Source organism: Geodermatophilus sp. SYSU D01105, assembly GCF_054050095.1.
The window spans coordinates 113590-168949 of record NZ_JBJGYR010000011.1 but is presented as its reverse complement, the minus strand read 5'-3'; the positions used below and the strand labels follow the sequence as shown (position 1 = coordinate 168949).

58 protein-coding genes and 1 pseudogene (2 of these 59 running past the window's edge) are annotated in these 55360 nt (G+C 75.3%); 21 read left to right on the top strand and 38 right to left on the bottom strand.

What is annotated here, in order from left to right:
* The 5 genes from wecB to ACI79I_RS12800 form a co-directional block, all read right to left on the bottom strand.
* Positions 1-103, bottom strand: the 5' portion of a protein-coding gene (gene wecB / locus ACI79I_RS12820; RefSeq protein ID WP_456992722.1) for a non-hydrolyzing UDP-N-acetylglucosamine 2-epimerase. 1064 nt of this gene lie to the left of the window's left edge; 103 of the gene's 1167 nt are visible here — the first part of the coding sequence; its start codon is at positions 101-103; the stop codon falls past the left edge of the window.
* On the bottom strand, positions 100-801 hold the full coding sequence (locus ACI79I_RS12815; protein ID WP_456992721.1) for a family 16 glycoside hydrolase: 702 nt from the start codon (positions 799-801) through the stop codon (positions 100-102). The genes wecB and ACI79I_RS12815 overlap by 4 nt, the downstream gene beginning before the upstream one ends.
* A 7-nt stretch (positions 802-808) precedes the next feature.
* Positions 809-2191 carry a glycosyltransferase family 2 protein gene (locus ACI79I_RS12810; protein ID WP_456992720.1) on the bottom strand — a complete coding sequence of 461 codons (1383 nt, stop codon included), beginning with the start codon at positions 2189-2191 and terminating at the stop codon, positions 809-811.
* Positions 2188-2355 carry a hypothetical protein gene (locus tag ACI79I_RS12805; RefSeq protein ID WP_456992719.1) on the bottom strand — a complete coding sequence of 56 codons (168 nt, stop codon included), beginning with the start codon at positions 2353-2355 and terminating at the stop codon, positions 2188-2190. The genes ACI79I_RS12810 and ACI79I_RS12805 overlap by 4 nt, the downstream gene beginning before the upstream one ends.
* A 63-nt stretch (positions 2356-2418) precedes the next feature.
* The gene (locus ACI79I_RS12800; protein WP_456992718.1) at positions 2419-3915 is read right to left on the bottom strand and encodes a DUF2334 domain-containing protein; all 1497 of its coding nucleotides are present in this window, start codon (positions 3913-3915) and stop codon (positions 2419-2421) included.
* A gap of 1299 nt (positions 3916-5214) precedes the next feature.
* Between ACI79I_RS12800 and ACI79I_RS12795 the strand changes: the two genes are divergently transcribed.
* Positions 5215-5877 carry a family 16 glycoside hydrolase gene (locus ACI79I_RS12795; RefSeq protein WP_456992717.1) on the top strand — a complete coding sequence of 221 codons (663 nt, stop codon included), beginning with the start codon at positions 5215-5217 and terminating at the stop codon, positions 5875-5877.
* Between the two features lie 69 nt (positions 5878-5946).
* On the opposite strand, the gene ACI79I_RS12790 is transcribed toward ACI79I_RS12795, so the two are convergent.
* Entirely contained in the window at positions 5947-6174 is a 228-nt protein-coding gene (locus ACI79I_RS12790) for a hypothetical protein (protein ID WP_456992716.1), read from the bottom strand.
* Between the two features lie 18 nt (positions 6175-6192).
* Here ACI79I_RS12790 and ACI79I_RS12785 point away from each other — a divergent pair, with 18 nt between their 5' ends.
* Entirely contained in the window at positions 6193-6846 is a 654-nt protein-coding gene (locus tag ACI79I_RS12785) for a hypothetical protein (RefSeq protein WP_456992715.1), read from the top strand.
* Positions 6847-6909: 63 nt separating this feature from the next.
* Entirely contained in the window at positions 6910-7182 is a 273-nt protein-coding gene (locus tag ACI79I_RS12780) for a hypothetical protein (RefSeq protein WP_456992714.1), read from the top strand.
* Here ACI79I_RS12780 and ACI79I_RS12775 read toward each other — a convergent pair whose 3' ends face one another.
* From ACI79I_RS12775 to ACI79I_RS12760, 4 genes are read right to left on the bottom strand one after another with little or no spacing between them, the layout of a single operon-like run.
* Positions 7183-7743 (bottom strand): dihydrofolate reductase family protein, encoded by a 561-nt coding sequence (locus ACI79I_RS12775; protein ID WP_456992713.1) that lies wholly within the window; start codon positions 7741-7743, stop codon positions 7183-7185.
* Between the two features lie 37 nt (positions 7744-7780).
* The gene (gene cydC, locus ACI79I_RS12770) at positions 7781-11158 is read right to left on the bottom strand and encodes a thiol reductant ABC exporter subunit CydC (RefSeq protein ID WP_456992711.1); all 3378 of its coding nucleotides are present in this window, start codon (positions 11156-11158) and stop codon (positions 7781-7783) included.
* Positions 11155-12150, bottom strand: a complete 996-nt coding sequence (gene cydB, locus ACI79I_RS12765) for a cytochrome d ubiquinol oxidase subunit II (protein ID WP_456992710.1) — start codon at positions 12148-12150, stop codon at positions 11155-11157. Before cydB ends, cydC begins: the two co-directional genes overlap by 4 nt.
* 14 nt (positions 12151-12164) lie before the next feature.
* Complete coding sequence (locus ACI79I_RS12760) at positions 12165-13727, bottom strand: cytochrome ubiquinol oxidase subunit I (protein WP_456992708.1); 1563 nt, start codon at positions 13725-13727, stop codon at positions 12165-12167.
* Between the two features lie 116 nt (positions 13728-13843).
* Here ACI79I_RS12760 and ACI79I_RS12755 point away from each other — a divergent pair, with 116 nt between their 5' ends.
* A complete protein-coding gene (locus tag ACI79I_RS12755) occupies positions 13844-14206 on the top strand; it encodes a BlaI/MecI/CopY family transcriptional regulator (RefSeq protein ID WP_456992707.1) in 363 nt (120 codons plus the stop codon).
* Between the two features lie 39 nt (positions 14207-14245).
* Entirely contained in the window at positions 14246-15178 is a 933-nt protein-coding gene (locus ACI79I_RS12750; protein WP_456992705.1) for a M56 family metallopeptidase, read from the top strand.
* Here the strand turns inward: ACI79I_RS12750 and ACI79I_RS12745 are convergent.
* From ACI79I_RS12745 to ACI79I_RS12715, 7 genes are all read right to left on the bottom strand, one after another.
* On the bottom strand, positions 15175-15537 hold the full coding sequence (locus tag ACI79I_RS12745) for a hypothetical protein (RefSeq protein WP_456992704.1): 363 nt from the start codon (positions 15535-15537) through the stop codon (positions 15175-15177). The two genes, ACI79I_RS12750 and ACI79I_RS12745, sit on opposite strands and share 4 nt — an antisense overlap.
* Positions 15538-15656: 119 nt before the next feature.
* A complete protein-coding gene (locus ACI79I_RS12740) occupies positions 15657-17951 on the bottom strand; it encodes a heavy metal translocating P-type ATPase (RefSeq protein ID WP_456992703.1) in 2295 nt (764 codons plus the stop codon).
* A 9-nt stretch (positions 17952-17960) separates the two neighbouring features.
* Entirely contained in the window at positions 17961-18881 is a 921-nt protein-coding gene (locus ACI79I_RS12735) for a hypothetical protein (RefSeq protein ID WP_456992702.1), read from the bottom strand.
* A 43-nt stretch (positions 18882-18924) separates the two neighbouring features.
* A complete protein-coding gene (locus ACI79I_RS12730) occupies positions 18925-19134 on the bottom strand; it encodes a heavy-metal-associated domain-containing protein (protein ID WP_456992701.1) in 210 nt (69 codons plus the stop codon).
* 23 nt (positions 19135-19157) lie between these two features.
* Positions 19158-19451: a metal-sensitive transcriptional regulator gene (locus ACI79I_RS12725; RefSeq protein ID WP_456992700.1), complete on the bottom strand. Its 294-nt coding sequence runs from the start codon at positions 19449-19451 to the stop codon at positions 19158-19160.
* A gap of 78 nt (positions 19452-19529) precedes the next feature.
* The gene (locus ACI79I_RS12720; RefSeq protein WP_456992699.1) at positions 19530-19904 is read right to left on the bottom strand and encodes a helix-turn-helix domain-containing protein; all 375 of its coding nucleotides are present in this window, start codon (positions 19902-19904) and stop codon (positions 19530-19532) included.
* A 74-nt stretch (positions 19905-19978) separates the two neighbouring features.
* Entirely contained in the window at positions 19979-20476 is a 498-nt protein-coding gene (locus ACI79I_RS12715; RefSeq protein WP_456992698.1) for an Hsp20/alpha crystallin family protein, read from the bottom strand.
* 266 nt (positions 20477-20742) lie between these two features.
* On the opposite strand from ACI79I_RS12715, the gene ACI79I_RS12710 reads away from it, so the two are divergent.
* The 5 genes from ACI79I_RS12710 (at position 20743) to ACI79I_RS12690 (ending at position 23837) form a co-directional block, all read left to right on the top strand.
* The gene (locus ACI79I_RS12710; RefSeq protein ID WP_456992697.1) at positions 20743-21093 is read left to right on the top strand and encodes an STAS domain-containing protein; all 351 of its coding nucleotides are present in this window, start codon (positions 20743-20745) and stop codon (positions 21091-21093) included.
* A gap of 50 nt (positions 21094-21143) precedes the next feature.
* Positions 21144-22430, top strand: coding sequence for a YibE/F family protein (locus ACI79I_RS12705; RefSeq protein ID WP_456992696.1), 1287 nt, complete (start codon positions 21144-21146; stop codon positions 22428-22430).
* Between the two features lie 14 nt (positions 22431-22444).
* The gene (locus tag ACI79I_RS12700) at positions 22445-23065 is read left to right on the top strand and encodes a class I SAM-dependent methyltransferase (RefSeq protein WP_456943990.1); all 621 of its coding nucleotides are present in this window, start codon (positions 22445-22447) and stop codon (positions 23063-23065) included.
* Positions 23055-23387, top strand: a complete 333-nt coding sequence (locus ACI79I_RS12695; protein ID WP_456992695.1) for a TraR/DksA family transcriptional regulator — start codon at positions 23055-23057, stop codon at positions 23385-23387. Before ACI79I_RS12700 ends, ACI79I_RS12695 begins: the two co-directional genes overlap by 11 nt.
* A gap of 69 nt (positions 23388-23456) precedes the next feature.
* Entirely contained in the window at positions 23457-23837 is a 381-nt protein-coding gene (locus ACI79I_RS12690; protein WP_456992694.1) for a nuclear transport factor 2 family protein, read from the top strand.
* A 68-nt stretch (positions 23838-23905) separates the two neighbouring features.
* On the opposite strand, the gene ACI79I_RS12685 is transcribed toward ACI79I_RS12690, so the two are convergent.
* Genes ACI79I_RS12685 through ACI79I_RS12665 form a run of 5 tightly spaced genes read right to left on the bottom strand, consistent with a single transcriptional unit; the run spans position 23906 to position 28850 of the window.
* On the bottom strand, positions 23906-24865 hold the full coding sequence (locus ACI79I_RS12685) for a glycosyltransferase family 2 protein (protein WP_456992693.1): 960 nt from the start codon (positions 24863-24865) through the stop codon (positions 23906-23908).
* Complete coding sequence (locus ACI79I_RS12680; RefSeq protein WP_456992692.1) at positions 24862-25734, bottom strand: glycosyltransferase family 2 protein; 873 nt, start codon at positions 25732-25734, stop codon at positions 24862-24864. Before ACI79I_RS12680 ends, ACI79I_RS12685 begins: the two co-directional genes overlap by 4 nt.
* Positions 25731-26777, bottom strand: coding sequence for a prenyltransferase (locus ACI79I_RS12675; RefSeq protein ID WP_456992691.1), 1047 nt, complete (start codon positions 26775-26777; stop codon positions 25731-25733). The genes ACI79I_RS12680 and ACI79I_RS12675 overlap by 4 nt, the downstream gene beginning before the upstream one ends.
* Positions 26778-26817: 40 nt before the next feature.
* Entirely contained in the window at positions 26818-27576 is a 759-nt protein-coding gene (locus tag ACI79I_RS12670) for a class I SAM-dependent methyltransferase (RefSeq protein ID WP_456992690.1), read from the bottom strand.
* Positions 27570-28850 carry a glycosyltransferase family 4 protein gene (locus ACI79I_RS12665; protein WP_456992689.1) on the bottom strand — a complete coding sequence of 427 codons (1281 nt, stop codon included), beginning with the start codon at positions 28848-28850 and terminating at the stop codon, positions 27570-27572. Before ACI79I_RS12665 ends, ACI79I_RS12670 begins: the two co-directional genes overlap by 7 nt.
* A gap of 87 nt (positions 28851-28937) precedes the next feature.
* On the opposite strand from ACI79I_RS12665, the gene ACI79I_RS12660 reads away from it, so the two are divergent.
* From ACI79I_RS12660 to ACI79I_RS12650, 3 genes are all read left to right on the top strand, one after another.
* Entirely contained in the window at positions 28938-29231 is a 294-nt protein-coding gene (locus ACI79I_RS12660) for a Dabb family protein (RefSeq protein ID WP_456943982.1), read from the top strand.
* Positions 29232-29274: 43 nt separating this feature from the next.
* Positions 29275-30033: a hypothetical protein gene (locus ACI79I_RS12655; protein ID WP_456992688.1), complete on the top strand. Its 759-nt coding sequence runs from the start codon at positions 29275-29277 to the stop codon at positions 30031-30033.
* Between the two features lie 118 nt (positions 30034-30151).
* On the top strand, positions 30152-31234 hold the full coding sequence (locus ACI79I_RS12650) for a DUF4192 domain-containing protein (RefSeq protein ID WP_456992687.1): 1083 nt from the start codon (positions 30152-30154) through the stop codon (positions 31232-31234).
* A gap of 6 nt (positions 31235-31240) precedes the next feature.
* On the opposite strand, the gene ACI79I_RS12645 is transcribed toward ACI79I_RS12650, so the two are convergent.
* Together ACI79I_RS12645 and ACI79I_RS12640 are read right to left on the bottom strand one after the other, a co-directional pair.
* Positions 31241-33343 (bottom strand): S9 family peptidase, encoded by a 2103-nt coding sequence (locus tag ACI79I_RS12645; RefSeq protein ID WP_456992686.1) that lies wholly within the window; start codon positions 33341-33343, stop codon positions 31241-31243.
* Positions 33344-33460: 117 nt separating this feature from the next.
* A complete protein-coding gene (locus ACI79I_RS12640) occupies positions 33461-34168 on the bottom strand; it encodes a metal-dependent transcriptional regulator (RefSeq protein ID WP_456992685.1) in 708 nt (235 codons plus the stop codon).
* 168 nt (positions 34169-34336) lie between these two features.
* On the opposite strand from ACI79I_RS12640, the gene ACI79I_RS12635 reads away from it, so the two are divergent.
* Together ACI79I_RS12635 and ACI79I_RS12630 are read left to right on the top strand one after the other, a co-directional pair.
* A complete protein-coding gene (locus ACI79I_RS12635) occupies positions 34337-35518 on the top strand; it encodes an acetoin utilization protein AcuC (RefSeq protein ID WP_456992684.1) in 1182 nt (393 codons plus the stop codon).
* Positions 35511-38261: a bifunctional acetate--CoA ligase family protein/GNAT family N-acetyltransferase gene (locus ACI79I_RS12630; protein ID WP_456992683.1), complete on the top strand. Its 2751-nt coding sequence runs from the start codon at positions 35511-35513 to the stop codon at positions 38259-38261. Before ACI79I_RS12635 ends, ACI79I_RS12630 begins: the two co-directional genes overlap by 8 nt.
* Before the next feature lie 32 nt (positions 38262-38293).
* Here the strand turns inward: ACI79I_RS12630 and ACI79I_RS12625 are convergent, their stop codons facing one another.
* From ACI79I_RS12625 to dtd, 3 genes are all read right to left on the bottom strand, one after another.
* Positions 38294-39106 carry a class I SAM-dependent methyltransferase gene (locus tag ACI79I_RS12625; RefSeq protein ID WP_456992682.1) on the bottom strand — a complete coding sequence of 271 codons (813 nt, stop codon included), beginning with the start codon at positions 39104-39106 and terminating at the stop codon, positions 38294-38296.
* 186 nt (positions 39107-39292) lie between these two features.
* Positions 39293-40282 carry an RNA polymerase sigma factor SigB gene (gene sigB / locus ACI79I_RS12620; RefSeq protein ID WP_456943974.1) on the bottom strand — a complete coding sequence of 330 codons (990 nt, stop codon included), beginning with the start codon at positions 40280-40282 and terminating at the stop codon, positions 39293-39295.
* Positions 40283-40531: 249 nt separating this feature from the next.
* Positions 40532-40981, bottom strand: coding sequence for a D-aminoacyl-tRNA deacylase (dtd, locus tag ACI79I_RS12615; protein WP_456992681.1), 450 nt, complete (start codon positions 40979-40981; stop codon positions 40532-40534).
* A gap of 112 nt (positions 40982-41093) precedes the next feature.
* On the opposite strand from dtd, the gene ACI79I_RS12610 reads away from it, so the two are divergent.
* Together ACI79I_RS12610 and ACI79I_RS12605 are read left to right on the top strand one after the other, a co-directional pair.
* A complete protein-coding gene (locus tag ACI79I_RS12610; protein ID WP_456992680.1) occupies positions 41094-41543 on the top strand; it encodes a helix-turn-helix transcriptional regulator in 450 nt (149 codons plus the stop codon).
* Positions 41544-41548: 5 nt separating this feature from the next.
* Positions 41549-41959 (top strand): VOC family protein, encoded by a 411-nt coding sequence (locus ACI79I_RS12605; RefSeq protein ID WP_456992679.1) that lies wholly within the window; start codon positions 41549-41551, stop codon positions 41957-41959.
* Between the two features lie 133 nt (positions 41960-42092).
* On the opposite strand, the gene ACI79I_RS12600 is transcribed toward ACI79I_RS12605, so the two are convergent.
* Positions 42093-42677 (bottom strand): DUF1349 domain-containing protein, encoded by a 585-nt coding sequence (locus tag ACI79I_RS12600; RefSeq protein ID WP_456992678.1) that lies wholly within the window; start codon positions 42675-42677, stop codon positions 42093-42095.
* An 81-nt stretch (positions 42678-42758) separates the two neighbouring features.
* Complete coding sequence (locus ACI79I_RS12595) at positions 42759-43403, bottom strand: dihydrofolate reductase family protein (RefSeq protein ID WP_456992677.1); 645 nt, start codon at positions 43401-43403, stop codon at positions 42759-42761.
* 196 nt (positions 43404-43599) lie between these two features.
* Here ACI79I_RS12595 and ACI79I_RS12590 point away from each other — a divergent pair, with 196 nt between their 5' ends.
* Positions 43600-44184, top strand: a complete 585-nt coding sequence (locus ACI79I_RS12590) for an HhH-GPD-type base excision DNA repair protein (RefSeq protein ID WP_456992676.1) — start codon at positions 43600-43602, stop codon at positions 44182-44184.
* A 164-nt stretch (positions 44185-44348) separates the two neighbouring features.
* Positions 44349-44690 (top strand): DUF3099 domain-containing protein, encoded by a 342-nt coding sequence (locus ACI79I_RS12585; protein WP_456992675.1) that lies wholly within the window; start codon positions 44349-44351, stop codon positions 44688-44690.
* A 4-nt stretch (positions 44691-44694) separates the two neighbouring features.
* Here the strand turns inward: ACI79I_RS12585 and ACI79I_RS12580 are convergent, their stop codons facing one another.
* The 3 genes and pseudogenes from ACI79I_RS12580 to ACI79I_RS12570 form a co-directional block, all read right to left on the bottom strand.
* Positions 44695-45012: a carbohydrate kinase family protein gene (locus ACI79I_RS12580; protein ID WP_456992674.1), complete on the bottom strand. Its 318-nt coding sequence runs from the start codon at positions 45010-45012 to the stop codon at positions 44695-44697.
* A gap of 193 nt (positions 45013-45205) precedes the next feature.
* Positions 45206-45550: pseudogene (locus ACI79I_RS12575) on the bottom strand (carbohydrate kinase family protein); the annotation flags it as partial.
* Positions 45551-45603: 53 nt separating this feature from the next.
* Positions 45604-46533: a pseudouridine-5'-phosphate glycosidase gene (locus tag ACI79I_RS12570; RefSeq protein WP_456992673.1), complete on the bottom strand. Its 930-nt coding sequence runs from the start codon at positions 46531-46533 to the stop codon at positions 45604-45606.
* Between the two features lie 97 nt (positions 46534-46630).
* On the opposite strand from ACI79I_RS12570, the gene ACI79I_RS12565 reads away from it, so the two are divergent.
* On the top strand, positions 46631-46861 hold the full coding sequence (locus tag ACI79I_RS12565) for a DUF3039 domain-containing protein (protein WP_456943962.1): 231 nt from the start codon (positions 46631-46633) through the stop codon (positions 46859-46861).
* Between the two features lie 151 nt (positions 46862-47012).
* Here the strand turns inward: ACI79I_RS12565 and ACI79I_RS12560 are convergent, their stop codons facing one another.
* The 5 genes from ACI79I_RS12560 to ppgK all read right to left on the bottom strand — a co-directional run bounded on the left by ACI79I_RS12560 (position 47013) and on the right by ppgK (position 53923).
* Positions 47013-48080 (bottom strand): YihY/virulence factor BrkB family protein, encoded by a 1068-nt coding sequence (locus ACI79I_RS12560; protein ID WP_456992672.1) that lies wholly within the window; start codon positions 48078-48080, stop codon positions 47013-47015.
* Between the two features lie 83 nt (positions 48081-48163).
* Positions 48164-50590 (bottom strand): VanW family protein, encoded by a 2427-nt coding sequence (locus ACI79I_RS12555; protein WP_456992671.1) that lies wholly within the window; start codon positions 50588-50590, stop codon positions 48164-48166.
* Positions 50591-50733: 143 nt separating this feature from the next.
* The gene (locus ACI79I_RS12550) at positions 50734-50958 is read right to left on the bottom strand and encodes a DUF7455 domain-containing protein (protein WP_456992670.1); all 225 of its coding nucleotides are present in this window, start codon (positions 50956-50958) and stop codon (positions 50734-50736) included.
* Between the two features lie 546 nt (positions 50959-51504).
* Positions 51505-52875 carry an RNA polymerase sigma factor gene (locus tag ACI79I_RS12545; protein ID WP_456992669.1) on the bottom strand — a complete coding sequence of 457 codons (1371 nt, stop codon included), beginning with the start codon at positions 52873-52875 and terminating at the stop codon, positions 51505-51507.
* Positions 52876-53179: 304 nt separating this feature from the next.
* Positions 53180-53923 carry a polyphosphate--glucose phosphotransferase gene (gene ppgK, locus ACI79I_RS12540; protein WP_456992668.1) on the bottom strand — a complete coding sequence of 248 codons (744 nt, stop codon included), beginning with the start codon at positions 53921-53923 and terminating at the stop codon, positions 53180-53182.
* 58 nt (positions 53924-53981) lie between these two features.
* Here ppgK and ACI79I_RS12535 point away from each other — a divergent pair, with 58 nt between their 5' ends.
* Positions 53982-54800, top strand: coding sequence for an inositol monophosphatase family protein (locus tag ACI79I_RS12535; RefSeq protein ID WP_456992667.1), 819 nt, complete (start codon positions 53982-53984; stop codon positions 54798-54800).
* Positions 54801-54881: 81 nt separating this feature from the next.
* Here ACI79I_RS12535 and ACI79I_RS12530 read toward each other — a convergent pair whose 3' ends face one another.
* Positions 54882-55360 carry the 3' portion of a LytR C-terminal domain-containing protein gene (locus tag ACI79I_RS12530; protein ID WP_456992666.1) on the bottom strand. It continues 70 nt past the right edge of the window, so only the last 479 of its 549 coding nucleotides appear in the window; its start codon lies off the right edge, out of view; the stop codon is at positions 54882-54884.

Below are 55360 nucleotides of genomic sequence, written 5' to 3'. Positions count from 1 at the left end.
CGACCGACGGGGTCAGGTCCGGCGCGTCGTCCAGCGCGCGGATCACCGGTGCCATCTTCACGGCCTCCGGTCGCGTGCCGTAGACCACCATGACTCTCCTCATGACCCACCTCTCGACGGAGTCGGGGCGTCGATCGCCTCGAGCCTGACGTGACTGAACTCGACGGCGGCGTCCTCGGTGTAGAGCCCCACCGCGCCGCGCAGGTACGGACCGTCGTCGTCCCGGAAGTCCACGAGGGGCTCACCGTCGACGGACACCTGGGTGAGGTCGCCGACCTGACGGACGTGCACCTCGTACCAGGGACCGACGGGGAACGTCGGGCTGGAGCCGGTCGCCAGGAACCGCTGGGCACCGGGGTGGTCGGGGTGTGCCTTCCCGAGCTCCCAGCCGTTGGGCTTCAGGACGATGTAGTAGAAGTGCTGGTCGTCGGTGTAGTGCCACAGCAGCCAGGCGACTTCCCAGGGGTTCGCCTCCGGCCGGCGCAGTTGCTCGATCGTCCGCATCCGCGCCGACACCTCGAGGTCCCCGAGTTCCCGGGTGCTGACGGCCAGTGCTGCGGAGGTCTGGTCCACCCGCTCGACCGCCTGCGGCTGGAGTCGGTACCGCCACCCGTCCGCGTCCTCGGTTCCCCGTGCCGCGCCGAAGCCGTCGTAGACGAGGTCCCAGGCCCCGCAGCGGGTGCCCTCCTCCCAGGGAGTGCAGGTCTTGCCGGAGACGCTGCTCCGGGTCAGCACGAGCAGGCCGAGGACCACGCCGCCGACCACGAGCAGCCAGATCAGGACCCTCCTCCCGGCCGGCATCGGGCGCTCAGACTCCCTGCTCGCTCGACTGCGGCTGCTCGCTCGGCTGCGGCTGCTGGCTCGGCCGCGGCTGCGGCTGCGACCCCGAGCGGGCGTCGGCGACGTCGGTCGGGCGCCGGACGACGGGCGCGGACTCGCCGGTCGGGACCCGGTCGGGCAGCCGCTCCGTCTTGAACCACGAGGAGCGGCCCCGGACGACGCGCAGCACCGCCCACCAACCGGCGGCCATCCACAGCAACCCGTAGAGGATGAAGGCGTGGCCGAAGAAGCCGGCGCGGAGCCAGCCGACGGAGTCCCCCCTGCGGAGGTAGACGCGGGCGAACAGGAGGCCCGGGAGGAAGGTGAGCAGGTACCAGGACACGAAGACCGGCCAGTGGAGGAGCTGGGCTCGGGCGAGAGGGGAGACCGCCACCCCCACCACTGACGCTGCGAAGGACAGCACCATGAGCGAGCTGACGAGGATCAGTACGGGCATCAGGATCGTGTGGAGCGTCTCGGCGGCCGCGCGTCCCGAGGAGCGCCGCACCACCTGTGGCACCAGTTTCCAGGCCTGCAGGCTGCCCTGGAACCAGCGGGACCGCTGACGGATCAGCCGGCGGACGCTGGTGAGGCCCTGCTGGTGGACCGCGACGGCCGGGCAGTGCATCGTCCACCAGCCGTTCAGCTGCAGTCGGACGCCCAGATCGAGGTCCTCGGTCAGCACGTCCGACCACGGCTCCGGCCCCAGGCTCAGCAGCGCCTGGAGACGGGTGAACTGGCCGTTGCCGCCGAGCCCGGCGATCCCCAGCCGGTTGTGGGGCAGCTGGAAGACCGTCGTGTAGGTGACGAACTCGATGTCCTGCAGCCGGGTGAGCAGCCCCGCACCGCGGTTGTTGATCCGGACGCCCACCTGGACGCCACCGACCCTCGGGTCCGCGAAGTAGGGGGCGACGACCTCGGCGGCCTCCGGGTCGAGGCGGCCGTCGGCGTCCACGAGCCCGACGATCACCCGGTCGGCGGGGCGGTCCAGCACCCCCGGCGTGAGCAGGTGGGCCACCGCGGCGTTGAGCGCCGCGCCCTTGCCCTTGCGGGCGTCGGGGGCCGTCCGGCGCAGCACCCGGACGCGCGGGTCGGGATGCGCCTCGGCGATGGCGGGGGTGGCGTCGTCGGAGCCGTCGTCGACCACGAGGACGAGGAAGTGCTGCAGTGACTGGGTCGTGAGCCTGTCCAGGGTGGCGGCGAGGACCCGTTCCTCGTTGAGGCAGGGGACCAGGAAGACGAAGAAGAGGTCGCCGGTACCGACGGGGGCCGGCCGCCGGGGGACGACGCCACCCTCCAGGTACATCCCCAGCGCGTAGGTGAGGGAGCAGACGACCGCCGCGGAGGCGGCGAGGAGCAGGAACGCGGTCATGACCGCGACCCGCTGCGGGTGTCCGGCGGACGGTCCGGCTGCCGCCGCACACCCGTGAACTGACTGGCCAGGACCAGGCCCAGGATCACCACGGCGTAGCAGAGGAACGCCGCACCGGCGAGGACGAGCGCTGCCCGGGCGAACCAGAACGCCGCTTCAGCCATCGCTGCCGACCCCCTCCGACCGGCGACCGGCGTCCCCGGACGGCCGGAGCACCCCAGCGGCGCTCACAGCTGCCCCGGCGAGACGAACTCGTAGCCCAGGTCGCGGATCCCGTCGACCGCGCGGGTCAGTGCGTCGAGTTCGAGGTACGGGTGGAAGTGGAAGCTGGCGACGCCGTCCCGGACGACCAGGTGCTGCCGCGCACCGTCGAGGATCGCCTGCACGGACCCCGGCCCCTCGGCCGGTACGACAGGTCCGTCGACGTTGCCGAGGTTCTCGGGGACCAGGGTGCTGCCGTAGCCGTCCCGCACGACGTAGGGGACGTACTGGGGGAACAGGTAGGGGCTCATGGGACCGGACCTCCAGGCCGTCGAGAGGTACAGCGGCCGGTCGTAGCGGGCGTCGAAGAGCTGCCGGGCCGCCTCGTAGTCGGCTGCGGAGGCTCCGTCGTGCGGGAACTGGAAGATCCGCGGCTCCGGCAGTCCGGCCCTGGTGACCTCGTCGACGGCCGCGCGGAGGCGCTCGGTGGCCCAGGCCGTGGAGTCGCCGGGGACCGGTCCGCCGTAGACCAGCGTGCCGTCGGGCTCGCGGTGGACGCGGAAGAACTCGAAGTCGGCGCCGCTGGCCCCGGTGTCGGGGTTGGCCAGGCCCTCGAACTGGTGGCTGTACCCGTGCAGGACGATCGTGCCGCCGCGCCGGAGCATGTGGGCGACGGCGTCCACCACGGCGGGGCGGTCGGACAGGGTGACCCTGCGACGCGGTTCCGACTCCCGGGGGTCCACCGCGACCGGGTAGAGGGCGAAGCTGAAGGGGATGCCGGCCGCGTGCAGCGTGTCGGCGAGGCGGCGGAGCGTGCCGGGGTCGGACGTCGGGTTGACGTCCTGGATGCGCACGAGCGCGCGGTGCCGGGTCTCGGCGTCGGGCTCGAGCAGGTCGAAGAGCAGGTCGCAGACGGCCAGGTAGCGGTCGCCGGAGTTCCCCACGGCGTCGAGCGCGACCTCGGTGACGTAGGTGAGGTTCCCGGAGCGCACCGCCCACGGGGCGGTGCTGCCGTCGTCGAACCGCGTGGTCGCGAGCACCTGTGCGCGGTCGGGGTCGGTGACACTGATGCCCGAGAGAGGGACGCCCTCGCCGCGCGACCGGGTGAGTTCGGTGCCCTTGTACTCGATCCGGTGTGCCGGCCGCAGCTCGGAGGGGACCCAGGTCCAGCCGTAGGCCCGGTCGAGGCCACCGGACCGCGGGGCCAGCTGGTCGAGGTTGGCCCCCAACCAGAGGACCGGCGTGTCCCCGGCCCGGACATCGACGACGAAGGCCGGAGGCAGGGTCTGCTCGGCGTTCGTGCCGAGGTACACGGCGCCCTGGTGTTCGGCCAACTGACCGGCGCTGTAGGCGGAGACACCCTGCATCGTCGGCGTGCCGAAGTGGGAGGCCAGGGACGTGGCCATCGTCGCGTACACCTCGGACAGGGCCGAGAACTCGCCCGAGTCGTCGTAGAGGACGAGGCTCCTGGCGTCGCCGGAGGGAGGGGCCGGCGGCGCCACCGCCGCTGCAGGCCATTGCACACCGGTGAGGTCAGGCCATTCCTGGCCCGACAGGGAGAATGGCGACGAGGCCCCCGAGTTCACTCCCACCGCTGCGCCGGAGAAGAATGCAGCGCTGACGAGGAATGCGGCCAGCCAGCGCCCGAAAAGCACCGTCCGGGGGGTCAACCTGCCCCGGTTCCTCCTGTGTGTACCCACCTGACCAGCCCCGTGTGATCCTCTGCCGTCCGGCCGCCCGAGGGCTCGGCGGTCGAGCCCCCGGGTGGCGGCACCCACGCGCGTGCGGAACGCGCTCGTTCCATGTGACCCGGACGTTGCGGTGTCGAAACGGGTTCCGAGGAATTTCCGAGAACTATCACGGCACGTTCCGAGGTCGTGACGCTGCGCCAGTGGAGTGGGGAATGTGAGTCGACCTGTGATCGGCGGAATGGAGCGATGCGAGCACGAATGGTGGTCGAGTAGCGATTCGGTCGCTCTGCGTGCGGCGACGTCGGGGAGGTGCGAGGGGGGTGTCGACCCCGTCAGAGGGTGTCGTGGCCGTTCCCGACCCGGGCTCGGAGACCGGTGCCGAGGCCGCGTCGAGCACGGGCTTCCTCGCAGTTCAGCCTCTGCCTCGGGCGGCGACGGAGTGCGCTTCGGCCTCCATCCGGTCTCCGGGGCGGCGCCTGCCGGAACCGTTCGCCGACCCCCCCCCGACCGTGTGCGGACCACGTCGGGAATGGCGCCGGTCGCGCACTCCGGGGACGTGCACGGAACCGCGCAGGCGCTGGATCGGGTGTCCGCCGGCCGGCGGCGTCGTCACCCACGGCCGCCTGCGTCGGACGACCTCCGGCGTTGGAGAGCCCGCTCGACGGGGTGACGCCGGCCCACACCCGGAGCCGGGCCGCCGCGACCTGTCCCCCGGGATGACCGCTGCGCCCGACTCCCGCTGTCCGGCTCAACTCCAGGGACCTCCTGACCGATGGTGGAACGAGCAGGTGGGCTGCGGCAGGTGTGGCTGTCCGGGACGGCCTGCCCCCGTCGGATTGGACTTCCCGGATGCGTGTGTCCCGAGCGGCCGGGGTGGCGTGTGCCGCCTCTGCGGTCGTGGTGGCCGTCCTCCTCGGCAGCGCGGGACCCGCGGAGTCGGAGCCCGGGGCGGGCGCCCTGCGGGCGGCCGGGCCCGGCCCCGGGGCACCCGCCTCCGCCACCCCTCCCGCGGAGGTCGCTCCAGCACCGACGGACGCCTCCAGGGCCGAGCCGACGCCTGCGGCTCCCGGCGCGGCGGCACCCGAGTGCACGACGTGCGCGGACGCCCCGGCCGGCCCGATCCTGGGCGGCGTGGGAGGGGTGACGAGGAGTGAGCCATCGACCCCGGGGGCAGCCACGGCCGACAGCGCGCTCGCGGGCGTCTCGTTCCCCCTGCTGCCCACGGGGACGCGCTGGGTCGACGGCACCCAGGTGGGTGCCTGGCGGTCGGTCTACGACGGCTACGGCACGACCAGGGTGGAGCCCGGGGAGTCGCCCGTGCTCTCACAGCACCCGGCGCCCGCGACGTCCGCCGAGGCCACGCACGGAGCGCTGGCCGTCACCGTGGCGGAGTACGGCGACGTCGACTTCACCGTCCGGCAGCGGACCGTCAGTCAGCTGCGGAGCCCGGAGCCCAATCCCTGGGAGGTGCCGTGGGCGCTGTGGGCGTACACCGACGACCAGCACTTCTACTACCTCGTGCTCAAGCCGAACGGCTGGGAGCTGGGCAAGGAGGATCCGGCCTACCCCGGCGCCCAGCGTTTCCTGGCGACCGGTGACAGCCCCACCTTCCCCGTGGGGACGTGGCACACGGTCCGGATCCGGCAGACCGGCGCCACGATCGAGGCGTGGGGCGACGGCCGGTTGCTCACCCGCTTCACCGACCGGGAGCGGCCCTACCGCGGCGGCCACCTCGGTCTCTACACCGAGGACGCGCACGTGGAGCACGCCGGCCTGGTCCTCCACCGGGGCTGACCGGACCCGGCTGGGCGGTGGACCGGTCCGCGGCGCGCTCGTCCCACGGGCCTGACGGCCGCCGGTGGGTCAGCGCCGGCGGAACAGCCGGGCGAGCGCGTGCCGCCGTCCGCCACTGAGCTCCTCGGCCGGCACCGGCTCGGGGACGTCGGCCAGGACCGCGTGCCGTTCGCGGAGCCGGGCCCGGATCTGGTCGGGGGTGTGCGCGCGGCGCTGGCGCTCGTTGCGGGCGAGCACCGCCCCGGTGGCCGCGACGCCGGCGAGGCCGGCCAGTCCGAGCAGCTTCCAGGGGCGCATGATCCGTAACGTAGCGCCGTGCCCGAGCTGACCCTGGACGAGGCGGTCGACCTCACCCGCACCGGCGACGTCTGGGTCTTCCGCGGTGCCTCCGTGGCCGACCGGGCGATCCGGGCGCTGACCAACGCGCCGGTCAACCACGTCGGGATGGCGGTGGTCCTCGAGGACCTCCCGCCGCTGCTCTGGCACGCCGAGCTGGGCCGCTCGCTCCCCGACGTCTGGACCGGGCAGCACCAGCGCGGCGTGCAGCTGCACGACCTGGCCGACGCCGTCAGCACGTGGCGGCACCGCTACGGGCAGCGGGCGTGGCTGCGGCAGCTGGTCGGCCCGGCCGACGACGGCGGGGTGACCTCCGAGATGGAGGACGCCGTCCTGCGGACCATCGCCCGGCTCGACGGCCGGCCGTTCCCCACCACCCGCGGCCTGGTCGCCGGCTGGCTGGGCGGGCGCGTGCGGCGGACGACGTCGGCCGAGACCGTGTACTGCGCCGAGCTGGTGGCCGCGACCTACACCGCGATGGGGCTGCTGGACGGCCGCCGTCCGCGCAACGCCTACGACCCGGGCAGCTTCTGGTCCGGCGACGGCCTCCAGCTGCGGCAGGGAGCGCGACTAGGGCCGGAGATCCCTGTCCGCGTGCCGGTTCCGGGTGGGACCGTTCTGTGTGACGGGTAAGGCACAGACCAGGGCCTCCCGATGTCGGACCAAGGCGCGGGCGGGCCACGCAGGAGGGCCGCCATGAGCAGCGTCCACTGGGTCCGGCCGGACATCGCCGGAGACATCGTCGCCTTCGCCGTCAGCACCGGAGCCGCGCCGCCGCGGGAGATCCGCATCCGCCCGGAGTTGTACCAGCGCATGCTCGCGCAGATGACCGGGGACGACCGCGCCGCCGTGGTCGGTACCGGCCGTCTGGGCCCTCCGCCGGGGGTCCCGGTCCTCATCGACGGGGACCTGCCCCTGTCCCCGGGCTTCGAGGTCGTGCGCGCCCGGCCGGACAACGCGGCCGCCTGATCACCCCTCCCGGCGCACCCGGTAGGTCGTCTGCACCATGCCGCCGGGGAAGACCTCGGTGCGCTCGTGTTCGAGCGGGACGTCGGCCGGCAGCGCGCCGAACGGGGTGAGCCCCTCGCCGATGAGCACCGGCACCCGCGACAGCGTGAGGTCGCCGATCAGCCCGGCGGTGAGGAAGGAGTGCACCATCCGGCCGCCGTCGACGTAGACCCGGCGGTACCCGGCCGCGGTGAGTGCGGTCACCGCGTCGTCGAAGGAGCGGTGCACGGTGATGCGCTCGTCCGCGTCCGGTTCGAGCGTCGTGCTGACCACGTGCACCGGCTTGCCCTGGTACGGCCACTCGTCCATCGGGGCGATCACCTCGTAGGTGCTGCGGCCCATGACCAGCGCGTCGATGCCGGTCACGAACGCGGAGAAGCCGAAGTCGCCGCCGGCGCCGTCGTCGGGCGGGCCGCCGGCCTCGTCGCCGCCGGTGAGCCAGGCGAGGTCGCCGTCGCGGCGGGCGATGAACCCGTCGACGCTCATGCCGAGGAAGACCGAACCGGTGAAGGGCGCGTCCATGCGCCGCAGCCTGCCGAGGGGGTCTGACAGTCCTCGTTCAGGCTGCCGGCGCGGCCACCGGCGCCCCGAGCCGGACGACGGTGTCACCCGGCCGCTCCACGTCGTCGTCGTGCGTCACGCAGACGACCACCCGGCCGGCGAGCGCGCCGCGGAGGTCGCGCACGAGGGCGGCGGCGGTCGGGGGGTCCAGGTGCGCGGTCGGCTCGTCGAGCAGGACGACGTCGCGGTCGGCGAGCAGCGCCCGCGCCGCGGCCAGCCGGCGTCGCTCGCCCCCCGAGAGCGCCGTCCCGCCGGCGCCGACAGGCGTGTCCAGGCCGTCGGGGAGACCGGCCAGCAGCCCGCCGAGCCCGGTCGCGGTGAGGGCAGCGCGCATGCGGGCCTCACCGTCCGGACCGGCCAGCTCGCCCCGCGGTGCGGCGACCGCCAGGTTGGCGCGGATGGTGGAGGCGAAGACGTGCGCCTCCTGGGGCAGCCACGCCATCCGCGACCGCACGCCGTCCCCGGGGAGCCGGTCGGCCGGCACGCCCGCCACCGTGTACACCCCGGCCCGCGGCCGCAGCGCGGCCAGGAGGACGGCGAGGAAGGTCGACTTGCCCGCCCCCGACGGCCCGCGGACCACCAGCCAGCCGCCGTCGGCGCTCGCCCGCGTGGTGAGGTCGCGCAGCACGTCCGGTCCCCCCGGCCAGCCCGCGGTCAGCTCCGTCGTCGCCAGCCGCTCGGCGGGGACGGGCACCGGCAGGGGGTCGGCGGGGTCGACCGGCGCCGGCGCGGTCAGCACGGCGTCGAGCCGGCCGCGGGCGTCGGCGAGGGCGCCGCGCCGCTGCAGCGCGGCGACCAGGCCGGTCAGGGGCTCGGCCAGCGCGAGCGGGGCCAGGGCGAGCACCGCGACGGCCGGGCCGGCGACGCCCGCGGCGGCGCCCGCCGACGCGGCGGCGACCGCCGCCAGGCCGGTGCCGAGGACCACCAGGCCCTCGCTGAGCACGCCCGCGCGGGCGCCGGTGCCGGCAGCCTCGGACCTGCGGGCGGCCGCTCCGGCGAGGTCGGCCGCGGTGCGGGCGGCCAGCCCGTGCGCGCGCAGGTCCGGGGCGCCCTCGAGCACGGTGGTGGTGTCCCGCAGCGCGGCGACGCGCAGCGCCCCCTCGGCCCGGGCCGTGCCGGCGTCGACCCGCCGGTGCGCGACGGCGACCAGCGCGACGGTGGCCAGCAGCACCAGTCCGGCCGCGACCGCCGCGGCGGGGGACACCAGGGCCAGCGCACCCACGGTTCCCGCGGTGACCGCGCCGGCGACCAGCGCCGGCGGGACGACGCGCACCGACAGGTCCTGCACCAGCGCGACGTCGCCGACCACCCGGGCCAGCGCGGAGCCCGGCGTCCGGTCCGCGGCGACGCCCTGGTCGGCCAGCGCCTGCCAGACCCGCACCCGCAGGTCGGCGGCCATCCGCAGCGCCGCGTCGTGCGCGGTCATCCGCTCCACCCAGCGCAGTCCTGCCCGGCCGAGGCCGAACGCGCGCACCCCGACGATCGCCACCATCAGCGTGAGCACCGGCGGCATCTCGGCGGCCCGCACGATCAGCCAGCCGGAGACCGCGGTCAGCGCGACGCCGGCGCCCGCCGACGCGGCGCCCGCGGCCACGGCCCGGGCCAGCGCCCGCCGCGGCCAGCGCAGGCCGCCCGTCCCCGACGCCGCCGCGGCCGGTGCGGCGGTGAGTGCAGGTGCTGTCGTCCCGGCCGGGATCGGTGCGGGGGTGTGTGCACGTGCTGTCGTCCCGGCGGGGATGGGCACGGCGCTGTGTGCACGTGTCGCAGCCAGGGTCACGCTGCGGTCGGCCAGGGCGGCCAGCGCGGGGTCGTGGGTGACCAGCACGACGGTGACCGTGCCGCGCAGGCCGGCGAGCACCGCGGCCACCCGCGCCGCCGCTGCGTCGTCCAGGTGCGCGGTCGGCTCGTCGAGCAGCAGCAGCCGCGCGCCACGCCGGACCCGCACCAGCGCGCGGGCGAACGCCACCCGCTGCAGCTCGCCGGGGGAGAGGGTGGTGCACCGCCGTCCGGCCAGCGCGGTCGCGCCCACGCGTTCGAGGGCCTCGACGACGAACGCCTCGCCGGCGATCTCGTCCACACCGGAGTCCGAGCCCGCGTGCCGGCGAAGCTCGTCGGCGACGGTCTCCCCGGTGGTCCGCGGGTGCTGGGGCACGTACGCGACGCCGCCGCCCGGCACGCCGGTGACCGTTCCCTCGACCGTGGCCGACGGGTCCCTCAGCCCGGCCAGGACGGCGAGCAGCGTGGACTTGCCCGACCCGCTGGCCCCGCGGACGGCGACCAGCTCGCCCGGGCGCGCGGCGAGGTCGACCGGCGGGAGGGCGGGCCCGGCGCGGCCGGGGAAGCGGACGGTCAGCCCGGTGACGGCGAGGTCGGCCCCGCGCGGGTCGCCGTCCTCCCGCGGTGCGGCCGGGGGAGCGACCGGAGGGGCCAGCACCGCCCGGGCCTCGGCGGCGGCCAGGGCGGCGTCCTCGGAGGCGTGGTGGGCGGCGCCCAGCGCGCGCAGCGGCGCGAACGCCTCGGGGGCCAGCAGCAGAGCGGTCAGGCCGACGGCCAGCGCCATGTCGCCGTGCACCAGGCGCAGGCCGACGGTCACCGCGACGAGGGCGACCGACAGCGTGGCCAGCAGCTCCAGCACGAGGGAGGAGAGGAAGGCCAGCCGCAGCGTGGCCAGCGTCCGGCGGCGGGAGGCGTCCCCGAGCTCGGCCAGCGCGGCGGCCTGCTCGGCCGCCCGGCCGAGGCCCACCAGCACCGGCAGGCCGCGGACCAGCTCGGCGACGTGCGCGGCGATGCGGTCGAGCGCGCGGGCGGCGGCAGTGGTGCCGTCCCGGGTGGTCAGGCCGACCAGCACCATGAACACCGGCACCAGCGGCAGGGTGACCGCGACCAGCGCGGCCGAGAGCAGGTCGGTCCCGGCGAGGACCGCCAGCAGCACCGGCGGGACGACCAGGGTCCGGGCCAGCGCGGGCAGGTACGTGGTCAGCCCGGGGCCCAGGTCGGCCAGCCGGGTGGTGGCCAGCACCGCCGCGGGGCCGGGTCCACCCGCCGCGGCGACTGCGGCCGGGGAGCCGGCCAGCCGCGCCACGAGATCGGCGCGCAGCCGGTCCTCCGCGCGGCGGGCGTCCCGGTCGGCCAGCAGCGCACCCACCGACCCGGCGGCTCCCCGCAGCGCAGCACCCGCCGCGGCCGCCACCAGGGGCCCGGCCAGCGGGCCCTCGGCCAGGCCGGCGGCGCGGGCGACGGCGTGCGCCAGCCCGGCGGCGAGCAGCACGAGCCCGGCGACCTGGCCCAACGCGGCGGCGGCCTGCCGCACCAGCGCCCCGGTCAGCCCCGGGACGCCGGCCAGCGGCGCCAGCGGCCCGCGCTCCCGGGCGCTCATGCGTGCACCGGCTCGGCGGTCAGCCGCCTGCGGAACACCCAGTAGGTCCACGCCTGGTAGGCGAGCACCACCGGGAGGCCGATCCCGGCCGCCCAGGTCATCACGGTGAGCGTGTAGTCGCTGACCGAGGCGTCGGCGACGGTGACGTCGAACGCCGGGTCGATCGTCGAGGGGACGACGACCGGGTAGGCCGCCCCGAACACCGTCGCGGCCGCGGTGACCAGCATCGCGCCCCACGCGGCGAACGCCTGGCCCTCGCGCCCGACCCGGATCCGCGCCCACGCCAGGACCGCCGTCAGCGCGGCGACCAGCCACAGCACCCCGGTCGCGGCCGTGCCGTACCGCAGGTGCACCACGGCGGCCCAGGCCAGCAGGGGCACCGCGGCCACCGGCGCCCACCGGGCGGCGAACCGGCGGGCGGCCAGCCGCACCGGCCCGTCGGTCTTGAGTGTCAGGAACATCGCGCCGTGCACCACCGAGAAGGCCAGCACGGCGACCGCGCCGAGCAGCGCCGACCAGCCCAGCCCGGAGAACGCGCCGCCCACCCGGTTGCCGTCGGCGTCGATCGGCAGGCCGAGCGTGGTGGCGCCCAGCGCGGCGCCGATGCCGAGGGCGGCGATCAGCGAGCCCGCGGTGATGACCCGGGTCCAGGTCGCGTCCCACGTCTCGGTGGAGTGGGAGTGCCGCCACTCGAAGGCGACGGCCCGGATGATCAGGCCGAACAGCACCAGCACGAACGGCAGGTAGAGCGCCGGCAGCCAGGTGGCGTACCAGCCGGGGAAGGCGGCGAAGACCGCGCCGGCGGCGGTGATCAGCCAGACCTCGTTGCCGTCCCAGAGCGGGCCGATGGTGCGCAGCATGAGGTGCCGATCGGCGGGGCGGCGGCCGAGCACCGGCAGCAGCGCGGCGACGCCGAAGTCGAAGCCCTCGAGCAGCAGGAAGCCGGTCCAGAGCACCGCGACGGCGACGAACCAGAGGGTCTGCAGGTCCATGGTGAGCTCCGAGGTCAGTAGGCGAAGGAGAGGACGTCGTCGTCGGTGCGGGTGCCGTCGCGGCCGGCCGGCAGGTCGTCGTCCGGCGTCCCCTCGGGGGTGGAGCCGGGGGTGGGGGCGGCGTCGCCGGTGGTGACCCCGCGGCGCACGAAGCGGCCGATCAGCCACAGCTCGACGACGGCCAGCGCGCCGTAGACGAGGGTCAGCACCGACAGCGACGTCCAGACCTCGGCGGCGGTGATGCCGGGGGAGACCGCCTGGGCGGTGAAGAACCACACCTGCTCGTCGACCGGGACGTCGGGGTTCGGGTAGACGACGAAGGGCTGGCGGCCCATCTCGGTGAAGACCCACCCGGTGGCGTTGGCCAGGAACGGCGCGCCCACCGCCAGCAGCGACCCGTACACGCCGATCCGCGACGTCGGCACCCGGCCGCGGCGGGTCGACCAGAGCGCGTAGGCGGCGACCCCGGCCGAGACCGCGCCCATGCCGATCATGAGCCGGAAGCTCCAGTAGGTGACGCCGAGCAGCGGGGTGTAGTCGATCTCCTCGCCGGCCAGCGCGCCGAACCGCGACGGGTCGTCGGGGTAGGTCTCGCCGTAGACCGCGGCGTACTCCTCCTGCAGCTCGTCGACGCCCGGGACGGCGGTCGAGAAGTCGCCGTGCGCCAGGTAGGAGAGCAGGTACGGGACGGTGATCGAGTGGACGTCGTCGCACTCGTTGGAGCCGAGCTTGCCCCACGCGAAGACCGAGAAGGACGCCGGCGCCTCGGTCTCGCACAGCGCCTCGGCCGAGCTCATCTTCAGCGGCTGCTGCTCGTACATGAGCTTGCCCTGCCAGTCGCCGGTGAGGGCGACGAGGACGAACGCGGCCAGCGACACCCAGCCGCCCAGCCGCACCGAACGCCGCCACACGGCGTGGTCGACGTCCGTCGTGGGCTGCCCGGCGAGCTCCCGCCTCCGCAGGTGCCACAGGCCGATGCCGACCAGCAGCGCGCCGGCGACCATGAGTGCCGCGACGATCGCGTGGCTGAACGCGGCCAGCGCGGTGTTGTTGGTCAGGACGGCGAGGAAGTCGACCTGGACCGGGCGGCCCGTCGCGTCGTCGGCGACCACGCCGACGGGGTGCTGCATCCAGGAGTTGGCCGCGATGATGAAGTACGCGCTCACGATCGAGCCGATGACCGCGGCCCAGAGCGCGGCCAGGTGCACCCTCTTCGGGATCCGGCCCCAGCCGAAGATCCACAGGCCCAGGAACGTCGACTCGAGGAAGAACGCGAGCAGCGCCTCCAGCGCCAGCAGCGAACCGAAGACGTCGCCGACGAAGCGGCTGTACTCGCTCCAGGCCAGGCCGAACTGGAACTCCTGCACCAGTCCGGTGGCGACGCCGAGCACGAAGTTGATCAGGTAGATGCGGCCCCAGAAGCGGGTCATCCGCAGCCACTCCGGCTTGTCGGTGCGCACCCAGAGGGTGTGCATGACCGCGACCAGGATCCCCAGCCCGATGGTCAGCGGGACCATCAGGAAGTGGTAGACGGTCGTGATCCCGAACTGCCAGCGCGCCACGTCCAGGACGTCCACGGCCGCTCTCCTCACTGGGCGACGTACGATCGGTCGAGTTCTTTCTACGCCCAGTAGAAGACGCTTTTCTACGACACGTAGAAGAAGCTCGTGTGATCCGCAGGACAGGAGGACCCGTGGCGTCGTTGGGTGAGCTGGAGCGCGCCGTCATGGACCGGTTGTGGTCGGCGGACGGTCCGGTCGCGGCGACCGAGCTGCGCGACGGCCTGGCCGACCGCGGGCTGGCGCTGACCACCGTCCACACGGTGCTGACCCGGCTGGAGCAGAAGGGGTTCGTCGAGCACGACGACGCCCGGCCGCGGCGGTTCCGCCCGCGAGCCACCCGCGAGGAGCACGCCGCCGAGCTCATGCACGAGGTGCTCGGCTCGGCGGGGGACCGGCAGGCGGTGCTGGCCCGGTTCGTCGGCGGTGTCGACGCCGACGAGGCCCGGCTGCTGCGCGAGCTGCTGGCTGCCGCCGGTCCGGACGACGACCGCTGACCGGACGGAGCTGATCCAGCCGCCCGCCGCCCCTGACCGATGCTGCCCGCCACCGCGGCCGCCCTCGCCGTCCTGGCCGCCCTCCTGGCCTGGCCGGTGCCGGCGCTGCTGTCCCGTGCCCGCTGGCCCCGGCGGGACCCGCTCGTGGCGCTGGTGTGCTGGCAGGCGATCGGGCTGGCCGGTGGCCTGTCGATCATCGGCGCGCTGCTCGTGCACGGGCTGGCGCCGTGGGGCCACTCGCTGCCCGAGGCGGCCTGGTCGGTGCTCACCGCACACCCCGCCGACGAGCCGGTCCGGGGCGACCACTGGGTCACCCTGACGCTGGCCGGCGTGCTCGCCTCGGAGCTGGTCGGGGTGCTGCTGCTCTCCTGGGTGAGGACCACGCGCGCCCGCCGCCGGCACCGCGAGCTGCTGGAGCTGGTGGTCCGGCCGCACGAGCTCCCGGACGCCCGGTTGCTCGAGCACCCGGCGCCGGTGGCCTTCTGCATCCCGGGTGCCCGGCCGCTGCTGGTGCTCTCCTCCGGCATGGTCGCCGAGCTCGACGACGACCAGCTCGCCGCCGTCGTCGCCCACGAGCGGGCGCACCTGCGCGAGCACCACCACCTCTACCTGCTGCCGTTCCTCGCCTGGGAGGCGGCGCTGCCCGTGCTGCCGGCGGCCGCGCGGGCGGCTGCCGCGGTCCGGACGCTGGTCGAGATGCGCGCCGACGACGTCGCGCTGGGGTCGCTGTCGGGTGCCGCGCCGCGGCGCACGCTGGCCCGGGCGATCGTCGCCGTGGCCGGTGGGGCGGGTGGCGCGGCCGTGCCCAGTGGAGCCCTCGCGGTGGCCGGGGGAGGGGTTCGCGAGCGCGTGGTGCGGCTGCTCGAGCCGCCGTCCCCGCTGCCGGCCTGGGCCCGGGTGGCCGCGCTGCTGTCGGCGGGCCTGCTGCTCCTGGTCCCGACCGCGCTGCTCCTCCTGCCCGCCGTCGTCTAGCGCGGGCCCGCCGGCGCGGCGCCCAGCGCGACCGCGGACACCGCCGCGATGCCCCCGCTGACGAGGGCGGCGCGCCGGTAGCGGGGGCGCCCCAGCAGCGGCAGCATGCTGACCGCGTGCAGGCCCTCGACCGCGGCCGCGATCGGCCGGACGGGCCGCCCCGGCGCGACCAGCAGGGTCACGTGCTGGACGACCATGCGCGCGCCGAGGACCCGCACGACCCGGCGCCGGTCCCGCGGCAGCTCCGGGCACAGCGCGTCGGTCACCCGATCCGGCGCGGCCAACAGGGCGGTGCCCCAGGCCGCGCCGGCGCCGGCGATCAGGCGGGTGAGGCGACGGCGTCGGTGCTCTCCGGTCATGGTGCCCCCTCCTCGCCGGCTGGTGCGGCCGGACCTCGTGCTCTGCGTACCCGGGGCAGGCAGAGCACGAGCCTGCCTGGGGACGGGTCTCAGGCGGCGAGCCTGCCCGGGGACGGGGCTCAGGCGGCCCGGACCGCTGCCCGGCGTCCGGCCGGGACGGCGGTGGTCGCGGCGGCGTTGCCCGGCAGCGGGGTGAACCGGCGCAGCCGCAGGCTGTTGGTCACCACGAACACCGAGCTCAGCGCCATCGCGGCGCCGGCGATCATCGGGTTGAGCAACCCCGCCGCGGCCAGCGGCAGCGCCGCGACGTTGTAGGCGAACGCCCAGAACAGGTTGCCCCTGATCGTGGCCAGCGTGCGGCGGGAGAGCCGGATGGCGTCGGCGGCCGCGCGCAGGTCGCCGCGCACCAGGGTGAGGTCCGAGGCCTGGATCGCCACGTCGGTGCCGGTGCCCATGGCCAGGCCGAGGTCGGCCGCGGCGAGGGCCGCGGCGTCGTTCACCCCGTCACCGACCATGGCCACGACCCGGCCCTCGGCCTGCAGGCGGCGGACGACGGCCACCTTGTCCTGCGGCAGCACCTCGGCGACGACCTCGTCGATCCCGACCTCCGCGGCGACCGACCGGGCCACCGCCTCGTTGTCGCCGGTCAGCAGGATCGGCCGCAGCCCCAGGTCGCGCAGCTGGGCGATCGCCTCCGCGGAGGTCTCCTTGACCGCGTCGGCGACCACGAGGACACCGCGGGCGGCGCCGTCCCAGGCGACCAGGACCGCCGTCCACCCCTCCGCCTCGGCCGCGGCGCGCGCCGTCTCCAGCGAGCCGGGGACGGGCACGGACTCCTCCGCCAGCAGGCGGGGGCGCCCGACGAGCACCGCGGTGCCGTCGACGACGCCGCGCACGCCGAGCCCCTCGACGTTGGCGAACTGCTCGACCGGCCGCAGCGGACCGGTGCGCTCGGCGGCGGCCGCCGCGACGGCGCGGGCGATCGGGTGCTCCGATCCCGACTCCAGCGCGCCGGCCAGGGCGAGCACCCGGCCGGCGTCCTCGCCCGCGGCGGGGACCACGTCGCGCAGGGTCATCCGGCCGGTCGTGACCGTGCCGGTCTTGTCCAGGACGACGGTGTCGACGGCGCGGGTGGACTCCAGCACCTCCGGCCCCTTGATCAGGATGCCCAGCTGCGCGCCGCGGCCGGTGCCGACCATGAGCGCGGTCGGCGTGGCCAGCCCCAGGGCGCACGGGCAGGCGATGATCAGCACCGCGACCGCGGCGGTGAACGCGGCCGCGAGGCCGGCGCCGGCGCCGATCCAGAAGCCGAGGGTCGCCACCGCCAGCGCCAGCACGATCGGGACGAAGACCCCCGACACCCGGTCGGCCAGGCGCTGCACCTCGGCCTTGCCGTTCTGTGCCTCCTCGACCAGCCGGGCCATCTGGGCCAGCTGGGTCTCCGCACCGATCCGGGTGGCCCGCACGACCAGCCGGCCACCGGCGTTGACCGTGGCGCCGACGACGGCGTCGCCGGGACCCACCTCGACCGGGACGGACTCGCCGGTGAGCATCGAGGCGTCGACCGCCGAGGCGCCCTCGGTCACCTCACCGTCGGCGGCGATCTTCTCCCCGGGCCGGACGACGAACTCGTCGCCCACGGCGAGCTGGTCCACCGGCACCCGGCGCTCGACGCCGCCGCGCAGCACCGAGACCTCCTTGGCGCCGAGCTCGAGCAGCGCGCGCAGCGCCGCGCCGGCCCGCCGCTTGGAGCGGGCCTCGGCGTAGCGCCCGGCCAGCAGGAAGGTGGTGACCCCGGCGGCGGCCTCCAGGTAGATGTTCGCCCCGCCGTCCCCGCGGGAGACGGTCAGCTCGAACGGGTGCGTCATGCCCGGCTCGCCGGCGCTGCCCAGGAACAGCGCGTACAGCGACCACAGGAACGCCGCGCCGGTGCCCAGGGAGACGAGCGTGTCCATCGTGGCGGCGCCGTGGCGCAGGTTGGTCCAGGCGGCGCGGTGGAACGGCAGCCCGCCCCACACCACCACGGGCGCGGCGAGGGTCAGCGAGAGCCACTGCCAGTACTCGAACTGCAGCGCGGGGACCATCGCCATGGCGACCACCGGCACGGTGAGCAGCGTGGCGACCACCAGCCGGGTGCGCAGGGGGCGCACGGGGTCGTCGTCGGGCTCCTCGGGCTGGGCCTCGGGACGGGGCAGCGTCGCGGAGTAGCCGGTCTTCTCCACCGTGGCGATCAGGTCGGCCGGGGTGATCTCGCCCCCGTAGCTGACCCTCGCCTTCTCCGTGGCGTAGTTGACCGTCGCGGTCACACCGTCGAGCTTGTTGAGCTTCTTCTCGATGCGGGCGGCGCACGAGGCGCAGGTCATGCCGCCGATGGCGAGCTCGAGCTCGCCGTCCGGGGGCCGGGTGGTGGTCACGGGGACTCCTCAGGCGCCGTGGCCGTGGCCGGCCGGCGCGTCGGGGGTGGCGGCCGCCCCGCCGGGCTCGACCCGGACGGTGAAGGCGGCGGTGTGCACGGTGTCGTCGTGCCGGAAGTCGAGGAACAACCGGTAGGTGCCGGCGGACGGCGCGGTCGCGGCGAACCCGACGTGCGGGCCCGGGGCCGGGGTGGTGCCGTCGTCGGGCTCCAGCGGGTGGACGTGCAGGTAGCCCAGGTCGCCGTCGCGCAGCGCGACGAGGTGGCCGTAGGCGCCCAGGTGGGGCTGCAGGTCGGTGACCGGCCGGCCGTCCCGGCTGACGCTGAAGGTCAGCTCGGACTCCGCGCCGGCGGCGAGGTCGCCGGTCAGGACCACGGTGTAGCCGTCCACCCCGGTGACCGGCGCCGGGTCCGGCACCGGCTGCGGCTGGACGTGGCCGGCGACCTCGACGTCGGCGCCGAGGGTGAGGTCCTCCCCGAGCGCGGCGGGGGTGGTGTCGGCGACCACCCGCCAGCTCCCCGGGGTCAGGGTCAGGGGCGCCCGCCAGGTGCCGTCCGCGTCGAGCTCGGGGTGCACGTGCTGGTACCCGCTGAGGTCGCGGCGGACGGCGACCAGGTGCAGGTCCTCCTCGTGCTCCTCGGTGTAGTCGAGCACGGGGGCGCCGTCGGGGCCGAGGACCCGGAACGCGAGGGTCGCCGCCCCGGCGGGGAGCTGCTCGTCGAGCACGTCGAGGACGTACCCCGACTCGGCCACGGAGAGACCGCCGACGGCCTCGGTGGCCTCCGCGGCCGCGGCGGTCCCCGGGGACGCGGTGGTGCCGTGCGGTGCCGGGGCGCCGATCGGGCCGACCGCGGCGCCCACGCCGACCGCAGCGGCGAAGACGGCGCCCAGGCCCGCGGTGACCGCGGCCAGCTTCGCCGGCGTGTTCATGGCGTTCCTCTCGCGGGGGACGGGCGGGTGCGCGGCGCCGGGGTCAGCTGCCGGCGACCTCGTAGCCGGCCTCCTCGACGGCGGCCCGGACGGCCTGCTGGTCGACCGGCTCGCTGCTGGTGACGGTCAGCCCGCCGGTGGCCAGGTCGACGTCGACCGCGGTCACGCCGGGGACGGCGGAGACCTCCTCGGTGACGGCGCTGACGCAGTGGCCGCAGGTCATGCCGACGACGGTGTAGGTGGCGGTGCTCACGGGGGTTCCTTCCGGGGGGAGTGTCAGGAGCGGACGAGGCGGGCGATCGCCTCGGAGGCCTCGCGGACCTTCTCGTCGGCCTCGCGGCCGCCGGCCTGCGCCGCCTGGACGACGCAGTGCGCCATGTGCTCCTCGAGCAGGCCGAGGGCGACCGACTGCAGCGCCTTCGTCATGGCCGAGACCTGCGTGAGGATGTCGATGCAGTACTTCTCGTCCTCGACCATGCGCTGCAGGCCACGGGCCTGACCCTCGATGCGGCGCAGCCGCTTGAGGTAGTCGTCCTTGCGGTGGATGTAGCCGTGTGGCGCGCTGTCCACGCTGTTCCTCCAGGCGGCTCGGGAGCTCTCGCCGAGGAACTATACCCCCCTAGGGTTCCACGCGGGCGATGACGCCGGTCACGCCTCGCGGTCGGGTGCGTCGGTGCGCGCGCGCAGCCGGTCGACGGTCCGCTGCAGCCGCTCGGTGTCGGCCCGGGCGTCGGCGAGCTCGTCCTGCAGGCCGAGGATGACCTCGGCGGAGGCCAGGGTGTGGCCGTCGTCGAGCAGCCCCCGCAGTCGCGCGGCCAGGCTCAGCTGGTGCCGGGAGTACCGCCGGTGCCCGCCGGGGGAGCGGTGCGGCTGCAGCACCCCCGAGGCGTCGAGGCTGCGCAGGAACGCCGCCTGCACGCCGAGCAGGGCCGCGGCCTGGCTCATCGTCAGGGCGGGGTAGTCCGGGTCGTCGAGGCGCCGCAGCGCGTCGTCCCCCGGCGTACCGCCTGTCGGGTCGGCCATGGCGGTCCTCCTCGTTGCGGGAAAGGCCAGGGGCCGGGTCCGCGCGGACCCGGCCCCTGGGGGATGGCCGGCGATCAGCTCTCGACGGCCTTCGACTGCGACGCCTCGCCCTCGATGGTGCGCCCCTCGACGGCGGTGGGCGTGTCGGCACGGGTCACCGTGATCTTGCGCGCCCGGGCCTTCTCGGCGACCGGGATGCTCACGGTGAGCACGCCGTCGTGGTAGCTGGCCTCCAGCCGGTCGGTGTCCAGGCTCCGGCCGAGCACCAGCTGGCGGGTGTAGCTGCCGTACGGCCGCTCGGCCACCGCCCACTCGGCGTTCTCCAGCTGCGGGACCGAGCGCTCGGCGGTCACCGTCAGGGTGTTGCCCTCGACCGACAGGTCGATCGAGCCGGGGTCGACGCCGGGCAGGTCGAAGTGGGCGACGAAGTTGTCGCCGACCCGGTAGGCGTCCATCGGCATGCCCGACAGCGGGCGGGCGGTCAGCGAGCCCGTGCGGCCGGTCAGCTGGTCCAACGCGCGGAAGGCGGCGTTGGTGGCGGCGAACGGGTCGTAGGCGGTCAGCATCGCCATGGCTGTGCAACCTCCTGTGTCGTTCTGGTGTGTTCGCTGCCCGAGGTGAACCTCTAGTGGCAACTGGAGATTACCTCGATCAGACATCGGTGTAAACGTCCAGCCGTGAGATTTGTTCCGGTGGGTCGAGGGAGAGCGCCCCCGCCGCACGAGGCCGCGCGTGAACACCGGTGGCGTGGGGCAGTGCACCTCGTGTGGACGACACGACCGACCCCCGAGCGCAGGGGGATCCCGAGCAGCTGGGAGGCGGCGACACGGGGGCGGGGGTGAGGACCGCGCTCGACGGTGAGGTCGCGACCATCACCGTCACCGGGGAGCTGACCGAGCAGGCGCGGCGGCCCCTGGTCCGGACGATGACCGACCTGCTCCTCGCCGAGTCCTCCCTGCGCCGGGTGCGCCTGGACACCCGCGCGGTCACCTACCTCAACTCCGCCGGCATGGTGGTCCTGGTGCAGCTGCAGAAGCTCGGCCAGCCGCGCGGGGTGGAGGTGGTGCTGGTGGAGCCGCCGTCGGCAGTGGCCCGGCCGCTGCAGCTGTCCGGGCTGTGGCTGCGCTTCCCGGTGGAGGAGCAGGCCGTCGAGGACGACCGCGTCGACCGGGAGGGCGGCGGGGCGTGAGCCCCGGTGTCGGGGACCGCGCGCCGGAGGGCAGCTCCTAGCCTGGCCAGGTGCCGCCGAGCCACCCCCACAGCCACGGTCCCGACCCGGACGCGCCGCCGCCCAGCCCGGAGGTCCTCACCCGCCGGCGCCGCGCGGTCTGGCTCATGCTGCTGCTCCTCGTGCCGGTCGGGCTGGCCACCGTGATCGGCCTGGTCGCGCTCTGGCCCTCCGGCGAGCCGACGCGCGCCCAGCAGGCCGCCGAGCTCTACCTGCCGCCCGGGACCACCTACCCGCAGGCCCAGGTCTCCTCCGTCGAGCCGGTCGACTGCTCGCTGCCCGGCGGCGAGGGCCAGCCGGCCCAGCAGCTGACCTGCGCCACCGTGGTCGTCGAGGTGCTCGAGGGTGACGGGGCCGGGGAGTTCGTGCAGATCGACGTCCCCGCAGAGGTGTACGCCGCCGGGATCGAGGTGGGCGACGGCCTCGTGCTGACGCGGGACGCCGCGGCCGAGGGCGGGGCGCAGTACGCCTTCTTCGACTACGACCGCGACGTCCCCATCGTCGTCCTGACCCTGGCCTTCGCCGTCGTCGTGGCGCTGGTCGCCCGGCTGCGTGGGGTGGCGGCGCTGGTCGGGCTGGCGTTCGCCTTCTTCGTCCTGCTGCAGTTCGTGCTGCCCGGCCTGCTGGCCGACCGGTCACCGATCCTGATCAGCCTCGTGGGGTCGGCGGCGATCATGTTCGTCGTCCTGTACCTGGCGCACGGTTTCTCCGCCCGGACGACGACCGCTCTGGTCGGCACCCTGTTCGGCCTCGCGCTGGTGGCCGTCCTCGGGGCGGTCTCCGTCGCGACGGCCCGCCTGACCGGGCTGACCAGCGAGGAGACCACCACGCTGCTGCAGTACGACCCCACGCTGGACTTCTCGGGCCTCGTCCTCGCCGGCGTGGTCGTCGCCGGGCTCGGCGTGCTCAACGACGTCACCATCACGCAGGCCTCGGCGATCTGGCAGCTGCACGAGGTCGACCCGGAGATGAGCTGGCGGGAGCTCTACCGCCGCGGGATGGCGGTGGGCCGCGACCACATCGCCTCAACCGTCTACACCATCGTCTTCGCCTACGCGGGGGCCGCGCTGCCGCTGCTGCTGCTCTTCGAGCTCTACGCCCAGCCGTGGGACGTCGTCCTCACCAGCTCCGCGCTGGCCGAGGAGGTCATCCGCACCCTCGTCGGTGCCATCGCGCTGGTCCTCGCCGTCCCGGTGACCACGGCGGCCGGCGCGTTCTTCGCCAAGGCGGCCGGCACCGAGGCCGGCGCGGCGACCGATCGGCGGATGACCGCCCTGCGCGCCCGGTTCGCCCGGTGAGCGAGGCTGGCCCCGTGACCGCCGACCTGTTGACCGCTGCCCGCGCCGCGCCCGGCTTCATGCCCGACGACGAGGGGACGGCGCTCTACGAGGCCGCCCGCGCGGTCGCCGTCCCGGGCCCGCTGCTGGAGGTGGGCAGCTGGATGGGGAAGTCGGCCCTGTACCTCGCCGCGGCCGCCCGTGAGACCGGGCGGCAGGTGGTCACCGTCGACCACCACCGCGGGTCCGAGGAGCACCAGCCGGGCTGGGAGTACCACGACCCGTCCCTCGTCGACCCCGCCGTCGGTCTGGTCGACACCCTGCCGCGGTTCCGCCGCACCATCGCCGACGCCGGGGCCGAGGACGTCGTCATCGCCGTCGTCGCCCGCTCGGAGGTCCTCGCCCCGCTGTGGTCGACCCCGCTGGCCCTGCTGTTCCTGGACGGGAGCCACACCGAGGAGTCCGCCCGCCGCGACCAGGACGCGTGGGTGGCCAAGCTGGCGGTCGGCGGCACGCTGGCCATCCACGACGTCTTCCCCGACCCGGCCGACGGCGGCCAGGCTCCCTACGGGGTGTACCGCCGGGTGCTCGCGTCGGGCGGGTTCACCGAGCTGCCGGGTACCGGCTCGCTGCGGGTGCTGCGCCGTGAGCGCTGAGGACGCACTGGTCGCCGAGCGGGCGGCCGTCCTCGCCCAGATCGCGTCGCTGACCGGCGAGTTCGACGCGGTCGTCGCGGCGTCGCAGGCGTCCAACGCCGACGACGAGCACGACCCGGAGGGCGCGACGATCGCCTTCGAGCGGCAGCAGGTCGCCGCGCTGCTGGCCTCGGCCCGGCAGCGGCTGGCCGACGTGGACGCCGCGCTGGCCCGCCGCGACGCCGGCACCTACGGCGTCTGCGAGCGCTGCGGGCGGCCGATCGCCCCCGAGCGGCTGGCCGCCCGGCCGGCCGCGCGCACCTGCATCGACTGCGCCCGCTGAGCCCTCCCGCGGAGGCGTCCCGGGTGGGAGGGTGAGAACGCGACGGGGCCGTCTGCGAGGAGCAGGGCGATGACCGACCAGGTCCTGGACCGGACCGCGGAGACGACGCTCGCCGTGGTGCAGCGCCTCCTCGACGCCTTCGGGCGCGCGGACGTCGACGCGATCATGGCGGAGATGTCCGACGACGTGGTCTTCGAGTCGACCGCGCCTCCCGACGGCCGCCGCCACCGCGGGCAGGCCGACGTGCGCCGGGTGTGGGAGCAGTTGTTCGCCACCCCCGGCGCCCGCTTCGTGACCGAGGCCGTCCTGCCGCACGGGGAGCGAGCCGTCGCGCTGTGGCGCTACTCGTGGGGGACCGACGCGGCCGGCGCCGGGCACGTGCGTGGCGTGGACGTGATGACCGTCCGGAGCGGCAAGGTCGTGGAAAAGCTCTCCTACGTCAAGGGCTGACGGGGTATCGGAAGCGACACCCACGTCCCGGCATCCGCGACGACGGTGTCGCTCCCGATACCGCCGGGTCAGCTCACGTACCTCCGGGCGGTCGAGGTGCGCTGGGCGTGCTCCAGGGCGGCGAAGCGGGCCTCGGCGTGCGCCGGCAGCACCCGCCGCTCGCGCAGCACCCAGGGCAGGCCGCGCAGTGCGTCGAGGACCCCGAGCAGGCTCAGCCGGTCCCGCGGGACGGTCCGCAGCAGGTGCGTGGTGCGGCGCACCGCCGGGCGCACCGGGCGGCGCAGCCACGTCGTCCAGAGGGTGTTGCGGATGCCGTCGCGGCGGCGCTTGTGCGGGTCCCGGGCGGTGCTGGCCTGGTGGTGGACGGTCAGCTCGGGCAGGTAGCACAGCTCCCAGCCGGCGGCGGCCAGGTCGCCGGCCATGAGCTCCTCCTCGCCGCCCAGCCACAGCCGCTCGGAGAACCCGCCGACCTCGTCGAACGCCTCCCGCCGCAGCACCGAGGCCCCCGCCAGGAAGGAGCCCAGCGCCGGGCCCGGCAGCCAGTCGGCGCCGCGCACGGGGGAGTCGCGCAGCTCGGGGACGATCGGGTCCTCCCGCCCGCCCGGCTCGACGAGGATCCGCGCGGTCACCACCGCCAGCCGCGGGTGCGCGTCGAGGACGTCGGCCGCGGTGCGCAGCGAGCCGGGATCCCACCACGTGTCGTCGTCGCAGAAGGCCACGTAGGGGGTGTCCACCCGGGCCACGCCCACGTTGCGGCCGACCGCACCGAGGTTCTCCGGGCTGGCGACCAGCTCCACCTCCGGGAAGCGCTCGGCGACCGCCGCCGCCGTCCCGTCGGTCGAGCCGTTGTCCACCACGACGACGTGCGGCTGCTCCGGCAGGGCGCGCAGCCGGGACAGTGCGACCAGCACCTCGTCGCGGCGCTGGTGGGTGATGACGACGACGGCGACCCGCCCGTCGGGATGGCCCTCCTGCAGGGTCCCGCCGCGAGCGTGCGAGTGGTGGAGGGCAGGAGGGTCCTCTCTCACGCGGCGTCCCGGGCGAGCAGCCGGACGTCGGCCCACACCCGGCCGGGTACCCGCCGGCGGGCGCGCAGCGCGGCCGGGACGTCGGGCACCGCGCGCAGCAGCCCGCGCACCCCGGGCCGGCCGGCGCGCACGGCGGAGGCGAGCAGCCCCGGCAGTGCGCGGACGGGGTGGCGCATCAGGGCGGTGAGCACGCGGCTGCGCCAGATGGCCGCCTGCCGCCGGTCGGGGGCGTCCCGCCGGGGTGAGGGGTGGTGGTGGATGGTCACCTCGTCGACGTAGGCCAGGCCCCACCCGGCGGCGGCCAGGTCGAGGGCGACCCGCTCCTCCTCGCCGGGGAAGCGCACCACCGCGTCGAACCCGCCGACCGCCGCGAAGGCCTCGGTGCGCACCAGCGCCGCGCAGGCGACGAAGCCCAGCAGCGAGGGGCCGGGCAGGTCGGGGGCGGTGCCCAGGGGGCTGTCGGCCATCTCGGCACAGACCGGGTCGAGCCGATCCTCGGGGCCGACCAGGATCCGGGCGTTGAGCAGCGCCAGCCGCGGGTGCGCCCGCATGACCTCCACCGCACGGGCGAGGTCGCCGGGCGCCCACCAGGAGTCGTCGTCGGCGAACGCGACGAACGGCGTCCCCGCGTGCTCGGCACCGACGGTGCGGGCCCGGGCCCCGACGTTGCGCTCCAGCTGCAGCACCGTCACCTCGGGGTGTGCCGCGCGGACGGCCTGCACGGTGTCGTCGGTGGACGCGTTGTCGACCAGCACCACCGGGGCCTCGTGCCGGGGCAGGGACGCGAGCAGGTCCTCGCGGCGGTTGCGGCTGGCCACCACGACGGTGACCGGGGGCTCGGGTCGGGCGGAGGTGTCGGTCGAGGTCACAGGCCCCCCGTGCCCGCGCCTCCCGTCAGCCAATCCACGGGGGCGGGTGATCCTCCCGTCCCGGCGGCCGGCAGCGCGCCGGGATCGGTGAACAGGCCCGACGCCGGGCCGGCTCCCGAGAGCGCGTCCGCGGCGAGGACCACGGCGGCCGCCGTCCAGGTGGTGCGCTCCACCGGCCAGCGGGCGTCGTCGGGGTAGACGAAGCCGGTCCAGTACGAGCCGTCGTCGTGTCGCAGGTGCTGCATGGCGGCGACCTGCTCCAGGGCCGCGTCGGTCCGCCCGGTGGCGGCCAGGGCGAGCGCGAGCTCGCAGGTCTCCGCGCCGGTCACCCACGGGTGGTCGGCGACGCACCGCACCCCGAGCCCGGGGACGACGAACCGGTCCCAGCCGGCGGCCAGTCGCTCGGCGGCCGCGGACCCGGTGACGGCGCCCGCCAGCACGGGGTAGTACCAGTCCATCGAGTAGCGGGAGCGGTCGGCGAAGGCCGTGGGCCGGCCGCGCAGGGCCGTGCCCAGGTCGTCGGCCGCCAGCTCCCAGTCCGGCTGGGGTTCCCCGGCCAGCCCGGCCAGCGCCACCCCGCAGCGCAGCGCCTGGAACAGGCTGGCGCTGCCGGTGAGCAGGGCGGTGTCGTCCGGCGTGCCGTCGGGCCGCAGCGCCCAGCTGACCGCGCCGCCGGGCAGCTGCATGCGGGTGACCAGGTCCAGGCCCCGCCGCACGACCGGCCACAGCTCCGCGACCAGCTCCTCGTCGCCGCTGCACAGCCAGCTGTGCCAGAGCCCGACGGCCAGGTAACCGGCGTGGTTGCTCTCCACCGCGGGCAGCGTCTCTGCGCCGGCGCGGTACTCGGCCGCCCAGGACCCGTCCGGCCGCTGCCGGGCGGCCAGCCAGCGGTAGGCGGCGCGGGCGCGGTCGTGCCGGCCGCCGACGTCGAGGGCCATCGCGGCCTCGACGGAGTCCCACGGGTCGAGCTGGCCGCCGCGGAACCAGGGCAGCGCGCCGTCGCCGTCCTGCTCGGCCGCGATCGCCGCGACCGTCGCGCGCACCTGCTCCCCGCTGAGCACCCCCGGCAGCTCGGGCAGCAGCTCAGACAGCGGTTCGCTCCCGCTCCGGCTCGGCCTCCGGCACCGCCGTGGCGGCGGGCTTGTCGGCGTAGACCACGAGGCTCTTGCCGACGACCGGGTCCAGCAGCCGCTCGGCGGTGCGGGTCAGCCACGGTCGGTGGGTGAGGTCCCAGACCAGCAGCCGGTGGTAGGCGCGGACGGCGACGGTGTCGCGCTCCACGCCGACCGCGCACTTGAGCCACCAGAACGGTGCGTGCAGCGCGTGCGCGTGGTGCTGCCCGCCGGGCACCAGGCCCGCGGCGGCGAGCCGGGTGCGCAGGACGTCCCCGCGGTAGATGCGGACGTGCCCGCCCTCGTTGGCGTGGTAGGCGTCGGACAGCGCCCAGCAGACGCGCTCGGGTCCGTACCGCGGGACGGTGACGGCCACCCGGCCCCCGGGCCTGAGCACGCGGGCGATCTCGGCCAGCGCGGCCCGGTCGTCGGGGATGTGCTCGAGCACCTCGGCAGCGATCACCCGGTCCACGCTCGCGTCGGGCACCGGCAGCGCCAGCAGGTCGCCGCGGACCACCTCGTAGCGGGCGCCGTCCGGGGCCTCCCCGGCCTCGGCGATCGCGCCCAGCCAGCGCTTGGTCGTCTCCACCTCGGCGACGCCCCGGTCGAGGGCCACCACCCGCGCGCCGCGGCGGTAGGCCTCGAAGGCGTGCCGGCCCTCGCCGCAGCCCAGGTCGAGGACGGTCGTCCCCGGCCGGACGTCGAGGCGGTCGTAGTCGACGGTCAGCACGCGGGCTCCTCGGCGCCGGTCCTCGCGGCCGCCCCCCGCCGGTCGAGCACCTCGGCGTACCAGTCCGCCGTCCGCTCGGCGGTGGACCGCCAGGTGTAGGTGGCGAGCACGCGGCGGCGGCCGGCCCGGCCGAGCTGCTCACCGAGGGACGGCGAGTCGAGGACCAGGCGCAGGGCGGCGGTGAGCTCCGCGACGTCCCCGGCGCGTACCCGCAGCCCGGCCTTGCTGCCCACCACCTCCGGCAGCGCCCCGGCGTCGGTGGTCACCAGCGGGGTGCCGCACGCCATGGCCTCGATCGCCGGCAGCGAGAAGCCCTCGTACAGCGACGGGACGGCGACCACGGCGGCGCCCTGCAACAGGCCGACCAGGTCCGGTTCGGGCAGCGGGCCGGTGAAGCGGACGGCGCCGCGCAGCCCGAGCCGGTCCAGCGCCGCCTCGGCCGGTCCGCCCGGGCGCGCCGAGCCGACGACGGTCAGCCGCACCGGGCGCTCGGCCCGCAGCGCGGCCACCGCCTCCAGCAGGTGCACCAGGCCCTTGAGCGGGACGTCGGCGCTGGTCGTGACGACGATCGAGTCCCGGTCGCGCGGGTGGCCGGGCGGGGGAGGCGTGAAGACGTCGGGGTCGATGCCCACCGGGATGACCTCGATCCCGGCCGCGGGGACGCCCAGGTGGGTCTCGATGTCGCGCCGGGAGTTCTCCGACACCGTGGTGACCGCGTCCAGCCGGGGCGCCACGCGGGCCTGCATGGCGGTGAACGCGTACCAGCGGCGCAGCGTGAGCCGGCGGCGCAGGCTCGGGGCGGCGGCGAGCTCGAGCTCGCGGTCGATGGCCACCGGGTGGTGGACCGTCGCGACGGTCGGCACACCCGCGCGGACCAGGCGCAGCAGGCCCAGGCCCAGGCTCTGGTTGTCGTGGACCACGTCGAACTCGGCGGCGCGGGGCAGCAGCAGCCGGGCCGCCCGCAGGCTGAAGGTCAGCGGCTCGGGGAAGCCCGCGGTGCACATCAGCGCCCACTCGGTGACGTCGACCCAGTCGCGGAACTCGCCCGGTCGCGGCGTCCGGAACGGGTCGGGCTCGCGGTAGAGGTCCAGGCTCGGCACCCGGGTCAGCGGGACCCCGTCGTCGAGCTCGGGATAGGGCTGGCCGCTGAAGACCGTGACCTGGTGGCCGAGCTCGGTGAGCTCACGGGAGAGGGCCCGGACGTAGACGCCCTGACCACCGCTGTGCGGCTTGCTCCGGTAGGACAGCAGTGCGATGCGCAGCGACCGTCCCATGGTCGGCGACTCTAACCGGCGGCCGTGACCGGCCAGTTCCCGAACCCGGCCTGCGGCCGAGCCCGCCGGGCTGACAGGGTGACGGCCATGCTGCGCCACGTCGTGCTGTTCACCTGGTCCGACGACGCCGACGAGGAGCGCCGGGCGGCCACGCTCGCCGCGCTCCGCCGGTTGCCCGAGGAGGTCGGCGGGATGACCGCCTTCGCCGTCGGCCCGGACGCCGGCCTGCGCGAGGGGAACGCGCACACCGCGCTGGTCGCCGACTTCCCCGACGCCGAGGCGTGGCGGCGCTACGCGGAACACCCCGTGCACCTGCAGGTGATCGCCGACCACGTCGCCCCGTACCTGGCCTCGCGGACGGCCGCCCAGTACGAGGTCTGAGGCGTCGCTGCGGGGTCCACCGGCCGCGGTTACGTTCGCGGGCATGACTGCGTGCTCGAGCAACCGCCCGGCCCGGCTGGTCTCCGTCCTCACGGCCGGGGTCGCCGCCGGTGCGGTGCTGTCCGGCTGTGCGGAGGACGGCGGCGGGCAGGAGGCGGCCGCGACCGGGACCTCCACCTCGGCGACGGCGTCGTCGTCCGCCGGGGCCGGCACCGACCTCACGCCGGGGCTGCTGCCGGCCGAGGCGTTCGGTGCCGACGCCCAGGTCACGCCGGTGACCGAGCAGCAGCTGGCGCAGGGGGCCACGGCGGCGACCGGCTCCATGGCGGGTGCGCAGATCACCCCGGAGGCGTGCGCCGCGGCGGTCAGGGGCACCCAGCCGCAGGTCGACCAGTTCGACGACCTCGCCGCGCAGGTCGCCGTCCGCGGGACGACGACCACCGTGGAGCTGCTCTCCCTCGGGGGCCCGGTGGACGACGCGGTGTCGCAGCTCACCGAGCAGATCGCGGACTGCCCCGAGGCGCAGGTCAGCTCGCCCGAGATCGGCACGGCGACGATCACCTTCACCGAGATCGACGTGCCCGACGTCGGCGACGACGCGGCCGGGGTCTCGTTCACCACGGTCGCCACCACGCCCGGCGGCGCGCAGGTCACGGTGCCCTCGCTCATCGGCCTGGTGCGCGACGGCGACCGGCTGGTCACCCTCGTCGCCACCGACCCCCAGGGCGGCCCCCTCGACGAGGCGGCGTTCACCGCGCTCCTCCAGCAGGCCCACGACGTGCAGGCCGAGCAGCTGGACTGAGGGAGGACGCCGGCACGACCCACCGACGTCGGGACACCGCCTGTCCACAGCGGGCAGCGCCGTCCACAGACCGGCCTGACCGGTCCCGGTGGTCCCCGCGCGCGGCGAGGGTCGCCCCATGGACGAACCCCTGCGCCCCGCGGTGCGCATCTCCGACACCGGCGAGCTCGCCGCCGCCCTGCCCGCGCTGATCGGGTTCCACCCGCACGAGTCGGTCCTGCTCGTGGCCCTGGGCGGCCCGGCCGGAGGCCGGGTGGGGCTCACCGTGCGCGCCGACCTGCCCGGGCGCGCGGCCTCGCCGGCCGTCGCCCGGGCGCTGACCGGCAGCGTCGCCACCGACGAGCCCACCGGCGTCGTGATCGCGGTGGTCTCCGAGGCGCCCGACGACGCCGAACCCCTCCCCGGGCAGCCGGACGGCGAGGTGGTGGCCGGCCTGCCGCACCGCGACGTCGTGCACGAGCTGGTCGTCGCCCTGGCCGACCGGGGGATCCCGGTCCGCGACGCGCTGCTGGTCCGGTGCGGCCGGTGGTGGTCCTACGACTGCCCCCACCCCTGCTGCGCCCCTGACGGCGGGACGCCGCTGCCGGCGGGGGTGACCGAGCTCGAGGTCGCCTCCGTGGCCAGCGGCGTCGTCGTGGAGCCCGACCGGGCGGCCCTCGAGGCGCGGATCGCCTCCGTGGACGGCCCGGCCCTCGCGGCCATGGAGGAGCTCGCCTGGCGGGTCGGTGACCGGCACGCGCGTGCGGCGCTCGCCGACCGGGACGCCGAGGCCCGCCGCTGCTGGGACACGGTGGTCGGCGTGCTGGGCCGCTGCCGGCCGGGAGCCGCCGACCGCCTCGGCGACCGGGACGTCGCGCGGGTGCTGTGGGCGCTGGCCGACATCCGCGTCCGCGACCGGGCACTCACCTTCGCCCTGGGGGACGACGCCGCGGCGGCAGAGGCGCTGTGGACCGAGTGCACCCGCCGGGCGCCCGCTCCGCTCGACGCCGCGCCGGCCACGTTGCTCGCGGTCAGCGCGTGGCTGCGCGGCGACGGTGCACTGGCCAACGTCGCACTCGAGCGGGCGCTGGCCAGCCGGCCCACCTACACGTTCGCCCAGCTGCTCGCCCAGGGCCTGGCCGCCTGCCTCCCCCCGGGCGACCTGCGGGCGATGATCACCGCGACGGCGGCCGAGCCGGACGAGGTCTGGGCCGCCGGGTGAGCGGCCTCAGAGCAGCTCGGGCCGCTGCCACTCCGCCCCCAGCACATGCTCGCCGAGGAAGGTCAGCACGGTCTCGTACCAGACCTGCGCGTTCCCCGGGGTCAGGACCCAGTGGTTCTCGTCCGGGAAGTACAGGAACTTCGACGGGACGCCGCGCTTCTGCAGGTCGTACCAGAGCCGCAGCGCCTCGCCGATCGGCACCCGGTAGTCGCGGTCGCCGTGGATGACGAGCATCGGGGTGCGGATGGCGTCGGCGAAGCGGTGCGGCGAGTTCTGCTCGTACCGCTTGGGCTGCTGCAGCGGGTCGCCCCACTCCTTCTCCCAGTAGTACGCGGCGTCGGTCGTGCCGGTGAACGAGTCGATGTCCCACAGGCTGGCGTGCGTGACGATCGCCCGGAAGCGGTCGGTCTGGGTGGCGATCCAGTTGGCCATGTAGCCGCCGAAGGAGCCGCCCATCGCCGCGGTGCGCGACGCGTCGATCTCCGGTCGCTGCTCGGCGGCGTCGACGGCGGCCATGAGGTCGGTGTAGGGCGCCTCGCCCCACGCGCCCCAGCCCCGCCGGACGAAGTCCTGCCCGAACCCCTGCGACAGCGCCGGGTTCGGCAGCAGGACGGCGTAGCCGCGAGCGGCCATGACCCAGGGGCACCACCGCCAGGACCACGAGTTCCAGCTCATCAGCGGCCCGCCGTGGACCCACAGCAGCAGCGGCGCGGGGTCCTGCCTCGAGGCGCCCTCGGGGAGCACCAGCCAGGACTGCACGCGGGTGCCGTCGGCCGCGGTGGCCTCCACCTCGTGCAGGGTGCCGGGCAGGGCGTCGAGCGTGCCGGGGGAGGGCAGCGGGTCCGGGTGCTGGCCGGTGGCCTCCGGGTCCAGGCGCACCGCCGCGGGCGGCTCGTCGTAGGCCGAGCGCAGCGCGTAGAGGGCGCTGCCGTCGCGGGCCACCTGCAGGTCGCTGTAGGCGCCGTCGGTGGTCAGCCGCACCGGCGTCCCACCCTCGACCGGGACACGGAACACCGCGTGCCGCCCGTCGTCGTCGGCCAGGAAGTACACCGCCCGGCCGTCGGCGCCGAACTGGGGAGCGCTCGGCCAGCGGTCGAAGCCGGGGGTGAGCTCCCGGGACGCGCCGGTCGCGACGTCGACGTGCAGGAGTGTGTAGTCCGGCGGCTCCTCGTAGGTCGACGTGGCCTCCCGCGTGCACACCAGCGCGCTGCCGTCGGGGGAGAACCGCGGGGAGTGGACGTCGGCCAGCGGGTCGTCGACGAGGACGCGCGTCTCCCCGTTCGCGGTGTCCAGGACGACGAGCCGGTCGCGGCGGCCGGCCGGACCGTCCGGCACGGTCTCGGTGCGCGCCAGCAGCCGGCCGTCGGGGGAGAGCGCCGGGGCGTCGCCGGCTCCGTCGGGCGGGACGACGTGCGGGGTCAGGTCGCGCAGCTCGACCCGTTCGGCGGCGGTGCCGGCGGGGGCCTCGGCGGGCAGGCGACCGGCCCAGAACAGGTGCGGTGTCGCGGGCCCCAGGTCGCTGTCCCAGTACCGCACCGGATAGGCCTCGTGCAGGATCGCGGTGACCCCCGCCTCCTTGCGCTGCTTGCGCCGGGCGGCGTCGGCCTCGGCGTCCCCGGCACCGGGCATCGACGAGGCCACCACGACCACGTCCCCGCTGTCGGCGGCGACCGCCACGCCCCCGATCCCGCCCGGGTGGGCGAGCACCTGCCGTGCCTCCCCGCCACCGGCCGGCAGACTCCACAGGGCCGGGGTCGGGTCCTCGCCGTTCGGCTTGGCCTCCGGGTCGGGGCGCGCGGAGGTGAACAGCAGCGAGCCGTCGGGGGCCCACGCGGGCGCCGACTCGCCGGGTGCGCTGCGCGTCAGCCGGCGGGCCGGGCGGCGGCCGTCGGGGTCGACCTCCCACAGGGCCGTCTGCCACTTCGTGCGTTCGGGGTCGAGCGTCTGCACCGCGATCGCCAGGCGCCGGCCGTCGGGCGACAGCGCCAGGCCGGTGACCCGCGGCAGCGCGACGAAGGCGGACAGGTCGGCGAACGGCGACACCGGGGCGTCGGGCGGACCGGCGTCGGCCGGTCCGGGCTGGTCTGCAGCGGCAGGAGGCTGACTCACGCGGCGGGCCCTCTCTCGTCCTCCGGGCCCCGGACGTGCGACGGGGCCGGTCGGGCCCACCGTAGTGAGCGCGACCGGCCCCGCGGTCCGCGGACCGGTCGCCCGGTCGGCCGCCGCTCAGAGGCGGGGAGCCGCCTCGGCGGGGGTCAGCTCCTCGTCGAGGGCGCTGACGAACACGTGCTGGGCCACCCCGGCCGGCAGCACGTACCCGTCGAGGCTGACCGATCCCGAGACGAGCTGGGCCGTCCCCTTGGCGCCCGGGCGCACCCCCTGGTCGGCCAGCGCGCGCATGAGGTCGGAGTGCTCCTGCAGCTGCTCGCTGATCCGCTTGATCTCCACCGGGCGCCCCTCGGGCGTGGCGGTGGTCGACAGCAGCGTCAGCGAGTCCAGCACCGCGGAGGTCTCGCCACCCAGCGCGTCCAGGCCCGGGATCGGGTTGCCGAACGGCGACACGGTGGGGTTGCCGAGCAGGCTGAGCAGCTTGCGCTCCACCGCCTCGCTCATGACGTGCTCCCAGCGGCACGCCTCCTCGTGGACGTCGGCGTAGTCCAGCCCGATCACGTCGACGAGCAGGCACTCGGCGAGGCGGTGCTTGCGCATGACCGCCGTGGCCAGCTGCCGCCCCTGCTCGGACAGCTGCAGGTGCCGGTCGCCCTCGACCGTCAGCAGCCCGTCGCGCTCCATCCGGGCGACGGTCTGGCTCACCGTCGGGCCGCTCTGGTGCAGTCGCTCCGCGATGCGGGCGCGGAGGGGGACGATCCCCTCCTCCTCCAGCTCGAAGATCGTCCGGAGGTACATCTCGGTGGTGTCGATGAGGTCGTTCACAGGTCTCCTCCGTGGTCACGTCGATGGTACGGGGCGGAGCGCCGTGCGCCGGGTCACGCGGCGCGGCCGGACGGGCACGTCGGCCGGGGTCCGGCGGTAGCGTCGCGCTGGACTCGTCCCGGGGCCGTCCACCGTCGGCCGGTCCCGAGCACGCAGCGAGGAGAGCTGGTGAGTGACTCGGTCGCCGTCGTCTGGGACGACGCGCTGCTCGGCTACACGATGGGCGGGGACCACCCCCTGCACCCGGTCCGGCTGGACCTCACCATGCGGCTGGCCGACTCCCTCGGCGTCCTGGCCACCGACCGGCTGGAGGTGTTGCGCCCGACACCGGCCGACGTCGACCTGCTCACCCTCGTGCACGACCCCGCCTACCTGGAGGCCGTCAAGCGGGCCCCGGCCGACCCCGACATCGGCTTCGGCCTCGGTACGCCGGACAACCCGGTCTTCGAGGGGATGTACGACGCCGCGGCGCTGATCACCGGCGGCAGCGTGCTCGCCGCGGAACAGGTGCACCGCGGCCGGGCGCAGCACGCGGTCAACATCTCCGGCGGCCTGCACCACGCCATGCGCGACCGTGCCTCGGGCTTCTGCGTGTTCAACGACGCGGCGGTGGCGATCGCGTGGCTCCTGGCCCAGGGGCACCAGCGGATCGCCTACGTCGACATCGACGTCCACCACGGCGACGGCGTCCAGGCCGCCTTCTACGACGACCCGCGGGTGCTCACCGTCAGCATCCACCAGACGCCGCTGACCCTGTTCCCGGGCACCGGGTACCCGGAGGAGACCGGCGACCCGGAGCAGGCCCTCGGCAGCGCGGTCAACCTCGCCCTGCCCAACGGCACCGACGACTCCGGCTGGCTGCGGGCCTTCCACGCGGTCGTGCCCAGCGTGCTCAAGGCCTTCCAGCCGGAGATCCTGGTGACCCAGTGCGGCTGCGACGCCCACCACGAGGACCCCCTGGCCGACCTCGCGCTCACCGTCGACGGCCAGCGGGCCAGCTACCGCGCGTTGCACGACCTGGCCCACGAGGTCTGCGACGGCCGCTGGCTGGCACTCGGCGGCGGTGGCTACGGCCTGGTCCGGTGCGTGCCGCGCGCCTGGACCCACCTCATCGCCGAGGCCAGCGGGCACCGGCTGGACCCGGCGACCGAGATCCCGGAGTCCTGGCGGGAGGACGTCGTCCGGCGCGGTCTGCGCGCCCGCCCGCCGACGCACATGACCGAGGGCGGGTACACCGGGTTCTCGCACTGGGACCCCTTCACCGAGTCCCGGGTCGACCGGGCGATCACCCGCACCCGCCGAGCCTCGTTGCCCTACTTCGGCCTGGACCCGGACGACCCCCGTGACTGAGCAGCACACCTCCACCCCGCAGGTCGCCGTCGAGGAGACCCCCGACGGGCGGCCGACAGCCGCGGAGCCCGAGCCCCCCGCCGCGCCGGCGCACTGGGAGGCCGACGTCATCGCCGCCGACGGCGGCACGGTGCACCTGCGCCCGATCCGGCCCAGCGACGCCGAGGGCCTGGTCGGCCTCATGGACCGCAGCTCCGACCAGACCCGCTACTACCGGTTCTTCGGGCCGATGAAGCGGCTGTCGGAGAAGGACCTCCACCGGTTCACCCACGTCGACCACGACTCGCGGGTGGCCTTCGTGCTCGTGCTCGGTGACCAGGTCATCGGGGTCGGCCGGTACGACCGGTACCCCGGCACCGACGACGCCGAGGTCGCCTTCCTCATCGAGGACGCCCACCAGGGCCGCGGCCTGGGCTCGGTGCTGCTGGAGCACCTGGGCGCCGCGGCGCGGGAACGGGGCATCCAGCGGTTCGTGGCCGAGGTGCTGGCGCAGAACAACCGGATGGTGCGGGTCTTCCTCGACGCCGGCTACACCCCGGAGCGCACGTACGAGGAGGGCGTCGTCCACCTCACCTTCCCGATCGCGCCGACCGAGACGGCGCTCGCGGTGCTCTACGAGCGCGAGCAGCGCAGCGAGTCCCGATCGATCGCCCGGCTGCTCACCCCGTCGTCGGTCGCTGTGGTCGGGGCGAGCAACGACGAGGGGAAGCTCGGCCACGCCGTCCTGCGGCACCTGCTCGACTACGGCTTCCGCGGCCCGATCTACCCGGTCAACCCCGGTACCCGGCACGTCCGCGGCGTCCCGGCGTACGCCGACATCGAGTCGATCCCGGACGACGTCGACCTCGCCGTGCTGGCAGTGCCGGCCGACGAGGTGGCCGGCGTCGTGGAGGCGTGCCGGCGCAAGGGCGTCCGCGGGCTGGTGGTGATCTCCGGCGGGTTCGGGGAGTCCGGCCCGGAGGGGCGGCTCGCCGAGCGGCAGCTGGTGGCCTCGGCCCGCGCCTCGGGCATGCGGGTGGTCGGCCCCAACTGCCTGGGGATCGTCAACACCGACCCGGCGGTGCGGTTGAACGCCAGCCTCGCGCCGCGGGTGCCCGGCCGCGGGCGGGTGGGCTTCTTCGCCCAGTCCGGGGCGCTGGGGTCGGCGCTGCTCGAGCAGGCGCGCAGCCGCAACATCGGGCTGTCCAGCTTCGTGTCGGCCGGCAACCGCGCCGACGTGAGCGGCAACGACCTGCTGCAGTTCTGGGCCACCGATCCGGGCACCGAGGTGGTGCTGCTGCACCTGGAGAGCTTCGGCAACCCCCGCAAGTTCGCCCGCCTGGCCCGCCGCGTCGGCCGCGACAAGCCGGTGGTGGCCGTCAAGAGCGGCCGGCACGTGCGGATGACCGAGGGCCTGGCCGGCACGTCGGTCCCGGTGCCGGAGGAGTCGGTGGGGGCGCTGTTCGCGTCGGCCGGGGTCATCCGGGTGCAGACGCTGGCCCAGCTGTTCGACGTCGGCACGCTGCTGGCCCACCAGCCGCTGCCGGCCGGTGACCGCGTCGCCGTCGTCGGCAACTCCACCGCGATGGGCGTGCTCGTCTCCGACGCCGTGCTGGAGGAGGGCATGCGGCTCGCCCGGGAGGCGCCCACCGACATCGGCGCCGGGGGCTCGGCCGAGGAGTTCCGGGCGGCGCTGCAGGAGGCGGTGGACGACCCGGGCGTGGACGCCGTCGTCGCGGTGTTCCTGCCGCCGGTCAGCCGGGGCTCGGCCGAGTTCGGCCGCGCCCTGCTGGAGGTCGCCACGGGGGCCGACAAGCCGATCGTGGCGACCTTCCTGTCGACCGAGGGCATCCCGCCGGAGCTGGCCGTCCCAGGCGAGGACGGGACGCCGGCCCGCTGCTCGGTGCCGTCCTACTCCACGCCGGAGCGGGCGGTGATCTCCCTCGCCAAGGTGGTCGAGTACGCGCGGTGGCGCAGCCGGCCGGTGGGGGAGGTGCCGGAGCTGCCCGGCGTCGACGAGGCGGCGGCCCGGGACCTCGTGGAGCACGCGCTCGCCGACGCGCCCGGAGGTCGCGCGCTCACCGACGAGGAGACCATCGCGTTGCTGGCCGCCTACGGCGTGCCGCTGCTGGGCACCCGCACGGTGAGCGACGCCGAGGCAGCCGTGGCCGCGGCCGAGGAGATCGGCTACCCGGTCGTGCTCAAGTCGACGGCCCCGTGGCTGCGGCACCGGTCCGACCTCGGCGGCGTCCGGCTGGACCTCGGGAACGCCGACGCGGTGCGCACCGCCTTCGCCGCCATCCCCTCCGGCGACCCGGTGATCGTGCAGGAGATGGCCGCGCCCGGGGTGGCGACCGTGGTGGAGGTCGTCGACGACCCGTCGTTCGGCGCGCTGGTCAGCTTCGGCCTGGGCGGCGTCGCCACCGACCTGCTCGGCGACCGTGCCTACCGCACGCTGCCGCTGACCGACCTCGACGCCGCCGAACTGGTCCGGGCGCCGCGGGCCTGGCCGCTGCTGAACGGCTACCGCGGCTCGGAGCCGGTCGACGTCGCGGCCCTGGAGGACCTGCTGCTGCGCGTGGCGCGGCTGGCCGACGACCTCCCCGAGGTGCTGGGCCTGCGCCTGGAGCCGGTGATCGTGGGCCCGGCCAACCCCTGGCACGGCGGTCGGTCGCTGGTGGTCGCCGGCGCGGTCGTCCGGATCGGCCCACCGACGGCCCGGATCGAGCCCGGCCCCCGGCGGATGCGCGTCCCCGGCGTGTGAGGGAGGACCACGCGGGGTGGCGGGGCCCTCGTTCAGGGCTCCGGCGTCCGGCCGGCGACCAGGTGCCCGGCCAGTGGGGCGGCCACCGTGCCGTCCGGCGACGTGAACGGACCGAGCACCTCCCGGGCGCCGGCGCGGATGCGGTCGTACACCTCCGGTGTGATCCGCTGCGCGAGTGGTGAGCCCTCGACCTCGGTGACCGCCAGCGCCTCGGCCGAGGCGAAGGCCGCCGTCCCCACGTGCGTGCGGGTCGCCACCACCTGCAGCCCGGCGTCGGTGAGGGTCGCGCGGAGCCGGTCGAGGTCGCCGCAGGACCAGTAGGTCCCGAGCAGGGAGCGGGCGGCGTCCCCGGCGTGCGCCACGACCATGTCGACGAACGGGCCGTAGGCGGGCTGGTCGGGCAGCGCCGCGGGCACGCACAGCGCGACCACCCCGCCGGGCCGGGTCACCCGCACCATCTCCCGGAGCGAGGCGTCCCGGTCGGGGAAGAACATGAGCGCCATCGAGCACAGGACCGCGTCGAACTCGGCGTCGGGGAACGGCAGGGCCGCCACGTCCCCCTGTCGCCACTCGAGGTCCGGCCGGACCCGGCGGGCCACCGTGAGCATGGCCTCGTTGAGGTCCAGGCCCACCACGCGGCCGTTCCCGGCGAGCCGGTCGGCCGCGGTCCGCGCGACGATCCCGGTACCGCAGGCGGCGTCGAGGACGGCCTGGCCGGGGCGGACGTCGGCGATGTCCAGGAGCAACGGCGCCCACTCGGCGAAGATCGCCGGGACGAAGCGCGCCTCGTACAGCTCGGCGGCGTCAGCGGAGACCTGGAAGGTCTCGGCGGGGGGAGTGGTCATGTCGTGCCTCCGGGTGCGCCGCCCTCCAGGGTCGCGCGCCCGGCCGGTCCCGTCACCGGTCCCCCGCGCGGCACGGACGCCGAGAGCCGGTCACCCGCAGGTGACCGGCTCTCGGTGTGGTACTCGGTGGAACGGCCCCGTCCAGAGGCTCCCCCGAGCGGGGGGTGAGGAGGACGGGGTCCTCCCTCAGGCGAGGTAGTCGCGCAGGGCGTCGGCGCGCTCCGGGTCGCGGAGCTTGGCCATCGTCTCGCGCTCGATCTGGCGCACCCGCTCGCGGGAGAGGCCGAACTGCTTGCCGATCTGCTCGAGCGTCCGCGGCTGGCCGCCGTCCAGGCCGAAGCGCAGCACGACGACGTCGCGCTCCCGCTCCTCCAGCGTCGACAGCACGTTGCGGACGTCGCCCTTCATCATCTGGAAGGCGACCGCGTCCTCGGCGACCGCGGCGTCGGCGTCCTCGATGAAGTCACCGAGGCGGGACTCCTCGTCGGCGCCGACGGTCTGGTCGAGGCTGACCAGGTCGCGGGAGTACTCGAGCAGCTCGGTGATCCGCTCCGGGGTCATGTCCAGCTCGAGACCGAGCTCCTCGGCGGTGGGCTCGCGCTCCAGCTCCTGGTGGATCCGGCGCCGGGTGCGCACCACCTTGTTGACCTGCTCGGCGAGGTGCACGGGCAGCCGGATCGTGCGGCCGGAGTCGGCCATCGCGCGGGTGATGGCCTGGCGGATCCACCACGTCGCGTACGTCGAGAACTTGAAGCCCTTGGTGTAGTCGAACTTCTCGACCGCACGGATCAGGCCGACGTTGCCCTCCTGGATGAGGTCCAGGAACGTCATGCCGTGCCCGGTGTAGCGCTTGGCCACCGAGACGACCAGCCGCAGGTTGGCCTCCAGCAGGTGCCGCTTGGCGGCCTTGCCGTCGATGGCCAGGGCCTTGTAGTCCCGCTGGAGGGCCGGGGTCAGCTGGCGCTCGGCCAGGAGCCGCTCGGCGTAGAGGCCGGCCTCGATCCGCTTGGCCAGCTCGACTTCCTGCTCGGCCGTGAGCAGCGCGGTCTTGCCGATGGTGTTGAGGTACACCCGGACCAGGTCGGTGGAGACCAGACCACTGGTGTCGGGCTCGCGGCGCGCGGTCCGGGAGCGCACCTCGAGGGTGTCGGTGGGGGAAGACTGCAGCAGCGTCACGATCTGTCTTCGTCCTTGCCTTCGGTTCGGATGCGTCCGTCGGTCGGCGGTGGCGACGGTGCGTCCGGGCGTCGTGGGTGGGGCTCCGGTCGGCCGGCTCGGTCGGCCGCGGAACCTCGCTCGTGTGTCCGTCGTGGTACGCCCTGTCCAACGGCCCCGACCCGCTCGGGTGTTCCACTGATGCCCTCTTCACAGCAAATGCACAGGGCGTGTGTTGCGTCACCCGGGATTACCCAGCGCTGCGACGGCTCAGACCTCCAGGAGCAAGGTCATCGGGCCCTCGTTCACCGAGGAGACGAGCATCCGCGCGCCGAACACCCCGGTGGCCACCTCGCTCCCGCGCCGGCGCAGCTCGGCGACGACCTCCTCCACCAGCGGCTCGGCCACCTCGCCGGGAGCGGCGGCGTCCCACGAGGGACGGCGGCCCTTGCGGGTGTCGGCGTAGAGGGTGAACTGGCTGACGACGAGCACCGGCAGGCCGAGGTCGCCCACCGACCGGGCGCCGTCGTCGGTCGGGAACACCCGCAGCTCGTGGACCTTGCGGGCGAGCGCGCGCGCCCGGTCGGCGTCGTCGTCGCGGCCGACCCCCACCAGCGCCAGCAGGCCGGGCCCGATCGCGCCGACGACCTCGCCGTCCACCTCGACAGCGGCTGTACCGACCCTGCTCACCACGGCACGCACCGCGCCATCCTCTGTCATGGCGGCTCCCCAACCCCGCCGGGCCGCCCGGCTGCCCGGCCCTCGCCGGGACGCTCCGGCGACGGCCGCCGTGGACGGCCCGGCGACGCCGACGGGTCCTACGATCCCGCCTGTGACCAGCGGCCCCGTCCCGGAGCACCACCTGGAGAACCTCGTCCGCCTGCGGCGTGTGCGCGACCGCATCGACCGGGAGTACGCGCAGCCGCTGGACGTCGAGGCGCTCGCTCGCGAGGTGCACATGTCGGCCGGGCACCTCAGCCGGGCGTTCCGCCGGGCCTACGGCGAGTCGCCGTACGCGTATCTCATGACGCGGCGCATCGAGCGCGCGATGACGCTGCTCCGGCGGGGCGGCCTCAGCGTCACCGACATCTGCTTCGCGGTCGGCTACGGATCGCTGGGGACCTTCAGCACCCGCTTCACCGAGCTGGTCGGCATGCCCCCGAGCACCTACCGGGAGCGGGCCGGCCAGGCCACCGCGGGGATCCCACCGTGCCTGGCCAAGCAGGTGACCAGACCGGTCAGGAATCGAGAAGCCCAGGTCGCGGCGCCGTCACTACCGTGACCGGCATGAAGTTGATCATCCACTACACCTTCCTGCCGCACACCGATCCGGAGGCCTCGCTGGCCTTCTACCGGGACGCCCTCGGGTTCGAGGTCCGCAACGACGTCGGCTACGGGGACATGCGGTGGATCACGGTGGGTCCGCCCGACCAGCCGGAGACGTCCATCGTCCTGCACCCGCCGGCTGCCGACCCGACCATCACCGACGAGGAGCGCCGGACCATCCTCGAGCTGATCGCCAAGGGCAACTACACCGCCGTCACGCTGGCCAGCGACGACCTCGACGGCGTCTTCGCCACGCTGGAGGCCGGTGGTGCCGAGGTGCTGCAGGAGCCCATGGACCAGGACTACGGCGTGCGCGACTGCGCCTTCCGCGACCCCGCGGGCAACCTGATCCGCATCAACCAGCTGGCCTGAGCCTCGAGCAGCACGTCCGTCACCGGAGCAGTCGACCGCTCGCGGCGGCGTGGTACCTGGAGCCACCGGAGGACCGGTCCGGTGTGAGGCAGCAGCGCGGCGGGACCGTCCTGGCGGTCCTGGCGGCTGAGGCTCAGTGCAGGGCGGCGTCGGCCGGGCCGGTGGCCCACCGGTGGAAGCGGACGACCAGACCCGCCCGTGTGGGGGCGCAGCAGTACGGGCCCGCCGCGACCGGGACGCCGGCCGGGAAGGGGGCGACGCGAACCAGGCGGAACGGCTCGTCGTCGACCCGCGCGCGCACGGTCACCGCGTCCCCGGTACGGCTCGCGCGGACGGTCACCCGGCGCCCGGCCCACTCCGGCACCGGCGCCACCGACCAGTCGGAGCGGCCCAGGGTGACGACGGCGCCGACCTGGAGTGCACCGTCGGAGACCTCGACGCCGGCCTTGAGCCACGTCTCCGCGTCGGCCCGCAGCACGAGCCCCGCCTGGTCGAACTGCTCGCCGTAGGTTGCGCCGAAGGAGACCTCGACCGCGCCCGGTTCGGTCAACGTGGCGAGCAGCGCGTGCGCGTCGTCGTGCACGAAGCCGTAGGCCGTGTGCCGCCAGGCGTCGCTGCCCTCAGCCGCGGTGACGAACAGGTCCGGCCCCTGCTCCGACACCGCGACCGGCGCGACGGTCCACGTCCCGGCGGACCAGGGCATCGACTCCGTCGTCATGGCGCGACGCTAGGCCACGTGCACCGGGGCTCGCACCGACAGCCGTGCGAGCCGTCCTGGGTGGTCTCGGGTGCCCTCTTGTCACCTGCGCCAGAACACGTGGTGCGTCACGCCGCTGGGGCTGGGCACGACGTCGAGGTGGAAGCGGTCGAGCAGCTCCTCGGGTGAGGTCCAGAGCCGTACGCCGGAGCCGAGCTCCACCGGTGAGACCGCCACGTGCAGGGTGTCGACGAGGTCGGCGTCGAGGAACTGCCGGATGACGGTGGCCCCGCCGCCGAGTCGGACGTCCCGGCCCTGGGCCGCCTGCCGTGCCTGGTCGAGGACCGTGGCCGCGTCGGCGTCGACGAAGTGGAACGTGGTGTCGGAGAGCGTGAACGACGGGCGCGGATGGTGGGTCATCACGAACACAGGGGTGTGGAACGGCGGCTCGGCACCCCACCAGCCCTGCCACTGGTGGTCCTGCCACGGGCCGCGCTGCGGACCGAACTTGTTGCGGCCCATGATCTCGGCGCCGATGTTGTGGGCGAAGTCCCGGGTGAAGTAGTCGTCGACCCCGCGGCTGCCGCCGGGATCGGTGCGGTTGGGCCAGCTCGCCGTGGCGCCGGCCCAGGCGAACAGGGCCCCGGGGTCGGCGTGGCCGAACGGTCTCTCCAGGCTCTGGTGCTCACCCGCTCCGAATCCGTCACTCGAGACGGTGAAGTTCTGGACTCTGAGCAGCTGCTCCACGTGGCTCCTCCTCGCGCGGTCGATGACAGGTGGACCGTCGCCCAGCGGGGAACTCATCGCCGCACGGGAGTGCGGTGCGCAGGGGGCACCGGACTGCGGCCGGTGATGCCCGAGCTGCGAGCTCAGGAGGCGGCCTGGGCGGCGGGAGAGACGCCGTGTCGGTCATCCCCGGGGCGGGTGCGGCAGGATCGCGAGGGTGCCGACCCTCCGCATCACGCAGGACGCCGCCGCCGACGAGCTGCTCGGCCGTGACCCGCTCGCCCTCCTCCTGGGCATGCTGCTCGACCAGCAGTTCCCGATGGAGCGGGCGTTCTCCGGGCCCCGGCTGCTCGCCGACCGCATGGGGGTCGACACCCTCTCCGCGGCCGCCATCGCCGACGCCGACCCCGAGCAGCTGACCGCGTGGTTCCAGGGGCCGCCGGCCATCCACCGCTACCCGGGGTCGATGGCCAGACGGGCGCAGGCGGTCTGCCGGCTGCTGGTCGAGCGCTACGACGGCCGGGCCGAGGCGCTCTGGGCCGACGCGCCGGACGGCCGCGCCCTGCTCGGGCGGATCGGGGAGCTGCCCGGGTTCGGCGCGCAGAAGGCGAAGATCTTCCTCGCCCTGCTCGGCAAGCAGTACGGCGTCACCCCGCCCGGCTGGCGGGAGGCCGCGGGGGAGTACGGCGAGGAGGGCTCTCACCGCTCGGTCGCCGACATCACCGGCCCCGAGTCGCTGGCCGAGGTCCGCCAGTTCAAGCAGGCGAGGAAGCAGGCCGCCAAGGCCGCCGCGAGCTCCTGAGGACGGCGCGCCGGAGGCGCCTGCACCGCCCCGGATCCGGTGGCACGATGGGCGACGACCCGGGGCCGTGCCGGGCCCGGACGCCGTCGGGACGCCGGGCGGCACGGTCACCGGAGGGGATCTGCCGAACGCCGGTGCGCCGGTCGGCGGAGGGAAGGACACCCGTGGCCTCGAGCCAGCAGCACGCGCGTTCCCGCCGAGCCGAGCCGGTCCTCATCACCGAGGCCCAGCTCAGCCGGGAGGAGCAGCACGCGGCACGGAAGAAGCGGTACGTGCTGACGATGGCCGTCCGCGGCGTCAGCCTGGTGCTCGCCGCGGTCTTCTACCAGACGCTGTGGCTGGCGCTGATCTTCGCGTTCCTCGGCACGGTGTTGCCGTGGATCGCGGTGATGATGGCCAACGACGCGCCACCGAAGAAGAAGCTCGACGTCAACCGCTACGCCCCGCCGCGCCCCGACCGCATCCTGGAGAACCCCGCGCGCCCGGGTCGGGTCATCGAGCACTGAGGCCTCAGCGGGCTCCCGGCCGGCCGACCACGGTCGCCGCCCGCGCCAGGCCGGCGTCCAGCGCCCGCCCCGGGTCCCCGCCCGGGTCGGCGAGCCACGCGGCCAGCAGGCCGGCGGTGAAGGCGTCCCCGGCGCCGGTCGTGTCGACGACGGCGGCCGGGTGCGCCGGCCGGTGCACCAGCACGTCGCCGGAGGCCCACAGCGCACCCTCGGCGCCGAGCGTGACGACGGCCACGGGGTGGCGGACGGCGAGGGTGCGGGCCGCGCTCGCCGCGTCGGCGCAGCCGGTGAGCAGCAGCGCCTCGTCCTCGTTGGGCAGCACGAGCGTGGCCGCGGCCGTGTCGGACAGCCAGCGCTCGACGCCGTAGCGGGCCAGCGGGCCGGGGGGGGGGGGGGGGGGGGGGCGGCGGCCGCCCCCCCCCCCCCCCCCCCCCCCCCCCCCCCCCCCCCCCCGCCGCGGCCAGTGCCGCCAGCCCCGCCGGTCGCGGCCGCGGGTCGAGCAGCGTGTAGCCGGACAGGTGCAGGTGCCCGCCCCGGGCGGGTGGCGGCACGTCCCCGGGGCGCAGCGCCAGGTTGGCGCCGCGGTCGGCGAGCATGCTGCGCTGCCCGCCGGGCTCCACCAGGCACACGACCGTCCCGGTGGCGAGGCCCGGCACGGTCCGCACGGCCGGGGTGACCCCCGCGGCGACGAGCTCGTCGACCAGCCCCCGCCCGGCGGGGTCGTCGCCCACGCAGCCGGCGAACAGGACCGGGGTGCCCAACCCCGCCAGGTGGACGGCGACGTTGGCCCCGGCGCCGCCACCGCGGCTGCTGATCGCCGCCGACCGGTCCGACCCGGGGGCCGGCGCCCCGTCGAGCACCACCACCACGTCGGTGACCAGGTCACCGACGACCACCACCGGCACCGGGCGGCTCAGCGGGGGACGGCGGCCAGCGCCGCCGCGATCCGGCCGGCCAGCTCGGCGTTGCGCAGCACCAGCCGCACGTTGACCGCCAGGGTGGCGCCCTCGCTGGCCCGGTGCAGGTGGTCGAGGACGAACGGGGTCACGGCCTTCCCGCGCACCCCCGCCGTCTCGGCCGCGGCCAGTGCTCCGGAGATCACCCGGTCGTGCAGGTCGGGGTCGAGCTGCTCGTCGGCGGGCAGCGGGTTGGCGACGACGACGGCGCCCGGCGCCAGGTCGCGGCGGGCGGCGAAGACCGCGGCGGCCTGCTCGGCGTCGTCCACCGACCAGTCGAGGGTCGCGCCGGAGTCGGCGACGTAGAAGCCCGGGAAGGTCGTCGTCCGGTAGCCGACCACGGTCACCGACAGGGACTCCAGCCGCTCGAGGGTGGCCGGGACGTCGAGGATGGACTTGACCCCCGCGCACACCACGACCAGCGAGGTGCGGGCCAGGGCGACCAGGTCGGCGGACTCGTCGAACGTGTCGGCCGACTGCCGGTGCACCCCGCCGAGCCCTCCGGTGGCGAACACGCCGATGCCGGCCCGCTGCGCCAGCAGCGCGGTGCTGGACACGGTGGTGGCGCCGCTGAGACCCAGGGCGGCGGCCACCGGCAGGTCGCGGACCCCGAGCTTGGCCAGGCCGGGGTCGCCGCACACCCGGTCGACCTGCTCGGCTGTCAACCCCACGTGCGGCACGCCGTCGAGGACGGCGATGGTGGCCGGCACCGCGCCCCCGGCCCGGACGGCGGCCTCCACCCGGTCGGCGGCGTCGCGGTTGTCCGGCCGCGGCAGTCCGTGGGCGAGCAGGGTGCTCTCGAGCGCCACCACCGGGCGGCCCGCGCCGAGCGCATCGGCGACCTCGGGGGAGAGCTGGACGGGAAGCGGCAGGGTCGGGGCGGGCACCCTGACATCATGGTGGGCGAGGGAGTCGTGCCCGACCCCGCCTCGGCGGTGCGGGCGCCCCCCGGCAGCCGTCCCCAGATCCTCCAGGGAGCACCGCGTGAGCAACACCGACCTCCTCGAGAAGCCCGACGTCCGCGAGGGCGACACCGGCAACGCCAACGAGGTCTTCCACTACGTCCGGAAGAACAAGATCGCCGAGAGCGCGGTCATGGGCACGCTCGTCGAGGCGCTCTGCGGCGAGGTGTTCCCGGTGACCAAGAGCCCGAAGCCCGGCAGCCCGGTGTGCCCGGCGTGCAAGGAGATCTACGAGCAGCTCCGCAAGGAGTAGGACCGACTCCCCGGTCGCGGGGCCGCCGGCCTCGCGACCGCGGTCGGCTGGAGGAGTGGGGGCCGGGGGCCTCCGCGACGAGGGCCGGGTCGGGCTCAGGGCTGCTGGGGAACGGCACGTGGTCGCGGTGTCGGCCGGTAGGCCGACGATGTCACAGCAGGTCGAGCCGCCGGGCGCGTTCGAGCTTGGCCGCCCGGCGCTCCTGCCGGCGCTTCTGGTGGCGGCGCAGCGGTGCCGGCCAGCGGGCCTGGATGGTCGCGTTCAGCTCGGCGCCGAGCAGCACCGCCATGCCGAAGAAGAAGCAGAACAGCAGCGCGGCGATCGGGGTGGCCAGCGCTCCGTAGGGCAGCGTGGCGGTGAGGATGTCGGCCACGTAGGCGCGGGTCAGCAGAGCGGTCACGATGAAGAACGCGACGGCGAGCACGGTGCCCGGCAGGTGCCGCCGCCAGGGCAGCCGCCGCGGCAGCACCACGTGGTAGAAGCTGGTCAGGGCCAGGAGCAGCCCGATCAGCACGACGGGCCAGTAGACGGCGTTGACCAGCACCGTGGCCGTGTCGCGCCAGTCGGCCGGCAGGAGTGACACCAGCACCTCGCGGCCCAGCACCAGCAGCGGCAGGGTGAGCACCGCGAGCACCATGCCCACGACGAACAGCCACAGCGCCATGAGCCGGGTGCGGATCGGTCCGCGGACGTCGCGCTGGTCGTAGGCGATGACGATCGTGTTCATGAACGTCGCCGTGCCCGACGACCCGGCCCACAGGGCGAGCAGGAAGCCGACGCTGACCACGTCGAGCCGTCCGGAGCCGAGGATGTCGTTGAGGGTCGGCTGCACCAGGGAGTCGACGACGTCGGGCGTGAGCGCGCGGGCCGACGCCTCGACCAGCTGGTCCTCGATCCGGGCGACGGTCTCCTCGCCGATGAAGGTGCCCAGGTAGCCCAGCGAGCCCAGCAGCCCGATCAGCAGCGGCGGCACCGACAGGATCTGCCAGAACGCAGCCTCCGCCGAGAGGCCGAGGATGCGGTCACCCCACGCCTTGGCGACGGTCCGGCCCAGCACCTGCAGCGGGACGCGGACCGGTGCCGGCCAGCGGGCCAGCCGTCCGCGCACGGGAGCCGCGGCCACGGGGAGCGCGGCCGGAGCGCCCGACGGGTCGGCGTCGGCACCGTCCGGGGTGCTGCCGGCGGCGGCCGGCGACCCACCGGGGAGGACGGTGCTCATCGCCCCAGTGTGCACGCCGCGGTACCGGGCGACCTGCGGCTGGGCCGGTCACCCGGCGCGCGGGTCGCCCGATCGGAGGAGCGTCAGTCGCCCGGGTCGGGGGACTCGGCCGTCTCGCCCTCGGGAGCCGGTTCGGCGTCGGCCTCGGGCTCCGGCTCGGGCGCCACGCAGCGGATGACCGCCTCGGCGGCGTAGGTGGTGTCGAACGTCTCGCGCCGGATCTCCGCGCCGCTCTGCAGGTCGCGGAACACGCGGGTCACGGTGATGTCGAACCCCTGGACGCCGGACTGGGGGATGCAGTCGCCGTCGTCGACCTTCTCCTGCACCGCCGGCTGCCGGAAGTTGGTCCGGGCGCCCTCGATGGCCTCGATCTCGTACCGCTTGGTCCCGTAGAAGGTCACCGTGATCGAGCCACCACCGCCGCCCCGAGGCTCCCACTGCGTGTCGACGAAGACGCCGGTGTCGCCGTCGTTGCGCCACTGCAGGTCGATCTGGCCCTCGTAGACCGTGGCTTCGCGGCCGGCCGGGTAGCGGCTGATGTAGAAGCTGTGCGGCTTGTGGTAGACGTCCTCGAGGCCGGCGAAGAAGACCGCGTTGAACATCGTCGTGGCGAACTGGCTGATCCCGCCGCCGACCGCCGTCGACAGCTCCCCGCCGCTGATCACGTTGGCGGGCACGTAGCCCTGCGCGCGGCCCCGTGGGCCGGTGAAGGTGTTGAGGCTGAAGGTCTCGCCGGGCATGACCAGCGCGCCGTCCACCTCCTCGGCCACCACGCGGATGTTGGTGCCGCTGGCGCTGTTGGTCGTCGTGGTGGTGAAGGAGCTGATCTCCTCGCGGATGCCCAGCGCCTGGGCCTCCTCGGTGGTGAGGTCGGCCGGGACCGGGCCCAGCTGGGCGGTCACCGTGCGCGGTGCCGGCTGGGGCAGCACCGCGAGCAGCTGGCCGGCCAGCTCGGCGGGGTCGACCCCCTGGCCGTCGACCGACGGGACGACGGTGACCGAGCCGCCGGAGATCTCGAAGCGGGCGTCCTCGGCCGGGGTGCCGAACTCGGCGAGGTCGTCGCCCGTGGCCTCCTGCAGGTGGGCCGGGTCGACGGCGACGGCGAGGACGCCGTCCTCCTGCGGGGTGAAGGTGAGCGAGGCGGCGATCGCCTCGACCGGGATCTCGGCCGACGTGGCGCCGTCCTGGCTGGTCACCGTGACCGGGGCGGCGAGGGCCGGGGTCACCGTCTCGTCCAGGACCCGCTGCGCCTCCGCGGCGTCCACCGACACCTCGGCGACCTCGACGGGCAGCTCGATGGGGGTGGCCGGGTCCCCGCCCGAGGCCAGGGCGGCCGTGATCGCCTCGGCGGCACCCGCGCGGTCGAGGCTGCGGCCCTGCTCGGGCGTCACGACGGTGGGCGTCGTCCCGTCGAGGGTGATCGTCGCGTCGACGGGGGCGCGGTCGACCTGGGCGGCGATGGCCTCGACCTGGGTGCTCAGCGCGTCGTCCTGCACCGCGAGCACCGGGTCGACCGCCCGGTCGCTGAACAGCGTCACCAGGCGGGTCCAGGGGTTCAGCGGCTGGTCGTCGACGGCGTCGACGGTGCCCTCGACGTCGAGGGTGATCCCCGCGGCGGCGGGGGAGAGGGGCAGCTCGACGTCGTCGGCGACCACGACGTGGTCGGCGCCCACGCGGGGGGCCAGTTCGCTCTGGAGCCGATCCGAAGCGGCGGCGGGGGAGAGCCCGCCGACGTCCACCCCGGCGACGACGGTGTTGCGGGGCACGTCGCCGCCGGCGACCAGCAGGTCTCCGCCGTACGCCGCACCCAGCACGACGACGGCCGCGGCGGGGGCGAGGACGGCCGGGCGCCGCCACCAGGGTCGGCCGGTCGCGACGTCGTCCCCGGGAGGGGGGCCACCGGGGCCGTCCGAGCCGGGGCCCTGCTCTCCGGGGCCCTGCTCTCCGGGGCCGTCCGAGCCGGGGCCCTGCTCTCCGGGGCCCTGCTCTCCGGGGCCGTGCTCTCCGAGGCCCTGGTCGCCGGGAGTCGCCGCGCCGGCGGCCGCCGGCACGGTGTCGTCCGGGCCGGGGGAGTCGGCGGGCAGGGGAGCCGGTGGCAACACCGTGGTCGAGGAGGCGTCGGCGGGCGCGGGGTGGTCGCCGGGCGCCTCACCGGGCGCGAAGCGGATGTCCTGGGTCTCGTGGTCCTCGTCGTCCGGGGGAACGGGAGCTGATCCGGGGGTGGCCGTGTCGGCCCCGACCGGCTCGGCCGCGGGGTCGGCGTCGGCCGGCCGGTCCGCGTCGGTCCCGGGGACGGCGGCCTGCGGGGCATCGGCGGGTGGAGCGGGGACCGGCGCGGGCGCGCCTCCGGGGGCGGTGCTCTCCGGGGTGATCGGGCCGCGGTCACGGGGCACCGGCCGCGTGTCGTCGGACAGCACCGGCTGCCCCAGGCGGACGGTCTCGTCCGGCTCGGCGTGCTCGTCCGGTGAGGCCGAGGGCTGCGGCACGGAGGAGGTGGTCTGTGCAGGCATCGAGGGATCTCCGGGTGGCCGTCGACCGGGGGACCCCGGGAACGACGGAGCCGCCGGTGTCCCGTCCGCATCGAGCGGGGAGGGGACACCGGCGGCGGCGTCGGGTGAGGGCTTCATCGCTGTCTGCGACGATAGCGCCTCGGTCAGTTGCTGAGGCGCTGCTCGCCGTCGGTCTCGATGATGTCGACGGCGATGTCGCGGAGCTTGCCCTCGTACTCACGGGCGTGGTGCCCGCAGAAGACGAGGTCGCTGCCGCTGGCGAGGACCACCCGCACCTTGGCCAGCGCACCGCAGCGGTCACAGTGGAAGGGGACGACGAGGTCGTCGGCGGGCGGGGTCGTCGTCAGCGTCTGGGTCATCTGGGTCATCACTCGCTCTCTACCGCACGGACCCGCGGCTGCGGATCGGCCTCCTGCACAGCGCCAGGATGGATCCCCGTGTTCCCGATCCTGCCGATCGAACGGTGTGACTCGCCGTGTCCGGTGAGGCTGTTTCCGTCTGATGCGGGTGGGGCGGGTCAGCAGGGACGTCACTGGGTGGTGCCGGTCTGTCGTCGTGGTGCCTGTGCTCGTCGTCGTCTCGTGCGCCGGTTCAGTGTCCGGCTGGTGGGTCCGCTGCTGTCTTGACGTCCCCCACGCTACGCCGCTTACCCGGACGGTGACGGCGTACACCGCACTGCCGGCTCATCCGGGTGAGATCGTGACCATCCCGAGATGCGGCCGTCACCCCGCCGCCGACGGGGGACACGCCCGGAACGGCGACGGCCCCGACCCGAGGGGGTCGGGGCCGTCCCGGCCAGGCAGCAGCAGGCCCCGTCCCGAGGCTCACCCCGAGCGTGCGAGGGGTGAGGACGGCGGCCCTGCTGCAGGGTCCCGCCGCGAGCCTGCGAGCGGTGGGGGCAGCGGGGTCCTTGCTCAGTCCAGGTAGTCGCGCAGCACCTGGGAGCGGCTGGGGTGGCGCAGCTTCGACATCGTCTTCGACTCGATCTGCCGGATCCGCTCACGGGTGACGCCGTAGACCTGGCCGATCTCGTCCAGCGTGCGCGGCTGGCCGTCGGTGAGCCCGAAGCGCAGCCGGACGACGCCGGCCTCCCGCTCGGAGAGGGTCTGCAGCACGCTGGTCAGCTGGTCCTGCATCAGCGTGAAGCTGACCGCGTCGACGGCGACCACGGCCTCGGAGTCCTCGATGAAGTCACCGAGCTGGCTGTCGCCCTCGTCACCGATGGTCTGGTCGAGGCTGATCGGCTCCCGGGCGTACTGCTGGATCTCCAGCACCTTGTCCGGGGTGATGTCCATCTCCTTGGCCAGCTCCTCCGGGGTGGGCTCGCGGCCCAGGTCCTGGAGCAGCTCGCGCTGGATGCGGCCGAGCTTGTTGATGACCTCGACCATGTGCACCGGGATGCGGATGGTGCGGGCCTGGTCGGCCATGGCGCGGGTGATCGCCTGCCGGATCCACCAGGTGGCGTAGGTGGAGAACTTGTAGCCCTTGGTGTAGTCGAACTTCTCGACGGCGCGGATCAGGCCGAGGTTGCCCTCCTGGATGAGGTCCAGGAACGCCATGCCGCGGCCGGTGTAGCGCTTGGCGAGGGAGACCACCAGGCGGAGGTTGGCCTCCAGCAGGTGGTTCTTGGCCCGCTCGCCGTCGCGGACGATCCAGTTGAGGTCGCGGCGCATCTGCGGGGAGAGCTTCTGGCCCTCCTCCTCGGCCTGGCGCAGCCGCTCCGCGGCGTAGAGGCCGGCCTCGATCCGCTTGGCGAGGTCGACCTCCTCCTCGGCGTTGAGCAGCGCGACCTTGCCGATCTGCTTGAGGTAGGCGCGGACCGAGTCGGCCGAGGCGGTCAGCTCGGCGTCCTTGCGCGCCTGGCGGAGCGCCTCGGACTCCTCCTCGTCGTCCCACTCGAAGTCGGCGCCCTCGGCGGCGACCTCCTCGGCGGCCGGCTCGGCGTCGGCCACGCCGTCGGGGCCGGCGACCACGGTCTCGTCGATCTTGAGACCCTCGCCGCCGTCGACCACCGCGACCGCGGAGCCGTCGGTGGCGACGGCGGTCAGCACAGCGCCCTCACCGGTGCCCGGCGACGGCGTGATGCTCGGCTTGCGGGAGCCCTTGGCGGCGGTGGTCTTCGCCGGTGCCTTCTTGCGGGCCGGGGCCTTGGCCGGGGCGGCCGTGGCGTCGCCCGCGGATACCGGAGCGCTGGTCCGGGTGGCCCGGGGGGCGGCGGCGACCGTCCTGGAGCGACTCGAGGTGCTCGCTGCGGCTGCTTCCGGTGCTGGCTGGTCGGCGGGCACTCAGGTTCCTTCCCGTGCTGGGTGCGTTCCCCGGGGGGCCGTCTGGCCCCCGGGCAGCGGCCTCGGCCGGCGTCCGGAGCGGAAGAGGTCCCGCCGAACCGACCGGCGTTTGGCCGGTGCGTGAGCGGGGGATGGCTCTCGGCTGGGGAGCGACGGGGCGGGGCTCTCCCATTGTAACGACGGACCTCGCCGAAACCACCGTTGCGGACCCGTCGTGCTCGCCCGCAGGGGGTGAGGTGCCCGGTCCAGGAGCGTTCTCACCCTCCGTGGTGACGGCGGAGCCGCGGGGCAGCGGGTGCCGCGGTCACTGCCCGATGCGCTCGTGCGCGGCGAGCGCCGCACCGACGATGCCGGCGTCGTTGAGCAGTTGCGCCGGGACGACGGGGGTGCGGGTGGACAGCAGCGGCACCCACTTGTGCGCCTTCTTGCTGACCCCGCCGCCCACGATGATCAGGTCCGGCCACACGCCGGCCTCGAGGACGTCGAGGTAGCGGTCCACCCGCTTGGCCCAGTGGGGGTAGCTGAGGTCCTCGCGCTCGCGGGCCGCCGCGGACGCCCGCCGCTCGCCGTCCTCACCGTCGACCTGGATGTGGCCGAACTCGGTGTTGGGCACCAGGACGCCGTCGGTGAACAGGGCGCTGCCGATGCCGGTGCCGAAGGTGAGCATCAGCACGACGCCCTTCTTGTCCCGGCCGGCGCCGTAGCGCATCTCGGCCAGCCCCGCGGCGTCGGCGTCGTTGAGCGTCTGGACGCCGTCGGGCACGACCGCGGCCAGCCCCGCGGCGACGTCGGTGCCCAGCCACGTCTTGTCCACGTTCGCCGCGGTGTGGGCGACCCCGTGCTTGAGGACGCCGGGGAAGGTGACCCCGATCCGCTCCTGCCACTCGAAGTGCCGCACGATCCGCGCCACCACGTCGTAGACCGGCTGCGGCAGGGCCGGTTGTGGCGTCTCGATGCGCAACCGCTCGCCCTGGAGCTCGCCCGTGTCGAGGTCGACCACGCACCCCTTGATCCCGCTGCCACCGATGTCCACCCCGAAGCCCAGCACGCGGTCAATCTAGTGACCGGCGACGCAGGTGGCAGACCCCCTCGGGCAGGATCGGCCCGTGACCCCCGACGCGGACCCCGCGACCCTGCTGGACCTCGCCGTCGCCACCGCGCGGGCGGCCGCCGACCTGGTGGCCCGCGGGCGCGGTTCGGCGGCCGAGCAGGTCGACGTCAAGTCCAGCCCGACCGACGTCGTCACCGCCGTCGACAAGCAGTGCGAGGAGCTCATCACCGGGCGGCTGCTCGGCGCGCGGCCGGACGACGGCGTGCTGGGCGAGGAGGGCGCGTCCCGGGAGGGGCGCAGCGGGGTGCGCTGGGTGGTCGACCCCATCGACGGCACGGTCAACTTCCTCTACGGCCTGCCCGCGTACGCGGTCTCGATCGCAGCCGAGGTGGACGGCGCCGGCGTGGTCGCGGGCGTGGTCCTCAACGCGGCCACGGGCGAGACGTTCACCGCCACCGCCGGGGGAGGGGCCTTCGTCAGCTCCCCGGCGCACCCGGAGCCGGTGCGGCTGCGCGGCAGCCGGCCGGCGTCACTCGGGCAGACACTGGTCGCCACCGGGTTCGGGTACCGCGAGGAGCAGCGGCGGGCGCAGGGCACGGTCGTCGCCCGGTTGCTCCCCGAGATCCGCGACATCCGGCGCTTCGGGTGCGCCTCGCTGGACCTGTGCGCCGCCGCCGCGGGCCGCGTCGACGCGTACTACGAGGAGGGGCTCAACCCCTGGGACCACGCCGCGGGTGCCCTCGTCGCCGCCGAGGCGGGGCTGGTGGTCACCGGGCTGCCGGGGCGCCCGTTCGCCGACCCGCTGGGGATCGTGGCGGCCCCCTCCGTCGCCGAGGAGTTCGTCGCGCTCCTGGACCGGCTGCACGCCCGCTGAGGAAGGACCCCTGCCCCCGCGGCCCCGTCCCGGGCCCCGCCCTGAGCTCGCGAAGGGTGGGGCCCGGGACGGGGTCCTCCCTCAGCAGGCGGCTGCGGCGCTGGAGACGGTGCTCAGGGCGGCGGCCACCTCTTCGGGGCCGGCCAGGCTGTCCGGGAAGACGAACTCCGGGCCGATGACCAGGTCGACCTGGGCGGTGGCCCGGGTGTCGAGGAAGTCACCGGCGCCCTGGAGGAACAGCCCGAGGTAGGCGGCGGCGTCGTTGCCCCGCGGGCCGTGCCGGATCTCGCCCACCCCGGTGACCTCGCGGTCGGTGGGGTCGTTGGCGACCTCGTCGACCACGAAACCGCGGCCCTGCAGCTCGGCGGCGACCTGCTGGGCCAGCCCCGCGGTGTCGGTGGCGTTGAAGACCCGCACCGAGAGCGTGCTCGGGTCCAGTGACGGCGGGGCGGCCGCCGCGGTGGTGCACGCCGCCGCCTGGGCGGCGTCGCGGTCCTGCTCGTCCTGGAGGACGTTCCACCACACGGCGAGCGCGGCCAGGGCGAGCACCAGCAGGAAGA

Coding starts and splice junctions, on each gene's coding strand:
- ACI79I_RS12815 (WP_456992721.1), bottom strand. CDS start 801: ATGCCGGCCGGGAGGAGGGTCCTGATCTGGCTGCTCGTGGTCGGCGGC.
- ACI79I_RS12810 (WP_456992720.1), bottom strand. CDS start 2,191: ATGACCGCGTTCCTGCTCCTCGCCGCCTCCGCGGCGGTCGTCTGCTCC.
- ACI79I_RS12805 (WP_456992719.1), bottom strand. CDS start 2,355: ATGGCTGAAGCGGCGTTCTGGTTCGCCCGGGCAGCGCTCGTCCTCGCC.
- ACI79I_RS12790 (WP_456992716.1), bottom strand. CDS start 6,174: ATGCGCCCCTGGAAGCTGCTCGGACTGGCCGGCCTCGCCGGCGTCGCG.
- ACI79I_RS12780 (WP_456992714.1), top strand. CDS start 6,910: ATGAGCAGCGTCCACTGGGTCCGGCCGGACATCGCCGGAGACATCGTC.
- ACI79I_RS12775 (WP_456992713.1), bottom strand. CDS start 7,743: ATGGACGCGCCCTTCACCGGTTCGGTCTTCCTCGGCATGAGCGTCGAC.
- cydC (WP_456992711.1), bottom strand. CDS start 11,158: ATGAGCGCCCGGGAGCGCGGGCCGCTGGCGCCGCTGGCCGGCGTCCCG.
- cydB (WP_456992710.1), bottom strand. CDS start 12,150: ATGGACCTGCAGACCCTCTGGTTCGTCGCCGTCGCGGTGCTCTGGACC.
- ACI79I_RS12750 (WP_456992705.1), top strand. CDS start 14,246: ATGCTGCCCGCCACCGCGGCCGCCCTCGCCGTCCTGGCCGCCCTCCTG.
- ACI79I_RS12745 (WP_456992704.1), bottom strand. CDS start 15,537: ATGACCGGAGAGCACCGACGCCGTCGCCTCACCCGCCTGATCGCCGGC.
- ACI79I_RS12735 (WP_456992702.1), bottom strand. CDS start 18,881: ATGAACACGCCGGCGAAGCTGGCCGCGGTCACCGCGGGCCTGGGCGCC.
- ACI79I_RS12720 (WP_456992699.1), bottom strand. CDS start 19,904: ATGGCCGACCCGACAGGCGGTACGCCGGGGGACGACGCGCTGCGGCGC.
- ACI79I_RS12715 (WP_456992698.1), bottom strand. CDS start 20,476: ATGGCGATGCTGACCGCCTACGACCCGTTCGCCGCCACCAACGCCGCC.
- ACI79I_RS12690 (WP_456992694.1), top strand. CDS start 23,457: ATGACCGACCAGGTCCTGGACCGGACCGCGGAGACGACGCTCGCCGTG.
- ACI79I_RS12665 (WP_456992689.1), bottom strand. CDS start 28,850: ATGGGACGGTCGCTGCGCATCGCACTGCTGTCCTACCGGAGCAAGCCG.
- ACI79I_RS12660 (WP_456943982.1), top strand. CDS start 28,938: ATGCTGCGCCACGTCGTGCTGTTCACCTGGTCCGACGACGCCGACGAG.
- ACI79I_RS12655 (WP_456992688.1), top strand. CDS start 29,275: ATGACTGCGTGCTCGAGCAACCGCCCGGCCCGGCTGGTCTCCGTCCTC.
- ACI79I_RS12650 (WP_456992687.1), top strand. CDS start 30,152: ATGGACGAACCCCTGCGCCCCGCGGTGCGCATCTCCGACACCGGCGAG.
- ACI79I_RS12625 (WP_456992682.1), bottom strand. CDS start 39,106: ATGACCACTCCCCCCGCCGAGACCTTCCAGGTCTCCGCTGACGCCGCC.
- dtd (WP_456992681.1), bottom strand. CDS start 40,981: ATGACAGAGGATGGCGCGGTGCGTGCCGTGGTGAGCAGGGTCGGTACA.
- ACI79I_RS12605 (WP_456992679.1), top strand. CDS start 41,549: ATGAAGTTGATCATCCACTACACCTTCCTGCCGCACACCGATCCGGAG.
- ACI79I_RS12600 (WP_456992678.1), bottom strand. CDS start 42,677: ATGACGACGGAGTCGATGCCCTGGTCCGCCGGGACGTGGACCGTCGCG.
- ACI79I_RS12560 (WP_456992672.1), bottom strand. CDS start 48,080: ATGAGCACCGTCCTCCCCGGTGGGTCGCCGGCCGCCGCCGGCAGCACC.
- ACI79I_RS12555 (WP_456992671.1), bottom strand. CDS start 50,590: ATGCCTGCACAGACCACCTCCTCCGTGCCGCAGCCCTCGGCCTCACCG.
- ACI79I_RS12550 (WP_456992670.1), bottom strand. CDS start 50,958: ATGACCCAGATGACCCAGACGCTGACGACGACCCCGCCCGCCGACGAC.